General features: G+C 59.2%; 48 protein-coding genes (1 of these 48 running past the window's edge). 19 read left to right on the top strand and 29 right to left on the bottom strand.

The window, feature by feature from the left end:
* Positions 1 to 931 carry the 5' portion of a magnesium transporter gene (mgtE, locus tag ACR0NZ_RS13745; protein WP_480494967.1) on the bottom strand. Its footprint begins 434 nt before the window's first position, so only the first 931 of its 1,365 coding nucleotides appear in the window; it begins with the start codon at positions 929 to 931; the stop codon falls past the left edge of the window.
* A gap of 96 nt (positions 932 to 1,027) precedes the next feature.
* Here mgtE and ACR0NZ_RS13740 point away from each other — a divergent pair, with 96 nt between their 5' ends.
* The 4 genes from ACR0NZ_RS13740 to ACR0NZ_RS13725 are packed head-to-tail and all read left to right on the top strand — an operon-like array spanning position 1,028 to position 3,754.
* On the top strand, positions 1,028 to 1,306 hold the full coding sequence (locus ACR0NZ_RS13740) for a hypothetical protein (protein ID WP_480474516.1): 279 nt from the start codon (positions 1,028 to 1,030) through the stop codon (positions 1,304 to 1,306).
* Between the two features lie 5 nt (positions 1,307 to 1,311).
* A complete protein-coding gene (locus tag ACR0NZ_RS13735) occupies positions 1,312 to 1,812 on the top strand; it encodes an ATP-dependent zinc protease family protein (RefSeq protein ID WP_480519583.1) in 501 nt (166 codons plus the stop codon).
* On the top strand, positions 1,809 to 2,714 hold the full coding sequence (gene rimK / locus ACR0NZ_RS13730) for a 30S ribosomal protein S6--L-glutamate ligase (RefSeq protein WP_480474512.1): 906 nt from the start codon (positions 1,809 to 1,811) through the stop codon (positions 2,712 to 2,714). Before ACR0NZ_RS13735 ends, rimK begins: the two co-directional genes overlap by 4 nt.
* Positions 2,715 to 2,719: 5 nt before the next feature.
* Positions 2,720 to 3,754 carry a succinylglutamate desuccinylase/aspartoacylase family protein gene (locus ACR0NZ_RS13725; protein ID WP_480474510.1) on the top strand — a complete coding sequence of 345 codons (1,035 nt, stop codon included), beginning with the start codon at positions 2,720 to 2,722 and terminating at the stop codon, positions 3,752 to 3,754.
* Positions 3,755 to 3,803: 49 nt separating this feature from the next.
* On the opposite strand, the gene ACR0NZ_RS13720 is transcribed toward ACR0NZ_RS13725, so the two are convergent.
* Positions 3,804 to 4,127 carry an SPW repeat domain-containing protein gene (locus tag ACR0NZ_RS13720; RefSeq protein WP_480519581.1) on the bottom strand — a complete coding sequence of 108 codons (324 nt, stop codon included), beginning with the start codon at positions 4,125 to 4,127 and terminating at the stop codon, positions 3,804 to 3,806.
* Positions 4,128 to 4,187: 60 nt separating this feature from the next.
* Positions 4,188 to 4,436, bottom strand: a complete 249-nt coding sequence (locus tag ACR0NZ_RS13715; protein WP_480474506.1) for an EF-hand domain-containing protein — start codon at positions 4,434 to 4,436, stop codon at positions 4,188 to 4,190.
* Positions 4,437 to 4,692: 256 nt separating this feature from the next.
* On the opposite strand from ACR0NZ_RS13715, the gene ACR0NZ_RS13710 reads away from it, so the two are divergent.
* Positions 4,693 to 5,559 carry a LysR family transcriptional regulator gene (locus ACR0NZ_RS13710; protein ID WP_480519579.1) on the top strand — a complete coding sequence of 289 codons (867 nt, stop codon included), beginning with the start codon at positions 4,693 to 4,695 and terminating at the stop codon, positions 5,557 to 5,559.
* A 338-nt stretch (positions 5,560 to 5,897) separates the two neighbouring features.
* Here ACR0NZ_RS13710 and ACR0NZ_RS13705 read toward each other — a convergent pair whose 3' ends face one another.
* The 4 genes from ACR0NZ_RS13705 to ACR0NZ_RS13690 all read right to left on the bottom strand — a co-directional run bounded on the left by ACR0NZ_RS13705 (position 5,898) and on the right by ACR0NZ_RS13690 (position 9,718).
* Positions 5,898 to 6,542: a queuosine precursor transporter gene (locus tag ACR0NZ_RS13705; RefSeq protein WP_480494975.1), complete on the bottom strand. Its 645-nt coding sequence runs from the start codon at positions 6,540 to 6,542 to the stop codon at positions 5,898 to 5,900.
* 91 nt (positions 6,543 to 6,633) lie between these two features.
* Positions 6,634 to 7,518 carry an esterase-like activity of phytase family protein gene (locus tag ACR0NZ_RS13700; protein ID WP_480519576.1) on the bottom strand — a complete coding sequence of 295 codons (885 nt, stop codon included), beginning with the start codon at positions 7,516 to 7,518 and terminating at the stop codon, positions 6,634 to 6,636.
* A complete protein-coding gene (gene mepA, locus ACR0NZ_RS13695; RefSeq protein WP_480474498.1) occupies positions 7,491 to 8,354 on the bottom strand; it encodes a penicillin-insensitive murein endopeptidase in 864 nt (287 codons plus the stop codon). The genes ACR0NZ_RS13700 and mepA overlap by 28 nt, the downstream gene beginning before the upstream one ends.
* Complete coding sequence (locus tag ACR0NZ_RS13690) at positions 8,351 to 9,718, bottom strand: MFS transporter (RefSeq protein WP_480474496.1); 1,368 nt, start codon at positions 9,716 to 9,718, stop codon at positions 8,351 to 8,353. The genes mepA and ACR0NZ_RS13690 overlap by 4 nt, the downstream gene beginning before the upstream one ends.
* A 129-nt stretch (positions 9,719 to 9,847) precedes the next feature.
* On the opposite strand from ACR0NZ_RS13690, the gene ACR0NZ_RS13685 reads away from it, so the two are divergent.
* The 3 genes from ACR0NZ_RS13685 to yaaA all read left to right on the top strand — a co-directional run bounded on the left by ACR0NZ_RS13685 (position 9,848) and on the right by yaaA (position 13,056).
* Positions 9,848 to 10,135, top strand: a complete 288-nt coding sequence (locus tag ACR0NZ_RS13685; RefSeq protein ID WP_170382138.1) for a YggT family protein — start codon at positions 9,848 to 9,850, stop codon at positions 10,133 to 10,135.
* A 78-nt stretch (positions 10,136 to 10,213) separates the two neighbouring features.
* Positions 10,214 to 12,253, top strand: coding sequence for a DNA helicase RecQ (recQ, locus tag ACR0NZ_RS13680; RefSeq protein WP_480519574.1), 2,040 nt, complete (start codon positions 10,214 to 10,216; stop codon positions 12,251 to 12,253).
* A gap of 32 nt (positions 12,254 to 12,285) precedes the next feature.
* Complete coding sequence (gene yaaA / locus ACR0NZ_RS13675) at positions 12,286 to 13,056, top strand: peroxide stress protein YaaA (protein WP_480519572.1); 771 nt, start codon at positions 12,286 to 12,288, stop codon at positions 13,054 to 13,056.
* Positions 13,057 to 13,064: 8 nt separating this feature from the next.
* On the opposite strand, the gene ACR0NZ_RS13670 is transcribed toward yaaA, so the two are convergent.
* Positions 13,065 to 15,362, bottom strand: a complete 2,298-nt coding sequence (locus ACR0NZ_RS13670) for a response regulator (protein ID WP_480519570.1) — start codon at positions 15,360 to 15,362, stop codon at positions 13,065 to 13,067.
* Positions 15,363 to 15,477: 115 nt separating this feature from the next.
* On the opposite strand from ACR0NZ_RS13670, the gene ACR0NZ_RS13665 reads away from it, so the two are divergent.
* Both ACR0NZ_RS13665 and pbpC read left to right on the top strand, forming a co-directional pair.
* Positions 15,478 to 20,904, top strand: coding sequence for an alpha-2-macroglobulin family protein (locus tag ACR0NZ_RS13665; protein WP_480519568.1), 5,427 nt, complete (start codon positions 15,478 to 15,480; stop codon positions 20,902 to 20,904).
* 36 nt (positions 20,905 to 20,940) lie between these two features.
* Positions 20,941 to 22,998 (top strand): penicillin-binding protein 1C, encoded by a 2,058-nt coding sequence (gene pbpC, locus ACR0NZ_RS13660; RefSeq protein ID WP_480519566.1) that lies wholly within the window; start codon positions 20,941 to 20,943, stop codon positions 22,996 to 22,998.
* A 20-nt stretch (positions 22,999 to 23,018) separates the two neighbouring features.
* Here the strand turns inward: pbpC and ACR0NZ_RS13655 are convergent, their stop codons facing one another.
* From ACR0NZ_RS13655 to ACR0NZ_RS13640, 4 genes are read right to left on the bottom strand one after another with little or no spacing between them, the layout of a single operon-like run.
* Complete coding sequence (locus ACR0NZ_RS13655) at positions 23,019 to 25,061, bottom strand: hypothetical protein (protein WP_480519564.1); 2,043 nt, start codon at positions 25,059 to 25,061, stop codon at positions 23,019 to 23,021.
* The gene (locus ACR0NZ_RS13650; protein WP_480519562.1) at positions 25,058 to 27,820 is read right to left on the bottom strand and encodes a DUF4159 domain-containing protein; all 2,763 of its coding nucleotides are present in this window, start codon (positions 27,818 to 27,820) and stop codon (positions 25,058 to 25,060) included. Before ACR0NZ_RS13650 ends, ACR0NZ_RS13655 begins: the two co-directional genes overlap by 4 nt.
* Positions 27,817 to 28,692, bottom strand: coding sequence for a DUF58 domain-containing protein (locus ACR0NZ_RS13645; protein WP_480519560.1), 876 nt, complete (start codon positions 28,690 to 28,692; stop codon positions 27,817 to 27,819). Before ACR0NZ_RS13645 ends, ACR0NZ_RS13650 begins: the two co-directional genes overlap by 4 nt.
* Positions 28,689 to 29,696 carry an AAA family ATPase gene (locus ACR0NZ_RS13640; RefSeq protein WP_480519558.1) on the bottom strand — a complete coding sequence of 336 codons (1,008 nt, stop codon included), beginning with the start codon at positions 29,694 to 29,696 and terminating at the stop codon, positions 28,689 to 28,691. The genes ACR0NZ_RS13645 and ACR0NZ_RS13640 overlap by 4 nt, the downstream gene beginning before the upstream one ends.
* 64 nt (positions 29,697 to 29,760) lie before the next feature.
* On the opposite strand from ACR0NZ_RS13640, the gene ACR0NZ_RS13635 reads away from it, so the two are divergent.
* Positions 29,761 to 30,336 (top strand): DUF1285 domain-containing protein, encoded by a 576-nt coding sequence (locus tag ACR0NZ_RS13635; protein WP_480519556.1) that lies wholly within the window; start codon positions 29,761 to 29,763, stop codon positions 30,334 to 30,336.
* On the opposite strand, the gene ACR0NZ_RS13630 is transcribed toward ACR0NZ_RS13635, so the two are convergent.
* Positions 30,319 to 31,173, bottom strand: coding sequence for a DMT family transporter (locus ACR0NZ_RS13630; RefSeq protein WP_480519554.1), 855 nt, complete (start codon positions 31,171 to 31,173; stop codon positions 30,319 to 30,321). The genes ACR0NZ_RS13635 and ACR0NZ_RS13630 overlap by 18 nt on opposite strands.
* 268 nt (positions 31,174 to 31,441) lie before the next feature.
* Here ACR0NZ_RS13630 and ACR0NZ_RS13625 point away from each other — a divergent pair, with 268 nt between their 5' ends.
* Positions 31,442 to 32,197, top strand: a complete 756-nt coding sequence (locus ACR0NZ_RS13625; protein WP_480519552.1) for a hydroxypyruvate isomerase family protein — start codon at positions 31,442 to 31,444, stop codon at positions 32,195 to 32,197.
* 62 nt (positions 32,198 to 32,259) lie between these two features.
* On the top strand, positions 32,260 to 32,490 hold the full coding sequence (locus tag ACR0NZ_RS13620) for a DUF2798 domain-containing protein (RefSeq protein ID WP_480474477.1): 231 nt from the start codon (positions 32,260 to 32,262) through the stop codon (positions 32,488 to 32,490).
* Between the two features lie 43 nt (positions 32,491 to 32,533).
* On the opposite strand, the gene polA is transcribed toward ACR0NZ_RS13620, so the two are convergent.
* Both polA and ACR0NZ_RS13610 read right to left on the bottom strand, forming a co-directional pair.
* Positions 32,534 to 35,335 (bottom strand): DNA polymerase I, encoded by a 2,802-nt coding sequence (polA, locus tag ACR0NZ_RS13615; RefSeq protein WP_480519550.1) that lies wholly within the window; start codon positions 35,333 to 35,335, stop codon positions 32,534 to 32,536.
* Between the two features lie 126 nt (positions 35,336 to 35,461).
* Positions 35,462 to 35,641, bottom strand: a complete 180-nt coding sequence (locus ACR0NZ_RS13610) for a zinc-finger domain-containing protein (protein WP_480476870.1) — start codon at positions 35,639 to 35,641, stop codon at positions 35,462 to 35,464.
* 87 nt (positions 35,642 to 35,728) lie between these two features.
* On the opposite strand from ACR0NZ_RS13610, the gene ACR0NZ_RS13605 reads away from it, so the two are divergent.
* Positions 35,729 to 36,721 (top strand): ABC transporter ATP-binding protein, encoded by a 993-nt coding sequence (locus ACR0NZ_RS13605; RefSeq protein WP_480519739.1) that lies wholly within the window; start codon positions 35,729 to 35,731, stop codon positions 36,719 to 36,721.
* Here the strand turns inward: ACR0NZ_RS13605 and ACR0NZ_RS13600 are convergent.
* Entirely contained in the window at positions 36,718 to 37,182 is a 465-nt protein-coding gene (locus ACR0NZ_RS13600; protein ID WP_480519548.1) for a DUF1203 domain-containing protein, read from the bottom strand. The two genes, ACR0NZ_RS13605 and ACR0NZ_RS13600, sit on opposite strands and share 4 nt — an antisense overlap.
* A gap of 110 nt (positions 37,183 to 37,292) precedes the next feature.
* Here ACR0NZ_RS13600 and ACR0NZ_RS13595 point away from each other — a divergent pair, with 110 nt between their 5' ends.
* The 3 genes from ACR0NZ_RS13595 (at position 37,293) to ACR0NZ_RS13585 (ending at position 41,765) form a co-directional block, all read left to right on the top strand.
* Positions 37,293 to 40,211 (top strand): error-prone DNA polymerase, encoded by a 2,919-nt coding sequence (locus ACR0NZ_RS13595; RefSeq protein ID WP_480519546.1) that lies wholly within the window; start codon positions 37,293 to 37,295, stop codon positions 40,209 to 40,211.
* 48 nt (positions 40,212 to 40,259) lie between these two features.
* Positions 40,260 to 40,673, top strand: coding sequence for a group III truncated hemoglobin (locus ACR0NZ_RS13590; RefSeq protein WP_480519544.1), 414 nt, complete (start codon positions 40,260 to 40,262; stop codon positions 40,671 to 40,673).
* Positions 40,674 to 40,826: 153 nt separating this feature from the next.
* Positions 40,827 to 41,765 carry a DMT family transporter gene (locus ACR0NZ_RS13585; RefSeq protein WP_480519542.1) on the top strand — a complete coding sequence of 313 codons (939 nt, stop codon included), beginning with the start codon at positions 40,827 to 40,829 and terminating at the stop codon, positions 41,763 to 41,765.
* Between the two features lie 44 nt (positions 41,766 to 41,809).
* Here the strand turns inward: ACR0NZ_RS13585 and ACR0NZ_RS13580 are convergent, their stop codons facing one another.
* Complete coding sequence (locus ACR0NZ_RS13580; RefSeq protein WP_480519540.1) at positions 41,810 to 42,535, bottom strand: NYN domain-containing protein; 726 nt, start codon at positions 42,533 to 42,535, stop codon at positions 41,810 to 41,812.
* Positions 42,536 to 42,630: 95 nt separating this feature from the next.
* Positions 42,631 to 43,743: an S-(hydroxymethyl)glutathione dehydrogenase/class III alcohol dehydrogenase gene (locus ACR0NZ_RS13575; protein ID WP_480519538.1), complete on the bottom strand. Its 1,113-nt coding sequence runs from the start codon at positions 43,741 to 43,743 to the stop codon at positions 42,631 to 42,633.
* 130 nt (positions 43,744 to 43,873) lie between these two features.
* Here ACR0NZ_RS13575 and ACR0NZ_RS13570 point away from each other — a divergent pair, with 130 nt between their 5' ends.
* Both ACR0NZ_RS13570 and ACR0NZ_RS13565 read left to right on the top strand, forming a co-directional pair.
* Positions 43,874 to 44,164 (top strand): I78 family peptidase inhibitor, encoded by a 291-nt coding sequence (locus ACR0NZ_RS13570; RefSeq protein ID WP_480474470.1) that lies wholly within the window; start codon positions 43,874 to 43,876, stop codon positions 44,162 to 44,164.
* Positions 44,165 to 44,230: 66 nt separating this feature from the next.
* Positions 44,231 to 45,883: a DUF6504 family protein gene (locus ACR0NZ_RS13565; protein ID WP_480519536.1), complete on the top strand. Its 1,653-nt coding sequence runs from the start codon at positions 44,231 to 44,233 to the stop codon at positions 45,881 to 45,883.
* Positions 45,884 to 45,965: 82 nt separating this feature from the next.
* Here ACR0NZ_RS13565 and ACR0NZ_RS13560 read toward each other — a convergent pair whose 3' ends face one another.
* The 11 genes from ACR0NZ_RS13560 to ACR0NZ_RS13510 all read right to left on the bottom strand — a co-directional run.
* The gene (locus tag ACR0NZ_RS13560; RefSeq protein ID WP_480519534.1) at positions 45,966 to 46,190 is read right to left on the bottom strand and encodes a hypothetical protein; all 225 of its coding nucleotides are present in this window, start codon (positions 46,188 to 46,190) and stop codon (positions 45,966 to 45,968) included.
* A gap of 263 nt (positions 46,191 to 46,453) precedes the next feature.
* Entirely contained in the window at positions 46,454 to 46,906 is a 453-nt protein-coding gene (locus ACR0NZ_RS13555) for an SRPBCC family protein (RefSeq protein ID WP_480474467.1), read from the bottom strand.
* Positions 46,907 to 47,005: 99 nt separating this feature from the next.
* The gene (locus ACR0NZ_RS13550) at positions 47,006 to 47,818 is read right to left on the bottom strand and encodes an XdhC family protein (protein WP_480519532.1); all 813 of its coding nucleotides are present in this window, start codon (positions 47,816 to 47,818) and stop codon (positions 47,006 to 47,008) included.
* A 13-nt stretch (positions 47,819 to 47,831) separates the two neighbouring features.
* Complete coding sequence (locus tag ACR0NZ_RS13545) at positions 47,832 to 49,022, bottom strand: vWA domain-containing protein (RefSeq protein WP_480519737.1); 1,191 nt, start codon at positions 49,020 to 49,022, stop codon at positions 47,832 to 47,834.
* Positions 49,022 to 49,888 (bottom strand): AAA family ATPase, encoded by an 867-nt coding sequence (locus tag ACR0NZ_RS13540; protein ID WP_480519530.1) that lies wholly within the window; start codon positions 49,886 to 49,888, stop codon positions 49,022 to 49,024. Before ACR0NZ_RS13540 ends, ACR0NZ_RS13545 begins: the two co-directional genes overlap by 1 nt.
* Before the next feature lie 104 nt (positions 49,889 to 49,992).
* Positions 49,993 to 52,410, bottom strand: coding sequence for an aerobic carbon-monoxide dehydrogenase large subunit (locus ACR0NZ_RS13535; protein WP_480519528.1), 2,418 nt, complete (start codon positions 52,408 to 52,410; stop codon positions 49,993 to 49,995).
* Complete coding sequence (locus tag ACR0NZ_RS13530) at positions 52,407 to 52,901, bottom strand: (2Fe-2S)-binding protein (RefSeq protein ID WP_480519526.1); 495 nt, start codon at positions 52,899 to 52,901, stop codon at positions 52,407 to 52,409. The genes ACR0NZ_RS13535 and ACR0NZ_RS13530 overlap by 4 nt, the downstream gene beginning before the upstream one ends.
* Before the next feature lie 14 nt (positions 52,902 to 52,915).
* Complete coding sequence (locus tag ACR0NZ_RS13525; RefSeq protein ID WP_480519524.1) at positions 52,916 to 53,749, bottom strand: FAD binding domain-containing protein; 834 nt, start codon at positions 53,747 to 53,749, stop codon at positions 52,916 to 52,918.
* Positions 53,750 to 53,888: 139 nt separating this feature from the next.
* Complete coding sequence (locus tag ACR0NZ_RS13520; protein ID WP_480519522.1) at positions 53,889 to 54,977, bottom strand: MHYT domain-containing protein; 1,089 nt, start codon at positions 54,975 to 54,977, stop codon at positions 53,889 to 53,891.
* An 85-nt stretch (positions 54,978 to 55,062) separates the two neighbouring features.
* Positions 55,063 to 56,556, bottom strand: a complete 1,494-nt coding sequence (locus tag ACR0NZ_RS13515; protein WP_480519520.1) for a heme biosynthesis HemY N-terminal domain-containing protein — start codon at positions 56,554 to 56,556, stop codon at positions 55,063 to 55,065.
* A gap of 10 nt (positions 56,557 to 56,566) precedes the next feature.
* The coding region (locus tag ACR0NZ_RS13510) for a COG4223 family protein (protein WP_480519518.1) at positions 56,567 to 57,671 on the bottom strand (1,105 nt) is incomplete at its 5' end.

Genomic DNA, 57,671 nt, shown 5'->3' with positions numbered 1-57,671 from the left:
TCTGTTCGTAGGCGGCAATCACGCTGGCCGCGATTACGTTGAGCACGATGTTGGCCGACAGCCATTGAAGCCGCCGCCGCGCCCTGAGCGGCAAAGGCATCGATCGCAGTTCGTCTCCAAAGACACCATGGCGTTTCAGGCTTGCCGATTCCGCGCGCTTCAGCAGGGCCTCATTCACGGCAGAGCGGGAAACGACACCCACAAGATTCCCGTCCGTTTCGACAACCGGCAACCCAAGAAAAGGGTGCTCATCGAAAAGGTCCTCCAGTTCTTCCAGCGGCATGCTGGCCGGAACCGTGATAGGGGGCACCATGATATCGGTGAGTTTGATGCTTCGCCGTGTGGACAGCAGGCTACGTAATGAAAGCACCCCGACAGGCACGCCATCGGAATTCAAAACGTAAGGGTGCTGGCCACGGTAACGTTCAAGGTCGTACTCTTCATGAGCGAAACGCCGCAGAACCTTTCCGACTGTATCACCATCGGAAAAGGTAAAGGCTTCGGCCACCATCAGACCACCGGCGACATCGTCGTCATACTCGACCAGTCGCCGGACATCCGCCGCATCTTCCGGATTCATCCGGGCAAGGATCGCTTCTGCATCGGCGTCTTCAAGTTCCCCGATGACATCCGCCTGAATGTCGGAATCCAGCTCAAGGATAATTTCGGCGGCCTGTTCGGAAACCATGCGCTCAACAAGATCGACCGCCAGCGCATTTGGCGCTTCTTCGACCAGTTCGGCCGCACGTTCCGGTGGCAGCAACGAGAGCGCGGCGCTTCGCTGGTCAACGGGCAGGTTGAGCAATTCCCGCAAGGCATCGCTGAGCGAAAGCGGATCAAGCAGGTCTGCCAGCGCCGCCCCGTCGCGATTTTCCAACGCCAGCTGAAGCTGCGTCCCTGTTTCCCTTGGTAAGGAGTCCGTATCGCTCATCCGCCGACCTGTGGGGGTAAAAGTTTCTTACTTTCACCCATATAACAGAAAATATTTGCCTATAGACAAAAAATTTTCTGATTTGTAAGAAAGTGCATGCAGGAAAATGACTGGATATCCGCCGCAGCCGAACGTCTGGCCGCCTTGTACGATCAGGAGTTTGGCGGCAAGGTCAGCGGACGGTATCGCATTCCGGACAAGCTGGTGCGTCGGATCGCCAGGCGCAGGCGTTTGTATGAAACAGATATCCGCGCCCTGTCGATCGCGCTTTTTGAACTTGGGTACGTGTTAATCGATATGGATAGTTTTTACGTTGTAATGAGCGCGAATTCGTTTGTGAATTACCGGCGCGCCAATGATGACAGCGTGGCTTAGTCGCCATGGCCAAACAAACTGGATACCCCGAAGTCATAGGATGGCGCGAGCGGATCAGCCTGCCTGATTTCGGGATCGAGCATATTCCGGCAAAGATAGACACAGGTGCCAGAACCGCAGCCCTGCATGCCGTGGACCAGACCGTGTTCGAGGTTGATGGCGAACGATGGGTCGAGTTCATGATCCCGGTCCATAACCGCCGGTCATCGGGCCGGGTGCGTACGCGGGTTGTAGACGAGCGGGAAATCAAGAACACTGGTGGCATTCCGGAACGCCGGTTGATCGTCAGAACACAGCTTCTGCTTGGGCGGCATCGGTGGCTAATCGACGTTTCGCTGGCCAATCGCGCGAGGATGGAGTTTGATCTGATCCTTGGCCGTACCGCCATTCGCAGGCGTGGGATTCTTGTCGATCCCGGCCACTCATATCTTCTGGATGCACGAAAAGACCCGAAAAAGATGAAAAGCAAGACAAGATCCAAGGACGCAGAAGGACGACATCAATGAAGCTTGTCATGCTTGCCCGAAATCCAAACCTGTATTCCCACCAGCGTCTGAAAGAGGCTGCTGAACAACGCGGGCACCAGTTGGATATCGTGAACACGCTACGCTGTTACATGAATATCGCGTCGCGCCGACCCGAGGTTTATTACGACGGTAAGAAGCTTGGGCGCTATGACGCGGTGATCCCACGGATCGGCGCTTCGGTCACATTCTATGGGCTGGCCGTGTTGCGGCAGTTCGAAATCATGGGTGTCTTTCCGCTCAACGAGTCGGTTGCAATTGGCAGATCCCGTGACAAGTTGCGGTCCATGCAGCTGATGGCACGTGACGGGATCGGATTGCCGGTCACCACCTTCGCACATGACCCGAAACAGACCGACGAAGTTCTCAAACTGGCAGGGGACGCTCCGCTGGTGGTCAAGCTGCTGGAGGGCACGCAGGGCATCGGCGTGGTGCTTGCGGATTCAAACCGGTCGGCAAAATCCGTGGTCGAGGCGTTTCGCGGTGCCAAGGTCAACATCATGGTACAGGAGTTCATCAAGGAAGCAGGCGGCACGGATATTCGTGCGCTTGTGGTCGGTGGAAAGGTGATCGCGGCGATGCAACGAAAAGGGGCCGAGGGCGAGTTCAGATCAAACCTGCATCGGGGTGGCAGCGCCAAGCCCATCAGAATCTCGCCCGAGGAACGCTCGACAGCCGTGCGTGCGGCCAAAGCGATGGGCCTGAATGTCTGTGGTGTCGATATGCTGCGGGCCAATCACGGTGCCGTGGTTATGGAAGTGAACTCCTCACCCGGGCTTGAAGGCGTTGAAAAGGCCACCGGCATCGATGTCGCGGGCAAAATCATCGAATTTCTCGAAAAGAATGCGGCCAAAGGCAACACGAAGACACGAGGCCGTGGGTAGAGGCGATGCGCGGTCCCTTTGAAATCGGGGGTTTTCGCGTACCGCCCGGTACACGAACCACTCTGGATTTGCCGGTCAGCGTGCTGTCGGATCATACCCCAGTGAGCATGTCAGTACACGTGGTTCACGGCCGCCGCCCCGGACCGGTCCTGTTTGTCAGTGCCGCCGTTCACGGCGATGAGGTGATCGGCGTGGAGATCGCACGGCGGCTGCTTCGGGCGCCACAGCTTGACAAGCTTGCGGGTACCTTGCTGGTTATCCCGATCGTGAATGCCTTTGGTTTCATGACACATTCCCGATACCTTCCTGACAGGCGCGACCTGAACCGATCCTTCCCCGGCAGCGAAGGAGGGTCGCTGGCCGGTCGGCTGGCGCATCTTTTCATGACCGAGATCGTCGAGCGGTCGGACCTGGGGATTGATCTTCATTCTGCCGCGATACACCGCACCAATCTGCCGCAGATCCGCGTCTCTCCGGCTTCGGATGTCACCCTCAAATACGCTGATGCGTTCGGTGCGCCGGTTGTGCTGATTTCAAAGCTGCGCGACGGGTCACTGCGCAAGGCCGCGCAAGAGCGTGGTGTGGATATCCTGCTGTTCGAAGGTGGTGAGGGTCTGCGTTTCGACGAACTGTCTGCGCGGGCGGGGGTTGCAGGCATCCTTCGGGTGATGAACGCAAAGGGAATGGTTGCCAAGCGTGGCATCGCCGCTGTGCGCGAAAAGCCTGTCCATGTCAGGTCAAGTTCGTGGATGCGCGCGCCCGCCGGTGGCCTGTTGCGGACTTTCAAAGCCGCCGGAGAATACGTGGCCGCCGGTGACCTGCTTGGACGCATTTCCGACCCGTTCGGAGAACTCAGGACCGATATCATCTGCGAAACCACGGGTATCATCGTTGGGCGTACAAATCTGCCTGTCGTTCATGAAGGCGACGCGTTGTTTCATATTGCTGAAACGACTGGCTCGGATGTCGAAATGCGGGTCGATACGATTGCCAGCCAGCTTGACGGCGATCCGATGTTCGATGAGGACGAGATCATTTAGATTTTGGAGCCAAAAGAAAACGCGGGGCAGTTGCCCGCCCCGCGCCAGCCTACAGGATCGCACGCAATCTGTTGCTCGCCAGCGCCTCCCAAGCGGCGAGCGCGATCAGCGCAGATCCCGTGAGCCAAGCATTTGCCACTGCCACACCATGACCGGTAAAATGCAGCACCTCCGGCGCGGCGATCAGTATTGCCCCGACCGCCAATACCGGAGCCACCCGTGCGAGAAGGTGGCCCCGGCCGCTAGCGCCTGACATGACCAACACACCAATACCGATCGTCATGAAGGCGAGCGACTCACGGTCAGACGAACCGTGAGCTAGGGTTTTCTGGCTGAACAGTACAAATGGGGACAGCACTAACCAGATACCCATCCCGGCAAGCATCCACCTGTAGGGTGGAGAGGGGTTTCTCATGTTCTTGGCAACCCCGGCTTATTCGTCACCTTTGGGATCAGGAAGCAACTCGGCCTCGACCGCGGCGACCATTTCTTCGTCATTGACGAAACCATCGGCATCCGTGTCAATTTCGGCAAAGCTCTCACTGGTAATATCGGGGTACTTTGTCTGTAGCTCGGTCAGCGAAGCCAGACCATCACCGTCCGTGTCCAGTCCTACCGGCAAGGCAGCGGCCGGAAGGGCAAGGAATGACGCGAGCAGAGCAACAACAGAAACTCGACTCATTTTGTTCTCCATCAGGGAATGGGCGGTTTACCCATTGAGGGGTTGGTGCAGCGCTAGGGTGTCGGAGGCTTATCTAAGGCAGACAGATTGCACCTGTTCCGCAGATCGGGTTGTCCACTTTGCGATGAAAACTGTTGATTGGCGGTCCGATCCGGTGGGGGCACTTTCGCGCTACAAGGCGTATATCGCACATTCGCATAGCGTTGAATAACGAATTTATATCGCCAATAATATCGAATATTCAAATAGGTGAACGATGGATATTGAACTCGCCCGAACCTTCCTTGCGGTCGTTGAAACCGGCACTTTTCTTGATGCAGCGGACAAGGTCCATGTTACGCAATCGACCGTCAGCATGCGAATCCGAGCGCTCGAACAACAGCTTGGACAGCCCGTGTTTGAACGCAGCAAGTCTGGTGCGACCTTGACCATTGCCGGGCGGCATTTCCTCAAACATGCACAGGTTCTGGTGCGAACGTGGACCCAGGCCAAGCTGGATGCCGGTCTGCCTGCCTCGATGGCAGCTGCTTTGGAAATCGGCGCAACACCAAGCCTTTGGGACGGCTATCTGATCAACGCCCTTCCCGAGTTGATGGCGGCACTACCTGACGTCGCTATCCGGGCAACAGCGGCCCCGTCGGAAACACTCACGCGCGAGATCGAGGAAGGCAACCTGGATCTTGCCATCATGTACCGGCCGCGAAACGCACCTGGCTTGACCGCGCTCCAGCTTTTCGAGGACGAGTTTGTCCTTGTCAGCAGCGGCCCGGAAGCCCTCCCCGCTGATCTGGGCAACGCTTATATCCTGATAGACTGGGGCCCGGAGTTTCGCGCCGATCATATGCTGAACTTTCCAGGGCTTGATGCGCCGCGCCTTCAGCTGGGCATAGGCACCCTCGGCCTGCAATATCTTCGGTCGGTTCCCTCGGCCGGATATTTCCCTAGGCGCGTTGTCGAACCGGAACTTTGCAACGGGTGGCTCAAGCTGGTCGAAACGGCACCCAGATTCGCTTATGCCGCCTATGTCGTGTTCGATGAAAGCGAGGAAGAAGGATATCCGGGTCAGGCCGCTCGGCAGCTTTGCCAGACATCAAGTGCACGCGGCCAGGCACCGAAGCTTTGACAACACGTATTCACGCCTTTGCCGCGATCGGGTTCTAACATTGGATCGAACTCAGCCAGCCCCAGCGCATAGTGAATTTTGACCGCCCCCAGAAGGTGACGGGAACAAAAAGGGCCGCCCCAGCAGGACGGCCCTTCGAAAGTTCAGGAGGTCGGGTCGGTTAGATCAATCGACCAGCCGGAGCGAGCGCTCCGCCAAGGGCTGCCCTAACGGGCGATCCCCCCGGTTGTTCCGACACCTCTCTCCAATCTCTTTCTTGACACTGGATCACCTCCTTTTCTATCTGTTGCGGTTGAAAAGAAGCGTGCCACAAGTTGTGCCATTCTCAAAGCGTTTTTTTACACAGGCTGCGCAGTCAGCCGCGCAACGATCACCTTGAACGGGATCAGGGCGATCAGCGCCAGTGAAAGCTTCACCATCCAGTCCGCAAAAGCCAGCGTCACCCAAAGCGGTGCCATCGGGCCGGACAGCATGAAAGGAACAGGTTCCCACGCCCAGTTGATTGCAGCGTCGGCATTGGCGCCGAAGAAGGTGACCGAAGCCGAAAAGGCAAGCGTGAAGAAGATCGCGGTATCCAGTGCCGACCCTACCAGCGTCGACACCAGCGGCGCACGCCACCAGCGACCACCGCGTAGGGAATTGAACACGGTAACATCCGTCAGTTGCGCGATCAGGAAAGCGGTTCCCGATGCAACGGCGATGCGCAGCGGTACGGCAGCATAGGTGAACCCGTCACCCTGCAACATGATCTGGCTGCCGATCAGCGAACAGATGACACCGGTGACAAATCCGGCAAACACGACCTTGCGGGCCGGACCAACGCCATAGACGCGGTTCATGATGTCAGTGACCAGAAAGGCCAGCGGATAGGTGAAAGCACCCCAAGTCAGCAGCCCGTCAAGGATCAGGAACTGGACCAGAATGTTCGAGGCCACAACAATGGCGGCCATGGCAATAATGCCGGGAATAAAGTTACGTTGCATGTTTTGATGCCCGTTTTGACAAGGTAGCGGCGACTTGGCCAAGGGACCGTCCCAAGGCAAGCCGTGCCTTTAGACCTTTGCATGCGCCCTGTCAATCGGGCAGCAGGTATTCCACAAGTTCGGTCCGCTGCACCGCCAGAAAGTTGTCATCAGAGATCATCGTGGCGCGCAACAGGCCCTGCCCGTCGCGCCAGACCGACAATCCTTCGAGGTTGTCATGCGCGCCCGTTCCGGTTTCGAACAGGGTTTCCTCGGCGCCTGGTTTCTCGTTTACCACGACCCATCGCCGCAGTCGTGATCGGAAACCGACCAAGGATACCTTGCGTTCCAAAACGTAAAACCGCCCATCGGGACCGAAATCCGCGGCAACGGGTTTAAAGCCGCCACGCTGTGGCAGAACAAACGGGGTCGACCATGTGTCGCCATTCCAACGGTAAACCGGAATGTCCCCCTTAGCGGTGCGGTTCTTTTCCGGCAAAGTGTAAAGCCAGCCGCGTCCATCAATGGCCAGAGCTTCGAAAGAACCATTTTCGGCAAGGTTCCGGAACGCATTCGGGCGTGGCAATACGCGCGCGCTGGAGCCCTGCGCAGGGTAATAGGCGACACGGTGCACCCCTTCGAACGAGATGAATATCCCGCCATCCGGCGTCACCGCGATGCCTTCGGAATCGCCGACGCCGCCTTTCATGATGTGTCCTTGGCTGGACAGCACCGGCCATTGACCAAGAACGTGAATATCCGCGATCTGGCCTTCGCGCCGCTCAATCCGCGCAGTCACGATCCGCGCCCGGTCGCTAAGCGCAATCATCTGGCCTCCGTCGTCCGAGATGTGAAGCGCTGAAAATCCGCCAAACCAACTTGCGGGATGCCGCCAAACGAAACTGTCCAGGTGGGCTGCGGATTTCACATCCAGCGCGGCGGCCACCGGGGCAAGAAACAGCGCTACACTCAGTTGGATTGCAAAACGGCGGAGCATTGTTGCGGCAAGTCGGACAGAACGTATTCCCGGCGTTTCTTCGGCGGCGGCGCATTCGGATCGGGTGGCGGCGGGTTCAGGATGTTGTGCACCCATTGACGGGCCTCAGCGCAGCCATCGCCCTTGGGGGGTGGGTCTTGATTCACGCAGCCCTTTGACCCTCTGGGACAGTTCAGTCGCACGTGGAAATGATAGTGATGTCCCCACCAGGGCCTTATCTTACGTAGATAGTCGCGGTTCCCCTTTTCATCGTCGCACATCTGAACCTTGGCCCCAGGAAACACGAAGATCCGGGCGACGCGCTTGTCTTTTGCCGCTTCGCGCAACAGCGCATGATGCTGCTTGGTCCAGTTTCCGTTGACGTAAGCGCCATTGGAACGACGAAGAGAGATGGACGAGATGTTTTCGCGAGACTTGCGGCTCAGGCGCATGTTATCGCCGGGCAACATCCAGACATCGATGTCTAGCCCCAACTGATGACTGCGATGGCCCGAGGTCATCGGCCCGCCGCGTGGCTGGCTGATATCCCCTATATAGAGACCGTTCCATCCCGGCTGGCTGGCTGCAAACCTGCTGAGGTCCTGCACGTAGTCAATCGTCTGCGGATGCCCCCAGTTGCGATTGCGCGACAAGCGCATTGCCTGCCATGTAGGCCCCGTTTCAGGCAGTTGAATTGCCCCCGCAGCACATCCGCGCGAATAACTGCCGAAAGCGGCCGGTTTTTGCTGGGAAGCTTGTTTCTGTGCCCCGAACAACTGCTTTGCCAGCGGTTCTGCCGCCGCAGTGCCTGCAAAAGCAAGCGCAGCCAAAACGATCAAAAAACGTTTTATTTTCATCTGCTCTGATCCCCTTCAGGTCTCACCCAGCGCATCAGGAATAGACCCAGAATAAACAACAGAACGATGGGTGACACCCCCAGACGAGCGCTACCGGTCACCGTGGTGGCGATCCCGATCAGAAGTGGCGCAGCAAAGGCGGTGGCACGACCCGACAGACCATAAAGGCCAAAGCTCTCGACGGGGGTTGCCGGGTCCGTATGCCGGACCATCATCGACCGGCTACAGGACTGTAGAATGCCGCCCATGCCTCCGATCAGGATACCGCAGCCAAAGAAAACCACATCCGGCAAGCCTGACCCTTCGGACATGGCGATACCGAAAATCTGGGACCGGTCCATTGAGACGATGGTGATGCAGACAAGGATCAACACCCAGATCGCAACGATAATCACGGGCTTGGGGCCATATTTCTTATCCAGTTTGCCGCCCACCCAGGAAAAGGCCGCTGCGGCCAGAACGCTGACGATGCCGAAAACACCGATCTTGATCAGGTCCCATTCCAACACCAGCCGGGCATAGACCCCGCCAAAACTGTAAAGCCCGTTCAGCGCATCCCGATAGAACATGGATGAGCCCAGGTAACTGGCCAAACTGGTGCGATGGCGCAGGTTAGACACTGATTTTGCCAACAGTCGCAGCGCCTCGGCAACGCTGCCCTTTTTGTTTTTCGGTTCGTCGTCATGGACCCAAAGGAAGTAGGGCACCATGAACAGAATGAACCACCCAGCAGTAAACGGGCCAACAAAGCGCGTGCCCTGCTGTTGCGACGCATCCAGCCCAAACAAGGGGTCCATTCCGATCAGCGTTTTGCCGTTGGCCTGCTCCACAAACAGCGCAAGCATGATCGCCAGCGAGATCAGGCCACCGAAATAGCCAAAAGCAAAGCCCGAGCCGGAGATTTCGCCCACTTCGCTGTCATCACCCAGATCGGGCAGTTGGGAATTGATGAAAATCAGGGCGTACTCCGCACCGATGAAACCCAGACCGAAGGCAGACAGCATCAACCACATGTTCGAGCCATCGGGCATCGTGTACCAAAGCGCGCCGGAACCTACGGCGTACATCACGGAAAAGGCGAATATCCAGGGGATGCGCCGACCCGACACATCAGCCATCGCCCCCATCAGCGGCGCACCGAAGGCAATAATCAAACCGACTATGGTCATGCAGTTGGCCCAGACCACCTGTGCCTGTGCGTCTGCAGACCCTGCGTCCAGGCCGGATGCCAGATAATACTCCGCAGCGACACCTGCGAAATAAGGGCCGAACACGAACGTTACCAAAAGGGTGTGATAGGGCTGACTGGCCCAATCGAAGAACCACCAGCCCCAGATACGCCTGCGCTTGGATATTTCTGCCATTTCTGCCCCTGTTTTCTTGTTGTGGTCATAAAACGGGGCTTTGGGGCAATTCGCAAGCGCAGAGTTCAGCCTACTTGCTCTTTGCTGAAAGGGTGCTTAGGTCTCGACCAACAAGAAAACGGAGACCCCATGCTGTCGCTGATCCAAATCCTGCTGCTGATTCTGGACATTGTCTGGTTCATCATTCTGGCCCATGTGATCATGAGCTGGCTGATTAACTTTCAGGTGCTCAACCTGCACCAACAACTGGTTGCACAAATCTGGTACGGGTTAAATCGCATTTTAGAGCCTATTTACGGGCCGATCCGCCGCGTTCTACCCAATATGGGTGGGTTGGATTTGACCCCGCTGGTGGTGCTGATCGGCGTCTATGCTTTGCGGATCATCCTTATCAACAACGCGCCCTATTTTTACTGACCACTTGTTCACTGAATCTTAGTATGTGATTGTCCTGTCTTAAGAGCAGATAAACCTTAAAACAGGGCACCCCCGCATATGTTCGACGCCGCACCCTTGCTGCGAGATGTCTTTGGATTCGACGCCTTCCGCCCTGGGCAGGAAGAGATTGTCGACGCCGTGAAGGCAGGTGAAAACGTGATGGCGATCATGCCCACGGGTGGCGGTAAATCCTTATGTTTTCAATTGCCTGCCCTGCTCCGCGACGGGGTGACGGTGGTTATATCTCCACTCATAGCCCTGATGCGCGATCAGGTACGCGGCTTGCAAGAGGCCGGGGTCGAGGCCGGTGCGCTGACATCCGGCAACACGCCCGAGGAAACCGAGGCCGTCTGGGATGCGCTGGAGGACGGGCGGCTGAAGCTGCTTTACATGGCGCCCGAACGTCTGGCTGCCGGGTCTGCGCTTGGGATGCTCCGTCGGATCAACGTCAGCCTGATCGCTGTGGACGAAGCCCATTGCGTCAGTCAATGGGGGCATGACTTTCGCCCTGATTACCTGCGGATCGGAGAGTTGCGGCGCGCCCTGAAAGTGCCGCTGGCCGCGTTTACCGCCACGGCGGACGCCGAAACGCAGGATGAGATTGTCGAAAAACTGTTCGATGGCATTGAGCCGCGCAAATTTCTGCGCGGATTTGACCGGCCAAACATTCATCTGGCCTTTGCCGCAAAGGACGGGCCGCGCAAGCAGATCCTTGATTTCGCAGATGCGCGCAAAGGCCAGTCCGGCATCGTTTATTGCGGCACCAGAAACAAAACCGAGGTGATTGCTCAGGCCCTGCGCGCCGAGGGACACTCGGCCTGCTACTATCACGGTGGAATGGACCCCGAAGATCGCCGCATTGTCGAAACCCGTTTCGCGCGTGAGGACGGGTTGATCGTCGTCGCCACAGTGGCTTTTGGCATGGGCATCGACAAACCCGATATCCGTTGGGTCGCCCATGCGGACCTGCCCAAATCGATCGAAGCCTATTATCAGGAAATCGGACGCGCCGGACGCGATGGCGGCCCGGCCGAAACGCTGACCCTGTTCGGCCCCGATGACATTCGCCTGCGGCGTTCACAAATTGACGAGGGTCTAGCGCCGCCCGAGCGCCGCATGGCCGATCATGCGCGCCTGAACGCCTTGCTGGGCCTGGCCGAAGCCTTGGAATGCCGCCGTCAGACATTGTTAGGTTACTTTGGCGAGACCACAGGGCCCTGCGGCAAATGCGATCTGTGCGACAGCCCACCCGAAGTTTTCGACGGCACAACTCCGGTACGTATGGCCCTGTCCGCGATCCTGCGGACCGAGGAGCGGTTCGGTACAGGCCATTTGATCGATATCCTGTTGGGAAACGAGACCGACAAAATCCGCGCCCGCCGCCATGAGGATTTGTCCACTTATGGCATCGGAAAGGATTGGACGCGCCCGCAATGGCAGGCCATTTTCCGGCAGATGATGGGCCACGATCTGGTCCGCCCCGACCCCGACCGTCACGGCGCATTGCGCATGACCGAGGCGGCCAGACCGATCCTGAAAGGCGAGGCGCAAATCAACCTACGCAAGGATACGTTGCGCAATGCGGTACGTCGGCCTGCGGTCAAGGCAATGGTGTCCGAAGAGGACGCTCCGCTGCTGTCCGCGCTCAAGGCCAAACGCCGTGCCCTGTCTGAAGCTGCACGTGTTCCGGCCTATGTGATCTTTCCCGACCGCACGCTTATCGAGATGGCCGAAAAGCGCCCTGTAACGCTGGACGATATGGCCCGGATCGGCGGTGTTGGCGCCAAAAAGCTGGAACGCTATGGCGATACGTTCCTTGAAGTAATCGCGGGCGAAGCAAGAAGCGTTCATCCGGCGCGCCGAAAACTGGCTGGACGCGATCAGGGTGAGATTTACGACCGCTTGATGGAAGTTCAGTCCTTGCTGTCGCGCGGTCCAGCCGGGATCGACAAGCCCCTGACCTGCTCGGCCTCACAATTGGCAAAAGTTGCGCAACTGCGCCCCGATGATCCCCGTGGAATTGCACAGGTGCTGGGTGATCGACGTCACGAAAGGTTTGGCGCCGCTTTTCTGGACGTGCTGCGTGAGGCGGGCTAGATACCCCCGAACAGGCAAGAAAGAGGGCGGATATGCTGATCGTGATTTCCCCGGCCAAACGGCTGGACTGGGCAGAGCGGAATGTCGGGGTAACGCAGCCCGATTTTCAGGAGGATGCGATCCGGCTGTCCAAAACCGCTCGCAACCTGACGCTGGGTGATCTGAAGAAACTGATGGACCTGAGCGACGATCTGGCACGCCTGAACCGCGACCGGTATCGCGCTTTTTCGGATGCACCCGACGCCAAGGTCACACGCCCGGCTGCGCTTGCTTTTGCTGGCGACACATATCAAGGGCTTGAAGCTGCTTCGCTGGACGAAGACGAGCTGTTATGGGCGCAAGACCACTTGCGCATCCTTTCCGGCCTTTATGGTGTGTTGCGGCCACTCGACGCGATACAGCCCTACCGGCTTGAGATGGGCAGCAAGCTGAAAACCCGAAGAGGGAATAACCTTTACGAATACTGGTGCGATCAGCTCAGCAAGGCACTGAACGCGCAAGGAGCCGAAATTAACAGCGACATTCTGGTGAATTGTGCCAGTCAGGAGTATTTTGGTGCGGTGGATTTGAATGCCCTGAACCTGCGCGTCATCACACCGGTCTTCATGGAAGATAGGGGCGGCACCCCAAAGATTGTGAGCTTTTTTGCCAAAAAGGCACGCGGTGCCATGGCGCGGTATGTCATCCAACACCGCCTGACCGATCCTAAGGCGCTGCTGGATTTCGACAGTGGCGGCTATGAATACCGCCCTGATCTGTCGGAAGCGGATAAGCCCGTTTTCGTCAGACCATATGCGGCCTGAAACCCAGGTCACTTGAACTTGCAACCCGGTGTTAATCGCCTGAAGAGTCCGCCAGGCGAGGTTGGGTCCGGGTTTGCGCCACGCTCACGCCGGGCTTTGGCGCCGGGCATGGTGTCTGCGACCGAGCAGACGCAATCGGGTTGGTGTTGCAGGATCATCTGGTGAATGCGGTTCTTGTGTAGCGGTTTGGTCAGGTAGTGGTCCAAGCCGGCTGACAGAATTCCCTGATCATCCCCCGCCATGGCATGGGCCGTCAGGGCAACGATTGGAACGTGGCGACCAGTTGAAACCTCGAGCCTGCGAATTTCCGCTGTTGCCTGTTTGCCGTCCATCTTCGGCATGGAAATATCCATGAAGATCAGATCTGGCTCGAACTCCTGATAGATCTCAACCGCTTCAATCCCATTCGAGGCAAAGCGAAGATCGATATTCAGATCCTTGACCATCTTCTTCAGGATCAATTGGTTAGTGCGGTTGTCCTCGGCGGCAAGAACCCTCATGTGTCGGGGGTGCACAGATTCAGAATCTTGCTTTTTAGAGACTGTTTTGCCGACATCCAGAGCGCCCCTTTCCAACGATGTGCCGTCGAATGCCATCAGCCTGCCATACAACTCGGACCGAGGGATGGGTTTCTGCAAGACACCGTCGATCAGGTCACGGGCAGGATGCGCGTGAATCAAACCGGGGCTTGCAGACATCACGACCACCGGAATGTCACCCCACCCGCGATCCCTGAGCGCGACCGCAAGATCCAGCCCATCCATATCCGGCAGATCGTGGTCACAAAGAACCAGATCAATCTGATCATTCATCTGTGACAGCGCCTCAGCCCCCGACGTGCAAACCGTCACCTCAGCCCCCAGTCGCCCAAGCTGTTTGGCAAGAATGGCCCGGTTCACGGCAAGATCTTCGACCAGCAGGACATGTTTCAAACAATCCGCCAGGTTCGGAGGTTCGGGTCGCGGGCCTTCTACCGTGGGCAGCGTCACGCGAAAACCGAAACAGGATCCCTGGTCCGGCTCGCTTTCGACCCAGACCATGCCACCCATCAAGGTGATCAGCCGCTGGGTGATGGCAAGACCAAGCCCGGTGCCTTCAAATTGGCGGTTACGCTCGTCTTCGACTTGGTTGAACTCGCCAAAAATATGGCCGGTTTTTTCTGCGTCGATGCCAATACCGGTATCTTCGATCGCAACATGGATATCACAGATTTGCGCATCCGGATTGGGCACCCCTGTCACCCGGACCAGCACATAGCCTTCGGAGGTGAACTTGACGGCGTTGCCGACCAGATTGGTCAGAACCTGCCGTATCCGACCAGGATCGCCCACAAAAAGGGTTGGCAAGAACAAGTCGTAATCAACCAGCAATGTCAGGCCTTTATCGCGCGCACTGGGCTGTAGCAGCATCGCAACCTCAAGAATGCAGCGTTCAAGATCGAACTGCTCAGGGTGCAGAGCCAGCTTGTCCGCCTCAATCTTGGAATAATCCAGCACGTCGTTGATGATGACCAGCAACGCCTCGCCCGAATTGCGGATCGTGTTGACGTATAGCCGCTGCTCTTCGTCCAACGGTGTCTCGTCCAGTAACTCGGACATGCCAACGATGCCGTTCATCGGTGTACGGATTTCATGGCTCATGTTGGCCAGAAAGGCCGACTTGGCCCGGTTTGCTGCTTCGGCCCTCTCGCGCGCCGCCTTAAGCTCGATTTCATGCCGGACCGACGCTGTGATGTTGAGAGCAAGGCTCACCATATCATTGCCGCTGCCGCGCTGGTCGATCAGGCGGATATAGTGACCGTTCCAAAGCTGCATAACGATTGGTGGCGGGTTGGCGCGGCTCCAGCGGGCCAGCATTCTGGCCTGCCAGTCTTCCGCGGATTCATCCCCGATATCGACAATACCTTCTGACGTCAGCAAATGCAGAATACGGGGGTATGATATCCCCGGCACGACTTCGTCCAGACCTTCAAAAACGCTCAGATAGGCGGTGTTTGCGCCGATCAGCCGGTTGTCACCGTCAAAAAAAGCAAATCCGTCCTGTATTGTCTGAATCGAGTGCCACAAGCGGCGTTCGGCAACCTCGATCTTGGCGTTGGCCACGCAGAGGTCGGATTTGACCTTTTCGTTTTCATCCCGAACGGTTTCAACCTCAGCCTGCGTTTCGCCAATTCGTTTGGTCAATGCCATGGCATGTTGACCCAGTTTGCGATTGGCTGCCGAAAGCTCGGCCTGTTTCAGGGCCAGCATCCGTTCAGCTGCCAAACGCGCGCGCCGTTCCTGTGCCAATTTATGTGCAAGAGTCATTTGATTGATTCCAGAACGCTCTGCACCCAGCATCCCGGTAGAGGATGAAAAACTGTTTAAGCCGTTGCACAACAGGCGCACGCCATGCAACGCTGTGCCCAAAGAGGAGGGCACCATGCGCCGCTTTGGTTTTATTTCAATAACTTACATCATTTCACTTTTAGTCCTACCCAGCGCCACCCAGGCGCAGGATGCAGTGCCTGATTTCCGCTATGTCACGACGCGGGACGCAGATTTTTACGGCTCGGATCTGGACGCCCTTTTCGATACCGATCTGAAGTCCTGCATTCAGGCCTGTTCCGCCAATACGTATTGCACCGCGTTCACCTACAACACCCGATCCAATGCCTGTTTTCCAAAAAGCGGTGTAAACCGGCAAGAGGCCTATCAAGGGGCTGTGTCCGCGCAGAAGGTGTCTACCCCAGATCAGACCCGAACATTGGCCAATACACGTGCGAATGCGTTGAGCGTTCTTGGTGCCGCCGACCTGAAGCAAGCCGTTGATCAGGCGCGCGATCTGGGCTTTGTTCATATGGCGCATGGCGACGACCTGCAGGCTGTTCTGGACGCGGCACGCAGCGCGGGCAGCCCGCGACTGGCGATGAATTGGACTGGTGTGGCCGTATCGCTCAGTGACGCGCCCGATCTATGGGTGGAATACGCGCGCTTGTTATTGGCGATAAACCCTACGGACTGGAGTGAAAGGCGCGATCTGCGCAACCGTGCGCTGAATGCCGCAACCAATGGCTATTTGCGCGCGGACGCTCCCGGCACGCAGATTGCCGCCCTGATGACATTGGCCCGCGCCCTGGAAGAGGTCGAGCGCGGGCGCGATATGATCCCCGTGCTGCGGCTGGCCCAGGAAATCCAACCGCGCGAGGATGTACTGGCCGCGCTGAATGATGCCATCGGGAAATACGGGTTTCGCGTGGTCGACAGTTCTGTTGAAAGCGACGCCGCCGCGCCGCGGATCTGTGTTGAGTTTTCGGAACCGCTGGTCAAGGCAGGGGTCGACTATGACCCGTTTGTCCAGAGCAATGATGACGGGTTGGTGGTACAGGCTGAGGGCAGGCAGCTTTGCGTTGACGGTGTCGCCCATGGTCAGCGTTATCGCCTGACGCTACGCGAAGGCTTGCCCTCCGCCTCGGGCGAGGCGCTGAACCGCAATGTTGAGCTTGCCCATTACGTGCGCGACCGGGCGCCTTCGGTCCGGTTTCCCGGGCGCAGCTACGTTTTGCCGAAATCCGCTGACGCCGCTTTGCCTGTTGAAACGGTCAACGTCACCGAGCTGGATTTGATCCTGCGGAGGGTCAGCGACCGGAACCTGTTGCGCGCGGTTCAGCAGGATTTCTTCGGCCGCCCGCTCAGTGAATGGCAGGAAGCAGAATTTTCCGATGAAATTGCCGAGGATATCTGGACCGGCACCGCCGAAGTGGCCAACGAACTGAATCAGACCATGACTGCGCGCCTGCCCATGGCAGAAGCGATCGCGGATCAGCCCGCTGGCATCTATGCGCTGACCGCCCGTGTTCCGGGGGCCGATCCCTATGACGACCCGGGCGCGACGCAATGGTTTGTTCTGTCCGATCTTGGGATCAGCAGCGTGCTTGGCACTGACGGGCTGCACGTCACGGTGCGCGGGCTGAGCGACGCGGCTCCCCGTGCTGGTGTCGAGGTTTCACTGGTCACAAGCGCAAATGCGGTCATCGCCCAAGCGCGGACGGATGAATCAGGTTATGTCCGGTTCGACCCCGGTCTGACGCGCGGCAAGGGGGCCAGCGCGCCCGCACTGGTGATGGCGTCGACCGGGGACAGCGATTTCAGCTTTCTATCCCTGACCGATCCTGCTTTTGACCTGTCAGATCGCGGTGTTGAAGGGCGCGCGCCCGCGGGGCCGGTCGATGTTTTTCTAGCCACGGATCGCGGCGCTTACCGGGCCGGAGAGGTGATCCACCTCACCGCCCTGTCGCGCGATGGTGAGGCGCAGGCTATCGAGGGTCTGCCCCTAACCGCAATTCTGTATCGCCCTGACGGCGTGGAATACCGCCGAACCGTCTCGGATGGCGGCGTCGCCGGGGGGCATATCTTTCGTCTGCCTGTTGCGGCAGATGCACCACGCGGCGCTTGGCGGATCGAGATCAGATCAGATCCCAAAGGCGATGCGCTGGCGCGACAAACAGTGCTGGTAGAAGACTTCCTGCCGGAACGTATAGATTTTGAGCTGAACCTGCCGGACGCGCCCCTGCGTCCCGGCGACAGCCCACCGCTTTCGATCGACGCGCGCTATCTGTTTGGTGCGCCGGGGTCCGACCTGAGCATCGACGGTCAGGTTATCGGACGCCCGGCGGACACAGTGCCAGGCTACGAGGGGTATCGCTTTGGCCGCTATGACGCCGAGACATCGATCAAAAGCACCTATTTCGGTGACACGCGCACAGACGCAAACGGCAAAGCATCCATAGCTGTTGAAATCCCTGCATTAGACACGGAAGGGCAGCCAATTGAAGCCGAGGTTATTGCGCGACTGGCCGATGGCTCGGGCCGCCCTGTTGAACGTCGCCTGAGCGTTCCTGTCCTGCCGTCGCAACCTGTGATCGGTGTCAAACCCATGTTCGAGGACGTAATCCCCGAAGGTACCGAGGCCACGTTTCAGATCATCGGCCTTGCACCCGACCTGACCCCCAGCCCGATGCGCCTGCGCTGGACGCTGAACAAGATCGAAACGCGGTATCAATGGTATCAGCTTTACGGAAACTGGAATTGGGAACCGACAACCCGACGCACTCGCGTTGCCACCGGAGACGTTGACGTCGCCACTGACCCTTTGACGTTGTCCCAGCCCGTGGACTGGGGCCGTTACGAGTTGGTGGTTCAACGCGTAGACGGCACCTTTACGGAAACCGCTGTCGATTTCCATGCAGGCTGGTATCAGGCCGCAGATGCTTCGACCACGCCTGACCGGCTTGAGATGTCGCTGGATCGCGACAGCTATCGGGCCGGGGAAACCGCACAACTGCGCATCGTTCCGCGCATGGCAGGTATCGCCCAGGTCGAGGTGCTGTCGAACCGCCTGATCCATCGCCAAATGGTTGCCGTGCCGGAAGGCGAGACAGTTATCCCGATAGAGGTGACAGAAGATTGGGGTGCAGGTGCCTATGTCACGGCCACAGTGATCCGACCGATGGATGTTGCGGCCGGTCAGAACCCGGCACGCGTCATGGGCGTCGCCTATGCCGCCATTGATCCTGCGGATCGCACGCTGTCGGTTGCCATTGAGGTGCCCGAGGTTACCTCACCCCGTCATACACAGAAGGCCCTTGTTAGGGTCGAAAATGTTACAAGCGATGATCCAGTCTGGCTAACCCTTGCCGCTGTGGATGTGGGCATCCTTAACCTGACGGAGTTCGAAAGCCCAAACCCGCAAGAGTACTATTTCGGGCAACGCCGGCTGGGTGTGGACCTGCGTGATGTTTACGGGCGGCTGATCGACGGCATGAACGGAACGATGGGTACGGTTCGCTCTGGCGGCGACAATGACAACGGGATGCGCCGCCAGTCCCCGCCACCGACGCAAGATCTGATGGCAGTGTTCAGCGGCCCGGTTCAGGTCGGTGCGAATGGAAAGGTTGAGGTCGACATCCCCCTGCCCGCCTTCAATGGTACGGTCCGCCTGATGGCCGTCGCGTGGTCACAAAAAGCCGTCGGGCAGGCCGAGGCTGACATGATCGTCCGCGACCCGGTGGTGGTTACGGCCAGCCTGCCGCGGTTTCTGGCCCCAGGCGATCAAAGCCGGATGCGGCTTGAGATTGTCCATGCGGATGGTGCATCCGGAGACATGGCGCTTGGCCTGACCACCACCGGTGGGTTGGAACTGGGCCCGGTACCGGTACGCTTTCTGCTGGAGGATGGTGGCAAAGCGGTGTTCGACATCCCTGTAACGGCCCATGTCATCGGCGATCCAGAGATCAGCGTTTCCATCACCACACCAGACGGGCGCGATCTGTCGCAAACCCTGCGGATGCCGGTGCGGGCCAATGATCAGGTGATTGCCCGGACACGGCGCTTTGCGCTGGGTGCGGGTAACAGCTTTCTGTTTTCGCAGGATGTTTTTGACGGGTTTCAACCCGGCTCGGCCAAGGCCATCCTGTCAGCCGGAGCGCTGGCAAAGTTCGATATGCCCGGCCTGCTGGATCAGTTGAACCGTTACCCTTATGGATGCACCGAGCAGATCACCAGCAAGGCACTGCCGCTGCTTTACCTGTCATCCGTCGCGCAGGCATCGGGGCTGGGCAATGGCCCGGAGGTGAATCAGCGCATCACGGACTCGATCCGAAGTATCCTGACTCGTCAGGCTGCAAACGGTGCCTTTGGCCTGTGGCGTGCAGGCAGCGGTGATTTCTGGCTGGACGCCTATGTGACCGATTTCCTGTCACGCGCCCGCGTGCAGGGACACCCGGTGCCGGATCGGGCTTTTGCGCAGGCCATGGATAACCTGCGCAATCGGGTCAATTATGCGCCGGATTTTGACGAAGGTGGTCAGGATATCGCCTATGCCCTAATGGTTCTTGCGCGGGAAGGCGCGGCGGCGATGGGCGATCTGCGCTATTATGCGGATGTCAAAGGGGATGCTTTCGACACGCCGTTGGCTGCAGCGCAACTGGGCGCTGCGCTGGCCTCGTACGGGGACCAGACCCGCGCAGACGCGATGTTCGTCCGTGCGGCGCGGATGCTGCAACAGGTGCCGAACGATCAGGAAAACCACTGGCGCGCGGATTACGGCACCCGCCTGCGGGATGCGGCGGGCCTGCTGACCCTGGCCGTAGATGCGGGCAGCGAGGCGATTGACCGCTACGCTTTGATCCAACGGGTAAGCACGGGCCGCACACCCCTGTCTACACAAGAGGCCGCGTGGTCCCTGCTGGCGGCGCACGCGCTGGTGTCTGATCCGTCCGGCTCCGGCTTGAAGGTCAATGGCGTGTCAGTATCCGGCCCCTTTGTTCAGGTTCTGCAATCCGGGCAGGCGGAAGAGGTCAACATCACTGCGACCGACGGTCAGGCAACCGATATCACCCTGACGGTGACCGGAATTCCCGAAGATCCGCCTGGGGCCGGTGGCACCGGCTATGCAATCGAACGGCAGTATTATTCGATGGACGGCGATCTGATTGACGCGGGCCGATTTGCCGTGGGGGACCGGTTCGTCACGGTTCTGACGGTCACGCCGTTTGAAAGCGGTGGGGCGCGTCTGATGGTAGACGATCCTCTTGCCGCCGGAATCGAGATCGACAACCCGAACCTGCTGCGATCGGGCGATGTACGGTCGCTGGACTGGTTGAATCTGTCTGATGCCACGCATACCGAGTTCCGATCGGACAGGTTCTTGGCTGCGGTTGACCTGTCGGGGCGCCAGACCGTGACGCTGGCTTACGTCGCCCGTGCCGTCACACCGGGCGTGTTCCACCATCCGGCGGCCTCGGTCGAAGATATGTATCGCCCCCAGAACCGCGCACGAACGGCGACGGGACGGGTCGAGGTGCAGTGACCGGCCATCGTTCATATCCTTGTTTGGGCGGCGCTCATGCCTAGGGTGCCGCGCCTGTTATTTGCGTTGGCCGGTGCTCTCTATCTGGCGGCATTGGCGCGGGATGGCGTTGACCGCTGGGTCGACGCCACAGTGCTGCCGCCTGTTCTGACTGAAACTTCGGTCGAGATACGGGATCGTAACGGTGACCTCCTGCGCGTGTTTCCGGTTGCAGATGGCATCTGGAGGCTGCAACCCGGTGCGGTCGATCCCAATTTCACCGCCATGCTGCTCCGGTACGAAGACAAGCGTTTCTGGACCCACGCGGGCGTGGACCCTGTCGCATTGCTGCGCGCAGCCGGGCAAAGCCTTTGGAATGGGCGCGCGGTTTCAGGCGGTTCAACTCTGACCATGCAGGTCGCGCGGCTGATCGAAGATGGATCGACCGGACGCTGGAGTGGCAAATTTCGCCAGATTAGGGTCGCATTGGCATTGGAGCGGCAGCTGAGCAAGACACAGATCCTGAACCTCTACCTGACCCATGCCCCCTATGGCGGCAATCTGGAAGGTATCCGTGCCGGTGCCCGCGCATGGTTCGGCAAAGAAGCGACCCGGTTGACTGCCGCACAGGCGGCCCTACTGATCGCTTTGCCGCAATCCCCGGAAGCGCGACGTCCGGATCGCAGACCCGAGGCAGCCCAAATTGCCCGAGATCGGATTTTGCGCAGGTTGGAGCGCTACGGCGTATTGACCAAGGCTGAGATGCACGCAGCCCTGACGGAGACCATTCCTGATCGAACGGTCCCGTTCCCGCGCCTTGCACCCCATCTGACCGACCGCGTGAAAGGCCAAACCCTTGCAAACGGTGTATTTGATCTGACCCTGGATGCAGGGGTGCAAGCCCGGTTGGAAACTTTGGTCGCTCGGGCCGCGGCGCGCATAGGGCCGCGCGTGTCCGGAGCCCTGATCGTAGCAGATCATCGCGACGGCAAGATTTTGGCCTCGGTCGGGTCTGCCGGGTATCGGGATGCGCGACAAGGTTTCGTGGATATGACGCAAGCCGTGCGGTCGCCCGGATCGACGCTGAAACCTCTGGTTTACGGGCTGGCATTCGATCAGGGGCTGGCCCATCCGGAAACCCTGATCAGCGACAGCCCGGTGATGTTCGGGCGCTACGCCCCGCGAAACTTCGATGGCGTTTTCCGGGGCGATGTAAGGGTTCGGGACGCGCTGCAATTGTCACTGAATATCCCTGTCGTACGCCTGACGCACGAGCTGGGCCCCGCGCGCGTAATGGCGGTACTGCGGACAGCAGGATCAGACCCGCGCCTGAGCAGTGGTACACCCGGATTGGCAATATCCTTGGGTGGCGTCGGGCTGAGCCTGCATGATCTTGTGCAGATCTACGTGACGCTGGCCGCTGGTGGGCAAGGCCCGATCCTGCGCCATGACACCTTGGCTGATGCACGGCTCACCTCTCGTGTTTTGTCCGAAACCTCAGCATGGCAGATTGCGGATATCTTGTCCGGGATCACGGCACCCACGGGCAGCACTTCAGGGGCGCTGGCCTTCAAAACGGGAACCTCTTATGGGCACCGCGATGCCTGGGCCATTGGCTTTGACGGGCAGCATGTCATCGGGGTCTGGTTGGGACGCGCGGATGGCACGCCTGTTCCCGGCGCATTCGGAGGGGACGTTGCCGCGCCGCTTCTGACCGAGGCTTTTGGTCTGTTGAAACCTGAACTCACACCCCTGCGCCCACCACCGCCATCAACACTGTTGGTTGGCGCAGCACAATTGCCGCAACCGTTGCAACGTTTCCGGCCCCGCGCGGCGGCTTTCGAAACGGACCAAACCGCACCTGATCTGTTGTTTCCACCGGAAAACGCTCTGTTAGAGACTTTCGGTAGCCCTCTGACAGTGAAACTACGCGGTGGTGTCGGGCCGTTTTCCGTTCTGACTAACGGCGTGCCTGTATTGACCGGGCAACGGCAGCGAGAATTCGAAATTCCCAATCCCGGACCCGGGTTTACCTCACTTGTTGTGGTGGATGCACAGGGCCAATCCGACCGGGCCTCGTTCCGGATCGACCAGAGCGCGCCCGGTTCCCGTTAAAAAACAGCAACGGGCCAGCGTTAACGCCGCCCTTCCCGCAGCCAACCGCCTAGCAGGAACCCCCCAGCCAGCAGCAAGACAAGCCAGGGTGGCAGCAACCCGGCCTGCGTGACATCCCGCGTTTCATACGCGTTGCGTGGGGTCAGACCGATCCAGCCCCGACCGGCGGCGGGGCGTCCTGCGCGCACGTTGCGGATCGATGGCAGCCCATCTTCCAATCGGATCACACCGCCCCGCAACCCGGCCAGCACCGGTTCGAGGACATCACCTGTCGCGATGGTACGCTCGAACTCTTTCGGTGCAGCAGGGCCAAGGCCGATCACAGCCATGTGGTCATCTTCCTGCAAGCGATAAAGGCCGATCTCAGGGCCGTAATACTGCGCTTCAAACCGACCCGGAGAAACCTCTTTCAAAGTAATCTCCAACGTCTCGCCATTCGGCAAGGTGACTGTTACAGGGCCGACCTCTGTCCCAAGCGTCTGACGAATGATGCGCATGGACTGACCGTTGGCCTCGGCCCACAACGCTTCTTCTTCCAGTTCCGGTTCTTTCATCATCCAATGGGCCAGCCTGCGCAACAGCTCCAGCTGCGGGCCACCTCCTTCGAAACCGCGACTCCAAAGCCAGGCGTGGTCGGACGCAAGCATCGCAACGCGCCCTTCGCCAACACGGTTCAGGACAAGCAGCGGACGATCCTCGACCCCGGTCATCAGCACGTCGCCCGAGCGGTGTTTCACGTCGATCTGACGCAACCACGCCCCCCAATCCTCGGACTCTCCAAGATTGGTCGTGACCGGGTGACGATGCCCCAGATCACTGACCATCGGCACATATCGTTCCTCGATCACCCGCGCGGTTGGCTGGGCCGGCAGAACTGGCGCCAAGGGAGAGCGGAAGATGCTGTCGGCACCGGCGAAATCGGGACCGGCGGCAACCAGGACCGCGCCGCCTTCGTTGATGTAGCTTGTGACATTGTCCAGATAGATCGCAGGCAGAATCCCGCGCCTCTTGTAGCGGTCAAAGATGATCAGGTCGAAATCGTTGATCTTTTCCAGAAACAACTCACGAGTCGGAAAGGCGATCAGCGACAGCTCGTCCACCGGCACACCGTCCTGCTTTTCAGGCGGGCGCAGGATAGTGAAATGCACCAGATCAACAGAACTGTCAGATTTCAACAAGTTACGCCACGTGCGACCACCCGGATGCGGCTCGCCCGAGACCAACAGCACACGCAGGCGGTCCCTTACGCCGTTCATCTGGATCAGGGCCGTGTTGTTGCGATCAGTCAACTCGCCTTCAGCCTGAGGGACAGAAAACTGGATCACGTTGCGCCCACCATGGGGCAAAGTGACGGGCAGTTTGACATCGCGACCGATTGGAATGCTGAACTGCTCGGGCTCGCCCCCATCCACCGAAATTTCCAACGGCGCAGACGTTGCACCCGCAGGGGCTGCTCCGCTGTCTTCCACGCGTAGGGTCAACGTCACCGATTCACCAATGATGGCGAAAGCAGGGGCGTTTCGGACAATAAGCCTGCGATCCCAGTCGCTTTCCCGCCCGGTTTGCAGCAGGTGCATCGGTGCGGGCAAATCGGGAGCCTGATCGACATCATGCACAATCCCGTCGGACACCACGAGGATACCGGCGATGCGCGCGCGCGGCTCTTCCGCCAGGGCTTCGTTCAGGGCTGCCATGATCTGCGTGCCCTCATCGCCTTCACCATCGCCGACCCGGATGCGTCGCAGTTCTGTATTGTCGCGTGCCTCGATCTCGGCGGCCAGATCTTCTGCGGCCATTGCCGTTTGTACCACCCGGTCTGAAAGCGTCTGGCTGGCGCTTTCATCCTCGAACATCAGAACGATATCTGTCAGCGGTGCACGATCCTCAATCTGGTAGACCGGGCCGGACAGCGCAGCGATGATCACCAGCACCGCCAACCCACGCAAGGCCCATCCCGACAATCCGCGCCACAAGGCCAGCGCGACCCCGGCCGCGGCAATCATACCCACGACAAGCAGTATCGCCCACGGGATCAGCGGATCAAAGATGACGGTTCCTGTCATTGTCCCAACCTGTCCAGAAGGGCGGGCACGTGAACCTGATCGGATTTGTAGTTCCCCGTCAGCACATGCATCACCAGATTGACACCAAAACGATTGGCCAACTCGCGTTGCCTTTCCCCGGCATAACCGCGCCCGACGGGCAACAGGGCCTGCCCGTTGCGATCCACCGCCCAAGCACCGGCCCAGTCATTGCCGCCAATGACCACCGGCGTCACATTGTCGTTCAGATTGCGGAAGGGCATCCCGTCGATCTGTTCTGCATCAAGCGGCGCGGCTTCGACCCAAACCTCGGTGCCTGAATATCGGCCCGGAAAATCCTGTAAAAGGTAGAACGTGCGTGTCAGAACATGATCGCGCGGAATCGGCTCTAATGAGGGTATATTCAGCGGCCCGGCCAGTTGTTGCAGTTTGCGGCCATTTGGACTGGAGGCACCGAAACCTGCGATATCCGCATCACGCGTGTCAAACAGGATCATCCCTCCGGACCGCAGATAGGCGTTCAGCTTGACATAGGCCTCGGCCGAAGGTTGCGACTGGTTCGCTGAGATCGGCCAATAAAGCAACGGAAAGAACGCGAGTTCATCCCGTTCCAGATCAACGCCGATGGGGTCTGCCGGTTCAACCGATGTGCGATAGAGGAGGGTTTGACCAAGCCCCCGCAACCCGGCTTGCGCAATATCATCTACTTGCGCATCGCCAGTCAGGACATGCGCCAATACCAGTTCGTGGGTCGCAGCCAATGCAAACTCGGTGTCCTCAGGCGTTTGTGCGTGACCTTCGGGTACCAGAAGGAAACCGGCCAGCGCCAAGGCCGTCGTCCGGGCCAGACCCAACCTGCCCGACAAAGCAAGCGATGCAATAACATCGATCGTCAGCAAAATCAGCGCAAGGCTGAGCAACAGACCGCCGAGCGGCATTTCCGTGCTGACCTCCTGCCCTTTGATCGGCACATTTGCGGGCCAGACAACAGGACGCAGCTGAGTTTCTTCCGAGACGACGTTCAACGCCAGCTTCTGCTTGCCACTTTCATAAAGACCCGGGCGCAGTTCCGGCCCGATCTGGCCCGATATCAGCTCAACCCCGTCGACACCGGCCAGGGTTCCGGCATCTGACAATGTGCCAAACCCGTCCATGATCTGTACCGGCTCCCATGTTGTTCCCAGTAACTGAGCCTCTTGCCGTGACTTTGCGGCCGAGGCCACGGCCAGCCGATCCAGCATTTCAACGAACAGGCCCGACAGTGGCAGGCTGGACCATTCTGCATCGGCGGTCACATGGAACAACACCACCTGCCCCAATCCCAGCGCCTTACGTGTCACCAAAGGCGTGCCGTCAGACAGCGAGGCAATCACACGATCCGCCAAGTTAGGGTCTGGTTGCGCCATGACCTGAGTGGAAACGACCACGTCATCAGGGATGTCCAATCCATAGAAAGGCGAGGTTTCGGGGAATGGTGCCAGGGTCTTGGCCTCACCCCAGCTCATCGCGCCGCCGACAGATCGCCCACCGCTGCGCAGCCGCGCAGGCAGCAGGGTGTCTTCGGTGTCACGCCCAAGATCGCTGGCCGCCATACGCGGGCCGGCAAAGCGCAGCAGCAAACCGCCCTGTTCGACCCATTCAATCAGGTCCGCCTTTTCAGGTTCCGACATCTGGGCCACATCTGACAGAACAATGACATCCGGATTGGCGGGCAGAACCTCAGTCAGACCGCCATCGACGAAATCCGCCGTGGGGCTCAGGACCTGAGTCAGATAATGCAGGGGTGACAGCAGCTCCAGACCTTCGCGGTTCAAACTCCCGGCAATCAGCGCGACCTCACGGCGACGCAGGCTGTCATCGGTCAAGGTCACGGTCCCGGCGGACCTTTGGCCCTGGATTTCGAACCGCGTGATCCGGGCGCGGAGTTCGGATGGCAGCGCCAGATCGACCTGCGCCGATGAATCCCCGGCTTCAAGGGTCAGTTCCACAGAATGCAGCACTCGGGCGGTTCCCGCCGGGTCGCGCCCTTGTGCCAATACTGTCACACGTTCCTCGGGGCCGGGGCCTGCGCGCTGCACTGTCACTTTGATCAGCCCATCCTGATAAGCCGCTGGCAGGATCGCCATGGGCCGGGACGCCGCCTGATACACCACGACATCGCCACGAGCCTGCAAGCTGGAGACCAGCGCCGCATGATCCACATAATCCAGCCGGTCACTGAACCAATGGGTGTCAAACCCCCCATCAATCGAATTTAACGCCGCAATGGCCTGTGCGATCTGAGGTTCGGTCGGCTGCCATGGGTTGGGCATCAGTCCCGGCAAATGTCCCCGCCAAGCCTCGGCCCCCTGAAAAACGGGTGTTTCCGGTTCGGTCAGGCGCAGGATAGCCACCGTGCGCCCTGCGCGACCGGCCTCGGTCAGTTGCGCATCGATCTGATCCAGCGTGGCCGACCATCGGGTCGCGCCTGCCCAACTGGCGTCCAGCACCATCAGCAGCGGCCCGGACCCGATCTCATCCCGCGACGGGTTCAGAACCGGACCGGCCAGACCTATGATCACCGCCGCAGCTGCCAGCATCCGCAGCAGCAAGAGCCACCACGGCGTGCGGTCCGAAACGCTTTCGTCATCCTTCAGGCCCAGCAGCAGCGTCACCGCCGGGAACATCCGGCGGATCGGCGCGGGCGGCACCGCGCGCAGGATCAGCCACAGGATCGGCAGGGTCAGAAGACCCAGCAGCACCCATGGAGCGGTAAAGCCGATGCCTGCCAGAACCGTCATCGCGTTCCCCCGTCCAGCGCACGGTATATCCACAACAGTGCCGCTTGTGCGCTATCGCCCGTGTGATGCAGGCCCATTTGCCAGCCAGTCGCCCGGCAAAGTTGCGTCAGCGCATCCTTACGGTGGGCGAGGCGTTGCAGATAGCGGTCCCGCAGCTCTGCCGCCTTGAGCGTTTCGTGTCGGACGGACCCACCGACGCTTTCGAAAATCGTACGTCCACGATAGGGAAATGTCTCTTCTCCCGGATCAAGCACCTGAAGGATCACGCCGCGAACACCACGGTCGGCAGCTTTGGTCAGGGCCAGTTCAGCTTCATCCATTGGACCAAGAAAATCTGAAATGAACACGGCACGGGCATGCGGGATCATGGCGCGATGTTCGGGTGGCGCGTAATCCGATTGATCATCCTCGGACCAGGCTTGCGCCAGCCGGATGATCTGTGCATTGCCACGCCGGGGTGGCAAGGTCGTCCCTGTCAAGCCCACACGTTCACCGCCGCGGACCAGCAAGATGGACGTTGCAAGTCCCAATAGCCGGGCGCGATCCGCCTTGGTCGGCAACGATATGTCGGACGCAAACCGCATCGACGCCCCCTGATCGACCCAAAGCATTACCGATTGCGCGATCTGCCATTCGCGTTCCCGCACATATTGCTGATCTCCACGCGCCGAACGACGGTGGTCGATCATCCGGCGGCTGTCCCCGATCTGCGCAGGGCGGTATTGCCAAAAATCATCCCCCATGCCAGAGCGCCGCCGACCATGGTCTCCCAGCAGAACGGTGCCAGCCAGATGTTCGGCCCGCGCCAAAAGGGGCGGCAGCCGCGATGCCTCGGCCTCGGATCTTTCGCGAAGGGTTAGCGCGGCATTCACGCCGCCGCCTCGGTCCGGATCAACCCGACAGCGGTCGAGTCGATCAGGTCAGCCAGACTGTCACCGCGTGCCCGTGCCGCAAAGTTGAGAGCCATCCGGTGGCTAAGCACCGGGCGCGCCATATCCAGCACATCCTCGGCATTGGGTGCCAGACGCCCCTGCAACATCGCACGTGCCCGAACCGTCATCATCAGCGCCTGCGCAGCGCGTGGACCAGGACCCCACGCGACGGTTTCGGCAACCCGTTCGGATACGCCAGCTTCTTCCGGGCGGAAGGCCCGCACCAGATCAAGGATCAGCTCCACAACCGAGTCCCCGACCGGCATCCGACGCAACAGGACCTGCGCAGCCAGCAGTTCTTCCTTGCTGAAAATCTGGTACGCTTTGTCTTCTTCAACACCGGTCGTGGCCAGCAGAATATCCCGTTCGGTCTGGCGGTCGGGGTATTCTACATCGATCTGCACCAGAAACCGGTCCAGCTGCGCTTCGGGCAGGGGATAGGTGCCTTCCTGTTCGATCGGGTTTTGCGTGGCCAGAACATGGAATGGCACACCAAGGGAACGGTCCTCACCGGCTACTGTCACCGTACGCTCCTGCATCGCTTGCAGCAGCGCGGATTGCGTTCGCGGGCTTGCCCGGTTGATCTCGTCCGCCATCAGCAGCTGACAGAAGATCGGGCCGGGAATGAAACGGAAATGGCGGCTTCCATCGTCGGCCGTATCCAACACCTCGGACCCGAGAATGTCAGCGGGCATCAGGTCGGGCGTAAACTGAATGCGATTGCCATGCAGGCCCATCACGGTCGACAGTGTCTCGACCAACCGTGTCTTACCCAAGCCCGGCAGACCGATCAGAAGCGCGTGACCACCGCACAAAAGCGCAGCCAGAGTCAGGTCCACGACCCTTTCCTGCCCGATGAAGCGGCGGGTGATCGAGGCCTTGGCCTCTTGCAGCTTGTTTTCCAGCGCTTCGATCTCGGCTACGAGGTCGGCAGGTTCGTTCATGACTTTCCCTTCCGTGGACGAATATGATTGAAGTGTATCGCGCTGAGAGGAAATGGCAAAAGCAATGAGCGGACAAAAACCTGTGAAACCCTCGCCCGACGGATTAGCCGCATCGGTAAAAGCCGCCAAAACCCGGGGTTTACCGCCCGTTCACCTGTGGAATCCCCCGTTTTGTGGCGATCTGGACATCCGTGTCGCAAAAGATGGTACATGGAGTTATTTAGGCTCGCCCATCAATCGGTTCGAGCTTGTGAAGCTTTTTTCCTCAATTCTTAAGAAAGAAGACGGGAAATACTATCTGGTCACGCCGGTTGAAAAGGTGGGAATCACTGTCGAAGACGCGCCGTTTATCGCCGTGGATTTCGAGCAAACCGGCGAAGGTCTGACGCAGAACCTGACCTTTCGCACTCAATTGGACGACGTCGCTGTTGCAGGGCCCGCGCATCCGATCCGGATTGTTATCGATCCTGAGACAGAAGAACCGTCACCCTACATACTGATCCGCACGAACCTCGAAGCGCGCATAGATCGCAAAAACTTCTATCGCCTTGCCGAGATTGGTAGCCACCTTGAGGGCTGGTTTGGTGTCTGGTCAGGCGGGCAGTTCTTCCCGCTGATCCCTTCAGCCGATTTTGGTTGACCGCGGTGCGCGGTCCTGTGCCAGCACGACGGCCAAAGCGACCACGCCCGCGCCCAGCGCACGGGTCCAGTTCCAGTCCTCCCCCAGCATCAGCATGATCAGCATCACGTAAAACGGGGCAATATTGATGTGAAACGAAGCCAGCGCCACGCCCAGCTTTCCCACAGCCGAGATGAACAACACCTGGCTGAGCCCCAGTGATATCAAGGCATAGATCCCAAGCATCCCCCATTGCTGTCCATCAATGGCGGCGGTTGGCAGCACATCCATGCCCAGCTGGGCCGCCCCAAAACTCAGCACCGCGGCCATGAGCAACCCACCGACGAAGGTAATCGTGCAGCGCCCGATCTGACTAAGCTCCGGGAAGTCGCGCGCGGTGGCCATGCTACCCCAACAAAACAGGCCCGTTGCAAGGATCGCCAGAACCGCACCCAGCCCCAGCTGTTCGGGCGCGGCGGTGCTGGTTGCAATCAATCCACCCAGAACCGACACCAGAACACCCAACGCAAAGGTCCACTTCAGCCGTCGGGTTCCTGCCATCAGTTCCAGTACTGTTGCAAGCAAGGGCGCACAGGATGCAATGATCGCGACCGTCACCGGATCAGTCATTTTCTGCGCGACGATCAGCAAAAACATGGCAAAGCCAAAACCAAAGCCGCCGACAACCATCGCCCGACCCCATCTGGCGCGTAACACTCTGCTTGGACCGTCCAGCAGAATCCAGACCGGAATCAGAACGGCAACCGCCAGCACCAGACGCGCGGTCAGCAATGCAACAGGGGGCCAGGTTTGCAGCAGAACTTCGGCCGCCGGGAAACCCGCTGCCCAGGTAATCATGGAGGCAACCGCCAACCCATTCCCTGACAACGCAGAGTTTTGACCGCCGGGCAGAGCGGTAGTTGCCCCGCGTACGGGTTCCGGGCTCATCGCCATTGGATTCGAACCTTTTGTTAAGGCGGCGCCCGTAATGACGCGCCGCGCTGAGCGGACCCTTGCTGATTCGGTGCAGGCGATCTGGTCGATTTTCGACAATCTGTCGTTTTCGATCCCTTCCCCGAAAATCATCCCTTGGTTATGGTCGGATAACCACAACCGCTGACCGCCTATGCCCAAATTTGCCGCCAACCTTTCGCTTCTGTTTACCGAAATACCTTACCTGGAGCGGTTTCAGGCGGCGGCAGATGCCGGGTTCACCGCAGTCGAGGTTTTGTTTCCCTACGACATCGCCGCGACGGAAACCCGTCGCGCTTTGCTTGCCAGCGGGTTGGAGCTTGTGCTGATCAACGCGCCACCGCCCAACTACACCGGCGGTGCGCCGGGTTACGCAGCGATCCCCGATGGTCAATCGCGGTTCCAGTCGGATATCCGCCGTGTCCTGCGATATGCCGGGGTGCTGCGCCCCGGCCTGATCCACATCATGTCCGGATACGCCACAGGGCCGGATGCATTGAATTGTTTTGTGCAAAACCTGCAATGGGCCGCCGATTTCGCCCCCCAGCAAAAATTCACCATCGAACCGCTCAACCCGGTTTCACAGCCCGGATATTTTTTGAACGACTACGATCTGGCAGCAGATGTGCTCAACCAGGTGGATCGCCCGAATGTCGGCCTGCAATTTGACAGCTTTCACGCTCATATGATTCATGGCGACGCGCTGGCTGTCTGGGACCTCTTTCATCCGCAGGTGGTCCATGCCCAAGTTGGCGCAGCCCCGGATCGCACGGAACCGGGTCGTGGACCAACGGATTTCAAGGCCTTGTTCTCGACCATGGACGCGGTAGGTTATAGCGGCTGGGTCAGCGCGGAATACACACCCACAACACAACGCACCTGCGACACACTTGACTGGATGCGGGACTGACACTGGTAATTTTCATTCAAATACCGCACATCAGCGGCATTGTGACCATTAGGATGCCTGCCATGATACCAGCCCGCTATGCCCGTGCCGTTTTCAGCCTGATCATGTCCGGCCTCATGTCCTTGATTGTAACAGGGATCGCGACGGTCAAAGCGATTGGGTTTAACCCTGGAACAGTTGGCGACTGGATGGCGTCCTGGGCTTTTTGCTGGCCCATCGCCTTCACCGTAATCCTGCTGTTTGGCCCGTCTGTGCAACGAATGGTGAACCGCATGGTAAGGCCGCAGGGCTGACCCGATGCATGCACAGCCCGCCGAGACCTGATGAACAACGCCGCTAGTGCGCCTCGGCCCAGTTCGCCCCCTTCCCGGCATCCACGACCAGCTTCACATCCAGCTTGACCGCAGGATCCGAGGCGCCCTCCATCACGTCACGGGCCACGTCGATCACCTGATCCACCGCATCTTCGGCCACCTCGAACAACAACTCGTCGTGAACCTGCAACAGCATCCTGGCAGGCAATCCGGCGATCGCGTCCGGCATTCGCACCATCGCGCGCCGGATCACATCCGCCGCAGTACCTTGAATTGGTGCATTGATCGCCGCGCGGCGCGAGAACCCGGCATGTGGCCCCTTGGCATTGATCTCGGGCGTGTGGATCTTGCGCCCGAACAGGGTTTGCACATAGCCGTGCTCTTTCGCGAATTCGACTGTGTCGTCCATATAGCGGCGAATGCCTGGGAAACGTTCGAAATAACGATCAATAAAGCCCTGCGCTTCGGCCCGTGGAATACGCAGGTTCCGGGCCAGTCCAAAACCCGAAATGCCGTAGATCACACCGAAGTTGATTGCCTTTGCCTGACGGCGGATATCAGGCGTCATCTCACCCAACGGCACATCAAACATTTCGGACGCAGTCATGGCGTGAATATCCAGCCCGTCCGAAAACGCCTGTTTCAGAGCCGAAATATCAGCGATATGGGCCAGAATCCGCAACTCGATCTGGCTGTAGTCGAGGCTGACCATCACATTGCCCGGCTCGGCGATGAATGCCTCACGAATACGCCGCCCTTCTTCTGTCCGCACCGGAATGTTTTGCAGGTTCGGATCGGTCGAGGCCAGACGCCCCGTGTTCGCTCCGGTGATCGAATAAGACGTATGCACCCGGCCTGTGTCGGGGTTGATATGGGTCTGTAGCGCATCGGTATAGGTCGATTTCAGCTTGCTCAGCTGCCGCCAGTCCAGAACACGGCGCGGCAACTCGTGTTCGGTTGCGAGGTCTTCCAGAATATCTGCCCCGGTCGAGTATTTCCCGGTCTTGCCTTTCTTCCCGCCTTCCAGACCCATCTTGTCGAACAGGATTTCGCCCAGCTGAGCGGGTGATCCGACATTAAAGCTTCCCCCGGCCAACTCGTGAATTTCAGCCTCTAACCCGGCCATTTTCTGGGCAAATGCGTTGGACATCCGGCTCAGGACATCTCGGTCGACCTTGATGCCATGCATCTCCATCTCGGCCAGCACCGGCACAAGCGGCCGTTCCAGCGTCTCATAGACCGTTGTCACCTGCGCCCGATGCAATTGCGGTTTGAACAGCTGCCACAAACGCAGGGTGATGTCCGCATCCTCGGCGGCATAGGCCGTGGCCTCGTCAATCGCGACCTTGTCGAAGGTGATTGCCGACTTCCCCGACCCCAGCAGCGGTTTGATCGGGATCGGTGTGTGGCTCAGATAACGTTCGGACAGAGTGTCCATCCCATGCCCATGCTCACCGCCATGCATGGCGTAGGACATCAGCATCGTATCGTCGAGGGGTGCCACGTCGATGCCATGCCGCCTGAAGATCTTGGCATCATATTTCATGTTCTGCCCGATCTTGAGGACCGACGGATCCTCGAGCATCGGTTTCAAAAGCCTCAGGGCTTCTTCCAATGGCATCTGCCCCTCGGCCAAAGCATCCGACCCAAACAGATCATCCGCTGATCCATCGCGGTGGGTCAACGGGATGTAACAGGCTTCTCCGGCCTCGACACACAGCGAAATACCCACCAGACCGGCAATCATCTCGTTCAGGCCCGTGGTCTCTGTGTCTACAGCAACCCAACCACGCTCATAGGCCTGGTCAATCCACTTTTGCAGGGCCGCTGCATCACGCACGCATTCGTATTTCGAACTGTCAAACGGGATCACCTCGGCCTCGACCTCTTCCACCGCTGGCGCAGGGGCGTCGGCAATCACCGGAGCCTCAACCCCCAGCTTGTCAGCGATACGCTTGGTGAGGGTGCGGAACTCCATCTCGGCCAGAAACGCCAACAGCGTGTCTGCATCGGGGTCCCTCACCTCAAGGTCATCCAAGGTGAAATCCAGCGGAGTATTCTCATCCAGTTGAACCAGTTTCTTCGAAAGCTCGATCTGGTCTCGCATTTCGATCAGGGTCTGGCGGCGTTTGGGCTGCTTGATCTCATCTGCCCGGTCCAGCAGGGTTTCCAGGTCGCCGAATTCATTGATCAGCAAGGCCGCCGTCTTGACCCCGATCCCCGGCGCGCCAGGAACATTGTCGACGCTATCACCAGCCAACGCCTGAACATCGACCACACGTTCCGGTCCGACCCCGAACTTCTCGACCACGCCATCCCGGTCAATGCGTTTGTTCTTCATCGCATCCAGCATTTCGACGCCGTCACCGACCAACTGCATCAAGTCCTTGTCGGAACTCACGATGGTCACGCGGCCACCGGCATCCCGTGCCTGAACAGCGAGGGTCGCGATGATGTCGTCAGCCTCATAGCCCTCCATCTCCTTGCAGGCGATGTTGAACGCTTTCGTCGCCTCACGGGTCAGTGGCATCTGTGGGCGCAGGTCCTCGGGCATCGCCTCGCGGTTGGCTTTGTAGAGGTCGTAAAGATCGTTCCGGAAGGTATGGGAGCCCTTATCAAAGATCACCGCCACATGGGTCGGCGCATCTGGCCCCGTATTTCCCTCGACATATTTCTGCAGCATGTTGCAAAAGCCCGAAACAGCCCCAATTGGCAACCCATCCGACTTGCGGGTCAGTGGCGGCAGCGCATGATAGGCCCGGAAAATAAAGGCCGATCCATCGATCAGATGCAGGTGACACCCATTTCCGAAATTCGTGGTCATTTCGCGCCCTCTCTGATCATTTGCGAAAACACTAATGCCACGGGCGCAACGATAGAGCCACCCGCACCGCGGCCGCAATCTTCATCTTTTCATAAATACTCAATGCCCGCACCGGGCAACACGGGCTCAGGCGTCAGTCTGATGCCCGGCCAGAACATATTTGCAGTCGCAATAGGGGCACTCGACCCAGCCAGTGTCTTCGGGGATCTGCAGCCACACGCGCGGATGACCCAACGCACCTTCGCCGCCATCACAGGCAACACGGGCGGTTTCGACGATCTTGGTTTCCGGCGCTTCGATGGTCACGGCTGGCGATCCTTCTTCGGTTGTCGGCCTCGCGGGCATGTATTAGGTGCGTTTATGAGCGATGATCAAACCGGGGGCAAGTGCCACATGTATGACGCGGCAATCAGGATCGAAGGGCTGCGCAAAACCTATCGCGGTGGCAAGGGTCAGCCCGAGAAACATGCGCTGAATGGCATTGACCTGACCGTCCCGCGCGGCTCGGTTTTTGGTCTGCTGGGTCCGAACGGTGCAGGAAAATCGACCCTGATTAACATCCTGGCTGGTCTGGTGGTGAAATCGGCGGGCCGCGTAGCGATCTGGGGCTTCGATCAGGATCAGAATCCACGCCAGTCACGATCGGCCATTGGTGTGATGCCGCAAGAGCTGAACCTCGACCCGTTTTTCACCCCGCGCGGCGCGCTTGAGGTTCAGGCTGGTCTCTATGGTGTTACGAAATCCGAACGGCGCAGTGATCGGATTCTGGAACTGGTCGGTCTCAGCGACAAGGCCGAGGCCTATGCCCGCACTCTCTCGGGTGGAATGCGGCGGCGGTTACTGTTGGCCAAGGCACTGGTGCATCACCCGAAAATCCTTGTGCTTGATGAGCCGACAGCAGGTGTGGATATCGAACTGCGCCAAATGCTCTGGGCCAATGTTCGCAAGCTGAACGAACAGGGCATGACCATCATCCTGACCACCCACTACCTGGAAGAAGCGCAGGAGATGTGCGACGAGATCGCCATTATCAACCACGGTGAAAAGGTCGCGCAGGACAGCACCGCCAACCTTTTGGGCCGCATGGATAGCCGCACTATGGTGATTGTGCCCGACAGCCCGATCATTGATCTGCCTGCGTCGGAAGGCGTCGAGGCAGCTCTCCGCGATGATGGCAGCCTTGTCCTGCAATACCGCAACATCCAGACCAGCGCCGAGCAGGTTCTGGAATCGGTGCGCGCCGCGAATATCCGCATCCGCGACGTCCGCACCGAAGAGGCCGATCTTGAGGATGTATTCCTTGCCCTGACCTCGTCCCGTACCGAGGATCATCCGGCGGATGATCAGGATCAGCCACGCCGGGGCATCCACCGGGTCAAGCTTTAGGCGCGGTCTATTCGCGCCTGATAGCAGTTATTCCGCGCAGACCGCACGTGAATATAGGCGACGTCGGATCGGGAAAAGATTTCCCTGACTTTTGCGCCGATCTGGTCCGTCGGCGTGACCGCCCCGGTGCCATAGACGATCCTGTCATCCGCACCGTAGCCCTTGATCAGATAGTCGGGCGAGTTGGTCAGAATTTCGGGCAGCGCGTCTTCCTCGTACCGTTCACACGGTGTTGCACACAGAAAGATCGGGCCGGTTTCCGCATAGGGATGTGTCTCTGAAAAGGGCCGATGCGCCAATATCAGCATCTCATCGCCCTCTGGAATATGTCGCAGGCAGTGGCGGCACGGGTTACCTGTACCCGTCGACACAGCGCGCTCCGGCGTTGAACCATATGCATCCGGGCCACCCGCCTGAAGAGCGCGTACATCGTTTGTGGGCAAAGCGGTGATTTTGAACATCTCGGATCTCCTTTTTTGCTGACCATGCCCGTGTGACCGGACCCAATCGACCCGTTTCCTGCGCAAAGGACTCGAAAAAGAACAAAACGTGAATATAATATGGAATCGCCATGTATGCCGAGCTGTCGATCACGTCGAATTTTACCTTCCTCACCGGGGCCTCGCACCCCGAGGAGTATATGGAGCGTGCCGTCACCCTGGGTCTGCCTGCCATTGCGATTGCCGATGACAACTCGGTCGCCGGGATCGTCCGCGCCCATACTCAAGCACGCGAGATCACCCGCAAGGTCCGCGAACGGCTGGCGTGGGAGGCGCAGAACACATCCATCGGTCCACCCTGCCCCGATCACATCCCCAAGCCGCCCTCCTATCCCATCCACGCGGTTCCCCGCCTGATCCCGGCGGCGCGGCTGATCTTCACCGATGCGCCCACTGTCACCGCCTTACCCCTGAACCGACAGGGCTGGGCCAACCTGTGCCGCATCCTGTCCAGGGGTCGCCTGCGCGCCGAGAAAGGCGATTGCATCCTGCACCTGTCTGACCTGCTCGAATTTTCCGATGGCCTCCACCTGCTGCTGTGGCCACAGACAGCGGGCTCTCCAGGCGGCGCGGGCGCGTGGCGGACACAGGCGCAGCAGCTGACGCGCCGCTTTGCCGGGCGGATGCATCTGTTGATGCACCCTCGGTATGATGGCGCCGATGGTTCGTATTTCTCTTTATTAGAGATTGAGGCAAAACAGCTTGGCATCCTCACGCTCGCCAGCGCGACACCGCTGATGCACCACGGCACCCGCCGCAAACTGGGCGATGTGCTGACCGCCATCCGCCTGCGCCGCAAAGTGGACGCATTGGGCCGGGACGCTTTGGCCAATGGTGAACAGCGCCTGCGCTCCGAGGCCGAGATGCTACGCATCTTCAAGGGTCATGAAGGTGCCGTTGCCCGCTCCCATGTGCTCAGCGAAGAGTTGAAGTTCTCGCTGGATGAGCTGCGTTATGAATACCCCAGCGAGGGCAGCGAACAGGAAACCCCGACCCAGCGCCTGCACCGTCTGGCGCATGAGGGGCTCAAATGGCGCTATCCCGCCGGGGCGTCCGAAAAGGCGAAAAAAATGCTGGCGCATGAGCTGACGCTGATCGGCAAGCTGAAATACGAACCCTACTTCCTGACCGTCCGCGATATCGTCCATTTCGCCCGCTCTCGCAGCATCCTCTGCCAGGGGCGCGGGTCAGCGGCCAACTCGGTCGTCTGCTTTTGCCTCGGCATCACCGAGGTCAGCCCCGAGATGGGCACCATGGTGTTTGAACGCTTCGTCTCCGAGGCGCGCGATGAACCGCCAGACATAGACGTCGATTTCGAACATGAACGCCGCGAAGAGGTGATCCAGCACATCTATGACCGCTATGGCCGCGAACGCGCAGGCCTTTGCGCCACTGTCGTGCATTATCGCGGCAAACGCGCAATTCGCGAGGTTGGACGCGCCATGGGCCTGACCGAAGATACGATCTCGGCGCTTTCCTCACAGCTTTGGGGCTTTTTCTCGGCCTCGGGGCTTGAGGCACAACGGATGCGCGAAATTGGCCTCGACCCCGAAGATCGGCGCCTGAAACAGACTTTAATGCTGGTTTATGAGATCGACGGCTTTCCTCGTCACCTCTCGCAGCATGTCGGCGGGTTCATCATCACCGAAGGTCGGCTGGATGAGCTTGTCCCCATCGAAAACGCCACAATGGAGGGCCGCACGGTCATCTGCTGGGACAAGGACGATATCGACAGTCTTGGCATCCTCAAGGTCGATGTCCTCAGCCTCGGGATGCTCACCTGCATCCGCAAGGCGTTTGACCTGATCGGCCAGCATCACCAGACCAGCTACACCCTTGCCACCCTGCCGCCCGAGGATCCGGTGGTCTATGACATGCTCTGCAAGGCGGACAGCATCGGCGTGTTTCAGGTGGAATCACGTGCACAGATGAACTTCCTACCGCGAATGCGGCCGCGTAATTTCTATGATCTGGTGATCGAGGTTGCCATCATCCGCCCCGGCCCCATTCAGGGCGACATGGTCCACCCCTATATCCGCCGCCGTAATGGCGAGGAGGAGGTCTGCTTCCCCTCGGACGCGCTGGGCGAGGTATTGGGCAAAACGCTGGGTGTGCCGTTGTTTCAGGAACAGGCGATGCAGATCGCCATTGTCGGCGCGGGCTTCACCCCGGAACAGGCCGATCGGCTGCGGCGGTCGCTGGCAACCTTCAAGAAACATGGCAATGTCAGCGAATTCCGCGCGCTCTTTTTGCGCGGGATGAAACGCAACGGGTATGAACAGGATTTCGCGGAACGTTGCTTTTCCCAGATCGAAGGCTTCGGCTCGTACGGTTTCCCGGAAAGCCACGCGGCCAGTTTTGCGCTGCTGGTCTATGCCTCTGCCTGGATCAAATGCCACCATCCGGGCATCTTCGCCTGCGCCCTGCTGAACTCGCAGCCGATGGGGTTCTACGCGCCGGCCCAGATTGTGCGGGATGCGCGCGAACATGGGGTGCAGGTGCGCCCGGTCTGCATCAATGCCAGCTTTTGGGACAATGTGATGGAGCCTGATGGCCATGGCGGTCTGGCGCTGCGGCTGGGCTTTCGCCAGATCAAGGGCCTGAGCGAGGAAGACGCCAGCTGGCTGACCGCCGCACGCGGCAATGGCTACACCCAGGTCGACGATGTCTGGCGCCGCGCAGGCCTTGGGCCGTCGGTGATCGAACGGCTGGCCGAGGCTGATGCCTTCGCCGCCTGCGACCTGACCCGGCGCGAGGCGCTCTGGCAGGCCAAGGCAATTGCCACCGCCAAACCTCTGCCACTGTTCTCGCAGGACTTGGAGGGCGAGGCGCTGGATGAACCCAAGGCTTACCTGCCACAGATGACGCTGGGCGAGCAGGTGGTCGAAGATTACGTCGCCACCCGCCTCAGCCTGCGGGCGCACCCGGTGGCCCTGCTGCGGCATCTGCTGACGCCGGATGGGCGCGACAAAACCACCTCTGTTCCGTAACGCCGGAACACCCTATCTGCCGAAAACAGAGTCGAAATTCAGGCTGTCATGACCAGACCCATCCTTCCCCCGCGCTTTCCCGCGACGCCCGAGCAAATCAACGCGCAAGTTCGCGCCTTTTATGCCCGTGTCCGGCAAGACGCGGTACTTGGGCCCGTATTCGCAAACCACGTCACCGACTGGCCCGCGCATGAGGACAAGATCGCCGCCTTCTGGCGCAATGCCATCCTGTATGAGCGCTGCTATGACGGTAATCCGCAACGGGTCCATATCGAACGGCCCGATGTGAAACCGGAGTTCTTTGCCCATTGGCTGGATCTGTTCGAAGAGGTCGCCACCCGGACCCTGCCCGCGGAAACGGCCACCCCATGGGTCGTCTTGGCCCGCCGCATCGGTGTCGGCATGAAGGCAGGTGTTCAATCCGCACGACAGCCCAAAGATGCGCCGCCGATCCTGCGATGATCCCAGATCATGGTAGTTTTGACATGTTAGCGGTAAAATAAGGGCTATTCGTGCCCTCAGAATAGGGTTAAGCAGCAATAAAGACAGCCAGGAACCCTGCCTGCGCTGCCACGATGTATCGTCACCACACCAACATAGGCCGAGGCCGGATCGATGAGCGCTCAAAACAACACCCTTCGGGGGCTTGGCTATGCATTTCTGGGATTTGCCGTCTTTGCCAGCCACGATGCGCTGATCAAGGTGCTGGGCGGCACCTATTCAGTGATGCAGATCATCTTTTTTGCCACGCTGTTTTCTTTCGTTCCAATGGCGGTCACGATCCTGACCGACCGAACGACGGGGAACTTTCTGCCGCATCACCCATGGCTGGTATTGCTGCGCTCGGGCCTGATGGTTACGGCCATGTCCTGCGCATTTTACGCGTTTTCGGTTCTGCCACTGGCCGAGGTCTATTCCCTGCTGTTTTCATTCCCACTGATCGTCACGGTGCTGTCGATCCCGATTTTGGGGGAAGTCGTCCGCGCCCAGCGCTGGGCTGCGGTTGGCGTCGGCCTGATTGGCGTCCTGATCGTTCTGCGCCCCGGTACAACGGATATCACACTAGGCCATATGGCCGCCCTGATGGCCGCCTTTTGCAGCGCCTTCGCCTCGGTTCTGGTGCGCAAGATCGGGAATGAGGAACGCTCGGCCGTGCTGATCCTCTATCCTATGCTGCTGGCTATCGTTGTGATGAGCCTTGCCCAACCGGCTGTATATCAGCCGCCTTCCCTGCTGCATCTGGCGATGATGGCATTGGTCGGGGTGTTCTCGGTCATCGCCCAACACCTGATCATTCTGGCCTACCGCGCCGCGCCTGCCGGTGTTGTCGCCCCCAGCCAGTACAGCCAGATCATCTGGGCGACGCTGTTTGGCATGATCTTCTTCGACGAGCGCCCTGACATCTGGGTCGCCGTCGGTGCCAGCATCATCATCGCGTCCGGCGTCTATGTTGTTTGGCGAGAAAGCCGGGCCAACACCACCTCGGTCAACACCCCGGTTCTGCGGGTTCGTTCACCCCGGGCAGACACAGGGGCAACACGGCCTGGAAAGTAGGTCATGATTAATAGTGGAAATCATCATAAACACAAAAAACGCAGTCAGCTGGCTTTGAGCCTGATCCTGAAGCCACCGTTTATTCCTTCTTCTTCGAATTTTCCCGTTGCACGCACCAAATCGCTCAGCTTCGCGTAGCCGTAGGAACGGGGATCGAAGTCAGTGTATATTTTGCTAAGCTGGCTTCCCACTTGCGCCAGCTTAACCCATCCATCCGGCTCATCGGCGTTTTGAACAACGTTGCGAATGAGCTGGTATGCATGATTCAATTCTTTCCTTTGCTTTGAGCTTTCGGTCTTCTTTGCCTGTAGGGCATCCTCCGCTTGTTTCTCGATGTTTTCTATATAAATAAACCTGTTGCAGGCAGCGACAAATGCTTTGGGCGCTTTACGTTCCCCGATACCAAAAACGTCTAGCCCCTGCTCACGGATGCGGCTGGCAAGGCGCGTAAAATCACTATCTGAAGACACCAGAACAAATCCACTGAACCGATTGCTGTGAAGGATATCCATCGCGTCAATAACAAGAGCTATGTCGCTGGAGTTCCTTTTGGATGTGTTAGCGAATTGCTGGTGTGGAACAATGGCGTATTGCGCCAAAGATTTGCAGTCCCATCCTTGGGGCGACCCACCGGAAAAATCTCCGTAAATCCGTCTTAACCCCGCCTCACCTAAAGTGGCGATTTCTTCAAAGATCCCAGCGGCATGCTTTGCAGGCACATTTTCAGCATCAATCAAAACCGCTAGCCGGTCCGTATCCCCTTTAGTCAAATCAATTCCTCAACACAAAATTTAATTCGTAATGAGGAATGTAGGAACGAAAAAAGGCGGGCAAAAGACCGCCTTGCGCAATTATTTCAATTTTATCAATAGATAACCACCGAGCGAATGCTTTCGCCCTTATGCATCAGGTCGAAGCCGTGGTTGATGTCGTCCAGACCCATGGTGTGGGTGATCATCGGGTCGATCTCGATCTTGCCTTCCATGTACCAGTCGACGATCTTGGGCACGTCCGTGCGCCCACGCGCACCACCAAATGCGGTACCGCGCCACGAACGGCCGGTGACCAGCTGGAATGGCCGGGTCGAAATTTCGGCCCCTGCAGGTGCCACGCCAATGATGATCGACTCACCCCAGCCCTTATGCGCCGATTCAAGTGCTGCACGCATCACGCCGACATTGCCTGTGGCGTCAAACGTATAATCCGCACCGCCCTTGGTCAGGTTGATGAGATACGGCACCAGATCGCCTTCAACCTCTGACGGGTTCACGAAGTCGGTCATGCCGAACCTGGTGGCCATTTCCACCTTGGAGGGATTCAGGTCGACGCCGACGATCTGGTCTGCTCCGGCCAGACGCAGGCCCTGAATGACGTTCAGGCCGATACCGCCCAGACCAAACACGATTGCACGGCTGCCGATTTCCACCTTGGCCGTGTTGATGACCGCGCCGATACCGGTTGTGACACCACAGCCGATATAGCAGATCTTGTCGAACGGCGCATCCTCGCGCACCTTGGCCAGCGCGATTTCAGGCAGAACCGTGTGGTTCGAGAAGGTCGAGCAGCCCATGTAATGCAGGATCGGATCGCCATCCAAGGTCGAGAAACGAGAGGTGCCATCGGGCATCAGACCCTTGCCCTGTGTTTCCCGGATCGCCTGACACAGGTTGGTCTTGGGGTGCAGACAGTATTCACACTCGCGACATTCGGGGGTGTAAAGCGGGATCACATGATCGCCCGGCTTCAGGCTGGTCACTCCTGGGCCGACCTCGACCACCACGCCTGCGCCTTCATGGCCCAGAATGGCCGGAAACAAGCCTTCGGGGTCGGCACCCGACAGAGTGAATTCGTCGGTATGACAGATGCCGGTGGCCTTGATCTCGACCAGAACCTCGCCCGCCTTGGGGCCTTCGAGGTTTACATCCATCACTTCCAAAGGTTTGCCTGCCTGAATGGCGACGGCGGCACGGGTACGCATGCTACTTATCTCCCTGTCACTTTTGCCCCGACCCTGCGTCAATTACAGGGTGTTTTCAACCGTGCTTTCATGGCAGGTTGGCTAATTAATTGATATTGCAGAAACGACATTGCCAGAATGAGGAACGCCAATGCATCGATTTTTCCCGATCCTGATCTTTCTGGCGGCCTGCGCTGAGACCCCGCCCGCGCCCGAAGACGCTTTGCTGCCACCGGAACCTGCCCCGGTCGATCTGGCCTTTTGTCAGGGCGAAGATTTTTCGGATACCGTTGGCCAGCCTGTTTCAACCATTCAGGCAAACCTGCCCGCGCGGTCGCGCGTGCTGGGGCCGGATGACATCGCCACGCAGGATTACCGCATCGACCGGCTAAACGTATACGTGAATGGTGACGGGATCATCCAGCGGCTGACCTGCGGATAAGGGCGGACTCGACTCAGGCATCGATTCTCACCTAAGAACAAAGTAAGAACATTGTGGTGCCTGCAAATGCCCAAACGCCGAATACTTTCGCTATGGTTCCCTCGCCTGGGGGCTGAACGGCTGATCCGCGCTGCACGGGGGCTGCATACCGGACCTTTGGCCATCGTGGCCGAGCAGTCGAACATGCAGGTTATTACCTCAGTGAATGCCGATGCGCAGGCTGCCGGGCTGCGCGTAGGCCAGCCGGTGCGGGATGCTCATGCCATGTGTGCCAACCTGATCACGCGCCACCGTAACGCCCCAGCCGAAGCCGCGTTCCTGGCCGCATTGCGTCGCTGGGCGGGAAAGTTCAGCCCATGGGTGGCCGAAGAGCCCCCGGACGGGCTGATCGTCGATCTGTCAGGTTGCACCCATCTGTTTGGCGGAGAGGAGGCGTTGCTGAACGTTCTTGAAACCGACTGCGCGGATATGGGCCTCAGCGTACAGATGGGCATCGCCGACACGCTGGGCGCAGCCTGGGCTTTGGCGCGCTATGCGGGGCAAGCGGCCACATCCGACCGCAATGGCGACGCCATCAGTCAGGAGGCCCGTGCCACCCGCGCCCGGGCGGGCAAACGGCGGCACTGGACCAAAGGCGGCACCGCGCCGCAAGTGAGGGCCCTGGGCGGAGGCGCGCGGATCGCACCGCCGGGGCAATCTTATGGCGCACTCAGCCCCCTGCCCATCGCCGCGCTGCGGTTGGACGATCAGGTTGTCGTGCAGCTGAACCGTCTGGGCCTGCGCCGCATCGGCGATCTGCTGGGCCAACCCCGCGCCAGCCTTGCGCGGAGGTTTGGGCGCGGGCTGGTTCTGCGGTTGGATCAGGCCATGGGCAGCGCGCCCGAGCCTGTCTCGCCCGCCCGCCCGCCGCATCACTTCGCGGTCCGGATGACCCTGCCCAACCCGATTGGTCTGGTTGAGGATGTCATGGCTGCGGTTGATCGGGTTCTGCCAACGCTTTGCACCAAGCTGGAAGAAAAGGGGCGCGGTGCCCGCACCCTGCGGCTGGAGGCGCACCGTGCCGATCAGGCGGCTGAGGTTATCGAGGTCGGTCTGGCCCGCCCAACTTACGATAAACACCGCATTCGCCCTTTGTTAGAGATGAAAATCGACAAGATCGACGCAGGCTACGGCATCGACATGCTGCGGCTTGAGGCGGTGCAGACGGAACCCATCCACGCCCGTACCGTGGCCGGCCATGCCGAAGCCCGCCGTGTGGCCCGCAACCGGCTGGCGGGCAATACCGCCGTGGATGACCTGATCGGCAAGCTGGGCGCGCGGGTGGGGCTTGAGGCGATCACCCGGCGCCATCCGGCGGCCTCGCACATCCCTGAGAAAACGGCGCAAACGCTGGCGGCGGCATGGTCGGAACCTGCCCGCAACTGGCCTGTGCCGCCACGCCCGCGCCCCCTGCTGATGTGGCAGCCTGAGCCGGTAATGGCCCCGGAAACCCCCGACGTGCCCAGCGCCTTTCGCTGGCGCGGACGTAACTGGCAGCTGGCGCAGGCCACCGGCCCGGAACGGATCGCACCGGAATGGTGGCTGGATGACCCGAACTGGCGCAGCGGCGTGCGGGACTACTGGGTTGTGGTGACACAGCAGGGCGAGCGGTTGTGGCTGTTTTACGGCCATGGCGGAACCATGTCTGCAGGCTGGTTCTGTCACGGGCAGTTTGGTTAGGGTCTATTTCCCTCAGTAAATCTACAGATCCGGCGAGCGGCATTGCCGTTTGTAAATAGCCAATCCCGTCCAGACCTTGCCATCAGAAGAAAATGAACTCGTCCACCGGTATCTGCACCAACCTTCTGGTTGCGCCCGCCATGTTTACACTTGGCCCGTCCGGCGTTGCAGCGTCCTGACGGCCTCCGTCTTCAATTTTCAAACGGGCGCGCTCAATCTCGCCCCACAAGAAAAAAAGACCGTCCCGTTTGCCTACAAGACCGGCAGGTATCGTGGTCCGCAAAACACGAGTTTTTGCCTGTGACATCTGCTCTCTTACTGCCTCCGGTGTTTTCCACCTTTTACAGAAAATCTACCGGTTATTTCGGGAAAAGCCAAATTTTTATGGGCAGAACCCAATTTTCAACCTTCCGTTGACGGGCGTGTTCGCAGCTCTCGCTGAAGAGCGTTGTCTTGACTGAGAATTTGCAGATACCGCCGATTGCCACTCCTTCGGTTGACGGCGGGTTTCCCCGCCTTGTCGACAGTGGTCCCTGCTTTGATAACCTCTAGGCTATGGAACGCTCCGGATCATGCAGCCGACTGCTCTGACACGATCTCTCCGAACCGCGTAAAAAACTTTGCCGACAACTTCTTGGCGGTTCCCGCAATCAACCGACTGCCGAGCTGAGCAATCTTGCCACCAACATCAACCTTCGCCGTGTATTTCAGCACGGTTTCGTCCCCTTCTTCGGTCAACGATACGTCTGCGCCGCCCTTGGCAAATCCAGCCGCCCCGCCTTTGCCTTCACCCATCAAGGAAAACCCATTTGGTGCATTGGCCGTGTCCAATGTGACCTCACCTGCAAAGCGCGCTTTGACCGGGCCTATTTTCAGAACAACTTTCGCCTCAAGCTCGGTTGGTGATTTCTGCGTCAATTCCTCACATCCCGGGATGCATTCCATCAATATGTCGGGATCGTTAAGCGCGCGGTAAACGACGTCCCGTGGCGCTGCGATACGGATTTCATCAGTCAGTTCCATTCAGGTCTTTCCTTTGTTCAACAACATCTTCGGAATACGCACGTTGCAACCTTGGCTATCCTTTGTTCCAGCCACGCAGGCCACATGCGGTAAAGGCGTTCAAGCAAGCTTTTCATCATGCGACACCTTTGCTGCCTTTTCACCGTTCCGCCACATCACGATCTCAGCCAAAATCGACAGGGCGATCTCATGCGGGTCTATGGCATATATGTCCAAGCCCGCCGGAGATTTCAGGCGCTCAACCTTCAAAGGGTCCAATCCCTGGGCGATAAGCTTTGCAGTCAGGGCAGCTGCCTTGCGGCGACTGGCCACCATCGACACGCGTGCCGCATCGGTTTCCAATGCAGCCTTCAAGGCGGACGCATCGCTGCGCCCCTGCGCAGCCACCACGACATAGTCCCGCGGCTCCACGCCCAACACATCGACCTGTTCCAAGGCGAACCGCACATGGTTTCCAGCAATATCAAGCCCATCCTCGACAACCGTACGAAACCCCGCCAAAGATCCATGCGCCGCCAGAGCTTTGGCAATCAACCCCTCGCCGAAAATCACCAGCCGGGGCGCGTGTTGATAGGGCTCGACCAATAGATCAACGGTACCGCCGGACGGGCACCCACTTCTGAATGTTTGTACACCATCGGGATCCGTCATGTTCACCACCTTTTCCGAAGGTTTGATACGGATTATCTGCGGCATTCCGGACGCCCAAGCCTGTTGCGCCGCTGCCCGGACCGCGCGTTGCACACAAGCCCCACCAAGATGACCCAGAATTTCACCCGCCTGGGTAACCGCCGCCTTCCCCCCAGCTTTGGCCGAGGTCGCATCCGCCGTGCGCAAAACCGTCGCCACACAAAAGGCCTCTCCGGTTCCGCGCAGCTGATCGATGGTGTCAAAAATGTCGAAATTCGCCAAGGTCAGACTCCTTTCACAGCTTTTGGAACTGCGGCTCAAGCGCCGCCAATGCATCCAGCGTATTGGCCGGTAAATGCGCATCCAGATAGGGTTCAGCCGCCTGCATCGCTGCCGCAATTGGTTGATAGTCCTTCCAGCCCTTCAAGGGGTTCAGCCAGACGATACGGCGTGCCTTGCGCCTGATACGTGCAAGCACATCCCCCAGAGCCTGCGGATCAGAACTGCAATATCCGTCCGACAGGATCAGAACGACAGTACGCCCGTTCAGTGTCCGCGCGCCGTATCCCGACAGAAATCGCTCAAGACTGCCGGAAATATCGGTGCCGCCGCCGAAGCCTTCGGCCATCAGCGACAATCGACCCGCGGCCCGGAGAGTATCATGGTCGCGTAACGCATCTGTCACCCGCATCAATCGCGTGTGAAACAAATACGCATCTGCTTTGATCCCGCTGCCGATCAACCCTTTCAGGAAAGCCAGAAACACACGTGAGTACACGGTCATCGAGCCGCTCACGTCGCACAATGCCACAATCTGCATCGGGCGCGGCGGCCGCGCTCGGCGATACAGGTCCAGCGGCTCACCGCCTCGCGCCAGACTGGCGCGCTGTATTCGGCGCATGTCCAGAACAGCCCCGCGTAACGCCCGTTTCCGGCGGCGCGATCGCCTGTCCCGAAAAGCCCGCGCCAAGGTCAGCGCGGCTGTTTCAGCCTGCTTTAGGGCCTCTTCGTCCATTAACTCTCGCAAGTCCCGTCGTGACAGGTTGGCCGTTCGCGTGGCGATCAACTTGCCGTCCACCCCTTCGGCTTCCCCTTCGCCGCAGTCAGGCGTAGTGGTCACTTGCGCCGACCCGGATCGTGGTTCGTCTTCAGCTTGAGTTCTGGTCTGCCAGATCATTGGCTTGGCGGACTGCACCCGCACATGCTTGTTTTTCGCTTTTCCCGAACGCTGCGCACCAGCGTTGAACCAATAAGCATCGTACAGTTCATCAAACCTGCGCCAATCGTCCGCGTCTCCGGTCAAGACCGCGCACATGGCTTGCCGGGCTTGATTGGCATCCGTTGCATCCACTTCGGATAGGGCGGCAAGCGCGTCCCCCGCATCCAACGCGCCCAATTGCATGCCATTCATGCGCAGATGCGCTATGAAACCCGACATGCGGTCGGCAAGGCCCAAAGCCCGGGCGGGAAAGCGCGTAACCTGCATCACGCGACCTTTCCGATCAAGCGATCCATCACCTCGGGCGGTGCCGCACTGTAGTCTGCGGCAGTCTTCAGCAAACACACCAGCGTCGCCTGCACGTCTTCGCGGGATTTGGCCAGATCATTGACACCCAACCCGGACAGGGCCGCTGCCCAATCCAGCATCTCGGCGACGCCCGGTTTCTTCTCAAGGTCTTCCTGACGCAGCGCCTGCACAACCCCAATGATCTGACGCGCCAGAATCCCCTCAATTTCAGGCAGTCGTGCCCGCAGGATCGCCAATTCGGTCTCTCTCGAAGGATAGTCAAGAAAGCTGTACAAACATCTTCTGCGCAGCGCATCCGACAAATCCCGTGTCCCGTTGGCCGTCAGAATGACGACAGGCCGAACTTGTGCCTGCACAGTTCCCAGCTCGGGTATCGTGATCTGAAAGTCTGACAGGATTTCCAGAAGGTAGGCTTCAAACTCCTCATCCGCCCGATCAATCTCATCAATCAACAGAACCGGAGGTTTTGTTTCCGAGATAGCCTCTAACAAAGGCCTTTTCAGCAAATATTCATCCGAAAACAGCTGCGCCTCCGCGACGCCACCCTGCGCTTCGCTCGCCCGGATCGCCAATAGCTGTCTTTGATAATTCCATTCATAGATGGCATGGCTGGCATCCAGACCTTCGTAGCACTGCAGACGTATCAAGCGCGTATCGCGCCAGGTTGCCACCGCTTTCGCAACTTCGGTTTTCCCCACACCCGCCGGCCCCTCCAGCAACAACGGGCGCCCAAGTTGTTGCGCGAGATGCAACGCCATGGCCAACCGATCATCGGCAACATAGCCCTGCGCGACCAACCCGTTCTGCACATCTTTCAAGGTCAAAACCAGGATCCTATCTTCATCTGGCCCCAAATATCCCGGGGGAGATTCGGAGGGGGCAGAGCCCCCTCCGTCGGTCGGACCGGCAACAGCCGGTCCGATCCCATTCACCCATGCATCCCCAGACCATTGGCAATCTTCCAAATCCGCCAGTGGTCGTGCGGCATATGGCTCTGCATCAGTCCAAAGGGTCGGAACGCGTCATGCACTGCGTTCGAGAACGCGGGCACACCGCCGACATTTGGGCTTTCCCCCACACCCTTTGCGCCAATCGGATGGTGCGGGGACGGGGTCACCGTATGGTCGGTGGTATAGTTCGGCGTCTCCCACGCGGTCGGCAGGAAGAAGTCCATCAGCGTACCGGTTTTCACATTGCCCATGTCATCATAGGCAATCTCCTGACCCATCGCGATGGCCAACGCCTCGGTCACACCGCCATGGACCTGACCCTCGATGATCATCGGGTTGATCCGGGTGCCGCAGTCATCCAGCGCATAAAACTGCCGGACTTCCCATTCACCAGTATCCACGTCAATCTCCATGACACAGATATAGGCCCCGAACGGATAAGTCATATTGGGCGGGTCATAGTAACTGACGGCCTCCAGACCCGGCTCCAACCCGGGAATGGCCTGATTATAGGCGGCGAATGCGATTTCCTTCATGGTCTTGAACCGCTCAGGCGCGCCTTTGACAGCGAAGCGATCCACGTCCCATTCGACATCGTTGTCGTGCACCTCCAGCAGATAGGCCGCGATCATCTGGGCTTTTGCCCGAATTTTGCGGGCCGCCATTGCTGTGGCCGCGCCAGCGACCGGAGTAGACCGGGACCCATAAGTCCCAAGCCCGTAAGGTGCGGTATCCGTGTCACCCTCTTCCAGCGTGATGTCATCGGCGGGCAGGCCGATTTCACTGGCGATGATCTGGGCAAAGGTTGTGGCATGGCCCTGGCCTTGGCTGATCGTTCCAAGCCGCGCAATCGCTGATCCGGTCGGATGAATGCGAATCTCGCAGCTGTCGAACATCCCCAGCCCGAGGATATCGCAGTTCTTCACCGGTCCGGCCCCGACGATTTCCGTGAAATGTGTCAGACCAATGCCCAGCAGCTTGCGCGTTTTTCCTTCCTTGAAATCCGCAATCCGCTGTGCCTGTTCCGCCCGCAGACCCTCATAGTTCACAGCCTTCAGCGCTTTGTCCCAGGCCGTGTGATAATCGCCCGAGTCATATTCCCAGCCCAGCGCGGATTGATAGGGGAACTGATCTGCCTTGATGAAGTTGATCCGACGCAACTCGGCCGCGTCCATGTTCAGCTTGATGGCCAGAACCTCGATCATGCGTTCGATGAAATAGGCAGCTTCGGTCACGCGGAAGGAACAGCGATAGGCCACACCGCCCGGCGCCTTGTTGGTATAGACACCATCCACTGCCAGATAGGCAGTCGGGATGTCATAAGACCCGGTGCAGATATTCATGAACCCGGCAGGGAATTTGGTCGGGTCGGCACACGCGTCGAAACCGCCGTGATCCGCCGTGGTATGACACCACAATCCAGTGATCTTTCCATCTTTGGTGGCGGCAATCTTCCCCTGCATCCAGTAGTCACGGGCAAAGGCAGTGGACATCAGGTTTTCCATCCGGTCCTCGACCCATTTCACCGGTTTGCCGGTAACTATCGAGGCCACCACCGAGCACACATAGCCTGCGTAGGCCCCCACCTTGTTGCCAAACCCACCACCGATATCGGGGCTGATCACGCGGATATTGTGCTCGGCCAGCCCCGAAATCAGCGACACTACTGTCCGGATTGCATGAGGGGCCTGGAACGTTCCGTAGAGCGTCAGCTTGCCGGTCACCTTGTCCATCGACGCCACGCAACCGCAGGTCTCAAGCGGGCACGGATGAGTGCGGTGGTAATAGATCATCTCTTCGGCGACCACGTCTGCCTCGGCCAGCACAGCTTCGGTCGCGTCCTTGTCGCCCTGTTCCCACGTGAAGATGTGGTTGTGATGCTTACGCGGCCCATGTGCGCCTTCGGTCTGACCTTCCAGATCTTCGCGGAGCACCACGTCCGACTTCAACGATTCGAACGGGTCCGTGATAACTGGAAGCTCTTCGTATTCGACCTCGACCAGTTCAACGGCATCCGCCGCGACATAGCGGTCTTCGGCCACGACATAGGCAACTTCCTGGCCTTGGAACAGCACCTTGCCATCGGCAAGCACCATCTGCTTGTCACCGGCCAGTGTCGGCATCCAATGCAAACCCAAAGGCGACAGGTCTTCGGCGGTCAAAACGGCGATCACGCCGGGCAGTGCCAAGGCCGCCTCTTTGTTCACGCTGACGACGCGGGCATGGGCGTAAGGAGATCGCACAAAATCACCAAACAGCATCCCGTCCAGCTTGATGTCATCGACGTAATTACCCTTGCCCTGGGTGAAACGTACGTCCTCGACGCGCTTTCGGGCGCAGCCCATACCTTTGAGGTTGGCAGCGCGTTCTTCGGGGGTCAGAGTCTGGTCGTTCATTCCGCGGCCTCCTTCTGTGCATTGAGCAAATCAGCCGAAGCCGAGATCGCCTTAACGATATTCTGGTATCCGGTGCAGCGGCACAGGTTTCCGGCCATGCCGAAACGGATTTCCTCCTCGGTCGGGTTCGGGTTTTCCTGCAGCAGACGATGCGCCCGGGTGATCATGCCCGGCGTGCAGAACCCACATTGCAGCCCGTGATGTTCGCGGAACATTTCCTGCAACACTCCAAGGCTGCCATCATCATTGGTCAGCCCTTCAACGGTTGTGATCTCAGCACCGTTTACTTGCGCTACAAAGGCGGTGCAGGATTTGACCGACTTGCCGTCGATATCAACGGTGCAGGCGCCGCAGTGGCTGGTTTCACACCCGATATGCGGGCCGGTGATTTTCAGGTCTTCCCGCAGGAAGTGGATCAGCAGCGTGCGTGGCTCGGTCAGACCTTCTACCTGCTTGCCGTTTACGGTCAGTTTGACATGCATTTTAGACATTGGTTCCCTCCCCCTCAGCCTGCGCGGCTTTGCGCACGGTCGATGGCGCGGCGCAGCACCACGGCGGCCACGTGTTTCTTGAATTCGACGGGGCCGCGGTTGTCAGCGACCGGATCGATCGCGTCTAGCATTGCGGCAACGCACCCTTCGACATCGCCACCGGCCAGCGCCGTGCTGGCCTCATCCGACCAGATGGGCGTGTCGGCCAGATTGGTCATCGCAACAGAGGCATGACCGTTGCCAACCATCACAGCCGCGGCGGCGGTCGCATAATCCCCTATCTTGCGCTTTTGCTTTTGATAGGCCTGCCCCACGCCCGTACCCGGTACAGGGATCGAAATCCGGGTCAGGATTTCTTCATCTTCGCGGGCGGTAAAATACGCGGCCTCATAAAAATCACGCGCGGCAACTGTCCGCTTCCCGTCCGGGCCGGACAACTCGAACGAGGCGTTCAAGCACTGCATCAGCCCCGGCATGTCATTGCCCGGGTCACCATTGGCCACATTGCCACCGACAGTACCCATGTACCGCACTTGCGGATCCGCAATCTGAAGAGCCGCCTCGCGGATCAGCGGAATGGCACCGGCCAGATCCCCATGGGTGATCAGCTCGTGCTGCGTGACCATCGCACCCAAAGTAACGGTGTCAGGCCCGACCTCAATCCCCTTAAGCTCTTCGATGGCCTGAAGATCGACCAGATGACCCATCTCGGCCATGCGAAGCTTCATCATCGGGATCAGGCTATGCCCGCCCGCGATCACGCGCGCCTCGTCCCCGTATTCCTGTAGAATGCCGATGGCCGAGGCAATGTCGCCTGGCCGGTGATACTCAAAGCCGGCTGGTATCATGTTTTTCCTCCCTGGGTCCGGGCGATATGCCTTGGGGGACCTGAGGTAAGGAAAGAACGGCGGATTTAACTGATCCAGTTAAGGAAAACGGAGCGCGCGGCTTGTTTCACGAAATGCGAAAGAACTGCACGAGTTGCGCCTACAATCCCAGTGCTTCGCGAATATCCGTCAGGCGGGACCGGCTGACCGGCACCTTGCTCAGCGCGTCAACGCCATCGAAATAGCAGGTGCCATTGTCCTTGTGACGTTCAAAGCGCGAGACGTGTTTCGGGTTCACCAGATAGCTACGATGCGCCCGCAGGAAGCCTTCGGGCAAAAGTCGCGTTTCCGCATCCGTGATCGACCAGGGGCAGAACAGTTTCTCTGCATCCATATAGAGAACCGTATAATGCCCCTCGGCCCGAATGGCGGCGATCCGCGCGGGATGCGCAAAAAAAGTCTGGCCTTCGCGCTCATACGGAACACCAGCGCGCATTGGGGCGGGTTCCGACACAGGTCCCGAGGCAGGTGCAGCCACGGGCTTTGGTTCTATGAACGTGATACCGGTCAATAGGAAAGCGCCACAGATCAGGAAAACGGATACCGTCACCCCCATTGCCAAAACCTGATTATCCAGCGCTGGACCCGCCCCGCCGAGGCTGTCGCTCGCGACGAAATCAGTCAGGCCCGTGGCAACAAAATGCATTGTGAACACCGCCAGTCCGAAACAAACCGTGCCAAGCAGGATGTTCCGTTGTGTCCGGTTGCCATAAGCCACCCAAATTGCAGCCACCGACAAGATTACTGATGCCAGTGCTGACAGAGCAACATCGAAAATGTCATAGACAGGGCGGCAAAGCTGCATACCAGCCATCCCGACAAAGTGCATCGCGACGATGCCCAGCCCGACAATCACACCAGATCCGATCATCGTCTGAACCGAGCGAGGCCGGAAATGCAGCAGCAGCAACGCCAGCCCGACCATCAGGATCGCGACCAGTGCCGACATCAGAGTGATCAGGGCATCATAGTAAAACAGAATTGGCAGTTGCAGCCCCAGCATCGCCACGAAATGCATCGACCAGATGCCGCCGCCCAGAATGACAGCGGCCAATGCCACCACGAACTTGCGCCGCTGGCTATCCAGCCTTGACGCGCCGTGCGTCAGGTACAGACCCGTGAACCCGGCCATGAGCGCCACGGCAAGCGAAGCCACCACCAACCAAGTGTTGTGAGAGTAGTCCAGCATTTGGATTTGAACGCCCTCCCCGACGCGAGGATGACGTTAGCAAACCGAATTGATTGCGACAATTCACAGTTAGCAACAGCAGGGCTCAGACCTGTTTCTGAGCCTCTGCGTCGTCCGCCACCTCTACAGCATCCACTGAGACTTCAACCACATCATCGTCTTCCGCAGGCTCGACTGTTTCGGGTTCTTCGGTCTGGCTCTCAAGTGCACCGACGATCAGGGGCAGCATGTGAACCCCGGTCGCTGTTGCAATCTCGGGTGTCTGTGGCGTTTGCCAACTGAGCGTATCGAAGCTGTGGCAGTTCTGACAAACAGGTCCCCATTCGGGTTGAATGTCATGACAGTTGTCGCACACCCATTGCGGGCCGCGCGGCGCGTTCAGTGCCTTGGCAAGCCAACCTTGGACAACGGCGTCGGTGGCACCCTCGCCGCGTTCAATGGCGGCCATCAATGTATAGGCGCGCGCGTCACCCCGTTTTTCCACGACATCACCCAGGGCACGGCGGGCTTCGGGGAAGTCTTCGGCCACAATGTTCAGTTCGGCCAGGATTAGACGGGTTTCCAGATTTTCGGGATGGGTGCGTGTCAGCGCCGTGAAACGCCTGACCCGTTGTTCCGGGGTTTCATCCGGCGCGATCTCGGCAAAGGCATGGGCCAGATCCGGATGTGGACGAACTTCCCACGCTTTTTTCAGGATTTTGGTCGCTGCCCGGGACTTGCCCTTGGCGATATACGCTCGGGCCGCCATGGCGGCGGCAGGCACCAGGTCGGGCGACAGGCGATTGGCTTCGATCGCGCGCTCCTGTTGCTCGACAGTCGCGCCTTCATCCAGGATTCCCTTGGCTTCGGACAGCGCCAGAACCGCATCGCGGCGTTTGAATACGTCGCGCGGCAGATACCCGGCTTTCAACTTGGAAGTCAGCGTCGACCGGGCACCAGCCCAATCCTGCGCCTTGGTCTGCAATTTCAGCAGTACGTCCTGTGTCTCTTCGTGGCGCGGTTTGATGGCCAGCGCCTTTTCGGCCAGCTTGCGGGCGGTTTCATCATCTCCCTCGGCCAGCTTTTGTTTCATGATACCGCGCACACCGACAAACCGGGTCGCACTGTTTGTCACCAGTTTCTTGTAGGTGTCCGAAGCTTTCTTGGTGTCACCCGTCATCTCGGCAGCCTGCGCCACCAGAAGATCCGTCAGTTCCGGCTTGTTCAACAGCTTTTCGGCTTTACTGGCCTTGGTCATGGCAATGCGCCCCTCGCCCGAGGCCAAAGCCATCAACCCATCGGCCAGCGCCTGATAGCCGCGCTGTTCCCGGCTGCGGTCGAAATACCGCGACAGGGCGGTTTCGTCGCCGTTGAGGAATTTGAGCGTCGCAACCAACAGACTAAGCAGTTTGAAGAACAGCCAGACCGCAAATACCAGAACACCCAGCGCAATCACCGACTGAAGCGGCCCAAGGGTGAATTCCGTGCCCGCGACGGTGATCTGCACCCCACCGCTGGTTTGCATCAGGAAGTGACCGCCCAGCGCCAGCAGGCCGATAATCGCAACAAAAACGAGGATCTTAAACAATGACCACAGCATGGCAGGTCCTTCAGTTCGAGTTCAGGCTGGAAGCCAGCGTATTCACGGCGTCAATGGCGGAGGCTCGTGTCCCGGCCGCCTGCTCCCAATCGGCCATCGCAGCCTGCGCCACTTCGGGAAGTGATTTCAGTTCATTCAACGCTCTGGTCAGGTCGCCATTCGCAAGCTCAGCCTGCGCACGCGACAGAACAGCGTCTGGACCATCACCTTGCTGAGGCGTGACGGAACGGGCACCCGTTTGACGTTGCAGGAAGGCGACCAAACCCGTTCCTTTGTCGGCCTCGCGCGCCTCGGCCAATGCATTTCGCGCCGCAGGCTCGAACGACGCCCGTAGCGCGGTCAGAGTTTCCACGCCTTTTTCCGACGGGCCGGACAGGGCGTCCGGTACATTCACACCGCCTGCCTTCAGTTCAGCAACCAATTCCGAAAAAGGCTGGCCGGTGTCCAGCTGTCCACGCAGACGCGCCAGAATGGCAGCATTCATTGCAGCTTGTGCATCTGCCGAGGCTTTCGCTTCGAGAGCCTGAGCGTCCGAAACCATTTTTTCGACTTCAGCCCGTTGCGCCGCCAGCGAGTCCTGAAGTTTCTTCAGTTCCGCCTCAAACGCGGCGGTTGCCTCGGGCGAGGCAGTGGAGGCGATCGGGGCTTTTTCCAGCGCAGCGACCCGGTCCGTCAATGGCGCGACCTGACCGGACAGCGCATCAACCGAGGATTTTACCGTGCCGAGGTCGCTCTCAACCGGTGTCATCTTGTCCGACAACGTTTTGACCTGATCTGCCAGTCCAGACACATCAGGGCTGTTTGCAAGCGCCTGTGACAGCTTGGCGATCTGGTCCGACTGTTCTGTTAGCTTTGCTTCCAGCTCTGCCAGCGCTCCCGAGTTGTCCGGGCCGGTTGGCAACAGCCCTCCATTGCCCAGCGCGAAACCTGCAACGGCGGCCAGCGCCCCACCCAACAGGGCCGGAACGAAACCGCCGCGTTTTTCAACTACGCGTTCGACGGTCTTTTCAGCGACCGGGGCTTCGGCTTCGGCTTCGGCTTCGGCTTCGGCTTCGGCTTCGGCTTCGGCTTCGGCTTCGGCTTCGGCTTCGGCTTCGGCTTCGGCTTCGGCTTCG

The sequence above is a fragment of the Ruegeria sp. AE3 genome, from assembly GCF_056542225.1.
The sequence above is the reverse complement of the archived record's forward strand: the minus strand, read 5'-3'. Positions and strand labels throughout refer to the sequence as shown.

Coding starts and splice junctions, on each gene's coding strand:
- ACR0NZ_RS13630 (WP_480519554.1), bottom strand. CDS start 31,173: ATGATTACCTGGGCAGCGGGTTTCCCGGCGGCCGAAGTTCTGCTGCAA.
- ACR0NZ_RS13565 (WP_480519536.1), top strand. CDS start 44,231: ATGCCCAAACGCCGAATACTTTCGCTATGGTTCCCTCGCCTGGGGGCT.
- ACR0NZ_RS13635 (WP_480519556.1), top strand. CDS start 29,761: ATGAGCGGACAAAAACCTGTGAAACCCTCGCCCGACGGATTAGCCGCA.
- pbpC (WP_480519566.1), top strand. CDS start 20,941: ATGCCTAGGGTGCCGCGCCTGTTATTTGCGTTGGCCGGTGCTCTCTAT.
- ACR0NZ_RS13670 (WP_480519570.1), bottom strand. CDS start 15,362: ATGACTCTTGCACATAAATTGGCACAGGAACGGCGCGCGCGTTTGGCA.
- ACR0NZ_RS13655 (WP_480519564.1), bottom strand. CDS start 25,061: ATGACAGGAACCGTCATCTTTGATCCGCTGATCCCGTGGGCGATACTG.
- ACR0NZ_RS13715 (WP_480474506.1), bottom strand. CDS start 4,436: ATGAGTCGAGTTTCTGTTGTTGCTCTGCTCGCGTCATTCCTTGCCCTT.
- ACR0NZ_RS13640 (WP_480519558.1), bottom strand. CDS start 29,696: ATGAACGAACCTGCCGACCTCGTAGCCGAGATCGAAGCGCTGGAAAAC.
- ACR0NZ_RS13525 (WP_480519524.1), bottom strand. CDS start 53,749: ATGATACCAGCCGGCTTTGAGTATCACCGGCCAGGCGACATTGCCTCG.
- ACR0NZ_RS13720 (WP_480519581.1), bottom strand. CDS start 4,127: ATGGGTATCTGGTTAGTGCTGTCCCCATTTGTACTGTTCAGCCAGAAA.
- ACR0NZ_RS13650 (WP_480519562.1), bottom strand. CDS start 27,820: ATGACGGTTCTGGCAGGCATCGGCTTTACCGCTCCATGGGTGCTGCTG.
- ACR0NZ_RS13620 (WP_480474477.1), top strand. CDS start 32,260: ATGATACCAGCCCGCTATGCCCGTGCCGTTTTCAGCCTGATCATGTCC.
- ACR0NZ_RS13710 (WP_480519579.1), top strand. CDS start 4,693: ATGGATATTGAACTCGCCCGAACCTTCCTTGCGGTCGTTGAAACCGGC.
- yaaA (WP_480519572.1), top strand. CDS start 12,286: ATGCTGATCGTGATTTCCCCGGCCAAACGGCTGGACTGGGCAGAGCGG.
- ACR0NZ_RS13520 (WP_480519522.1), bottom strand. CDS start 54,977: ATGCTGGACTACTCTCACAACACTTGGTTGGTGGTGGCTTCGCTTGCC.
- ACR0NZ_RS13685 (WP_170382138.1), top strand. CDS start 9,848: ATGCTGTCGCTGATCCAAATCCTGCTGCTGATTCTGGACATTGTCTGG.
- ACR0NZ_RS13535 (WP_480519528.1), bottom strand. CDS start 52,410: ATGAACGACCAGACTCTGACCCCCGAAGAACGCGCTGCCAACCTCAAA.
- ACR0NZ_RS13725 (WP_480474510.1), top strand. CDS start 2,720: ATGCGCGGTCCCTTTGAAATCGGGGGTTTTCGCGTACCGCCCGGTACA.
- ACR0NZ_RS13595 (WP_480519546.1), top strand. CDS start 37,293: ATGTATGCCGAGCTGTCGATCACGTCGAATTTTACCTTCCTCACCGGG.
- ACR0NZ_RS13705 (WP_480494975.1), bottom strand. CDS start 6,542: ATGCAACGTAACTTTATTCCCGGCATTATTGCCATGGCCGCCATTGTT.
- ACR0NZ_RS13560 (WP_480519534.1), bottom strand. CDS start 46,190: ATGTCACAGGCAAAAACTCGTGTTTTGCGGACCACGATACCTGCCGGT.
- rimK (WP_480474512.1), top strand. CDS start 1,809: ATGAAGCTTGTCATGCTTGCCCGAAATCCAAACCTGTATTCCCACCAG.
- ACR0NZ_RS13690 (WP_480474496.1), bottom strand. CDS start 9,718: ATGGCAGAAATATCCAAGCGCAGGCGTATCTGGGGCTGGTGGTTCTTC.
- ACR0NZ_RS13600 (WP_480519548.1), bottom strand. CDS start 37,182: ATGTTCAAAATCACCGCTTTGCCCACAAACGATGTACGCGCTCTTCAG.
- ACR0NZ_RS13625 (WP_480519552.1), top strand. CDS start 31,442: ATGCCCAAATTTGCCGCCAACCTTTCGCTTCTGTTTACCGAAATACCT.
- ACR0NZ_RS13740 (WP_480474516.1), top strand. CDS start 1,028: ATGCAGGAAAATGACTGGATATCCGCCGCAGCCGAACGTCTGGCCGCC.
- ACR0NZ_RS13590 (WP_480519544.1), top strand. CDS start 40,260: ATGACCAGACCCATCCTTCCCCCGCGCTTTCCCGCGACGCCCGAGCAA.
- ACR0NZ_RS13605 (WP_480519739.1), top strand. CDS start 35,729: ATGTATGACGCGGCAATCAGGATCGAAGGGCTGCGCAAAACCTATCGC.
- recQ (WP_480519574.1), top strand. CDS start 10,214: ATGTTCGACGCCGCACCCTTGCTGCGAGATGTCTTTGGATTCGACGCC.
- ACR0NZ_RS13735 (WP_480519583.1), top strand. CDS start 1,312: ATGGCCAAACAAACTGGATACCCCGAAGTCATAGGATGGCGCGAGCGG.
- ACR0NZ_RS13545 (WP_480519737.1), bottom strand. CDS start 49,022: ATGCAGGTTACGCGCTTTCCCGCCCGGGCTTTGGGCCTTGCCGACCGC.
- ACR0NZ_RS13530 (WP_480519526.1), bottom strand. CDS start 52,901: ATGTCTAAAATGCATGTCAAACTGACCGTAAACGGCAAGCAGGTAGAA.
- mepA (WP_480474498.1), bottom strand. CDS start 8,354: ATGAAAATAAAACGTTTTTTGATCGTTTTGGCTGCGCTTGCTTTTGCA.
- ACR0NZ_RS13665 (WP_480519568.1), top strand. CDS start 15,478: ATGCGCCGCTTTGGTTTTATTTCAATAACTTACATCATTTCACTTTTA.
- ACR0NZ_RS13585 (WP_480519542.1), top strand. CDS start 40,827: ATGAGCGCTCAAAACAACACCCTTCGGGGGCTTGGCTATGCATTTCTG.
- polA (WP_480519550.1), bottom strand. CDS start 35,335: ATGACCACGAATTTCGGAAATGGGTGTCACCTGCATCTGATCGATGGA.
- ACR0NZ_RS13570 (WP_480474470.1), top strand. CDS start 43,874: ATGCATCGATTTTTCCCGATCCTGATCTTTCTGGCGGCCTGCGCTGAG.
- ACR0NZ_RS13700 (WP_480519576.1), bottom strand. CDS start 7,518: ATGCTCCGCCGTTTTGCAATCCAACTGAGTGTAGCGCTGTTTCTTGCC.
- ACR0NZ_RS13555 (WP_480474467.1), bottom strand. CDS start 46,906: ATGGAACTGACTGATGAAATCCGTATCGCAGCGCCACGGGACGTCGTT.
- ACR0NZ_RS13575 (WP_480519538.1), bottom strand. CDS start 43,743: ATGCGTACCCGTGCCGCCGTCGCCATTCAGGCAGGCAAACCTTTGGAA.
- ACR0NZ_RS13515 (WP_480519520.1), bottom strand. CDS start 56,556: ATGCTGTGGTCATTGTTTAAGATCCTCGTTTTTGTTGCGATTATCGGC.